This window comes from Micromonospora sp. NPDC005173 (assembly GCF_040608515.1).
In the GTDB taxonomy this organism is placed as follows: domain Bacteria; phylum Actinomycetota; class Actinomycetes; order Mycobacteriales; family Micromonosporaceae; genus Micromonospora.
On the sequence record NZ_JBEXIK010000011.1, the window covers coordinates 1 to 57,671 of the forward strand.

Consider the following 57,671-nt stretch of genomic DNA (forward strand, 5'->3'; position numbering starts at 1 on the left):
GCATGGGCGTTGAAGGAAGGCCTACGACTGGTGTTCACCCTGGCCAAGACCAGCCCGACCGCCGCGGTCGAAGCCCTCGACCGGTGGATCGGATGGGCCCGCCGCAGCCGCATCGACGTCTTCGTCGACCTGCAACGCCGCGTGGTGCGTCACCGCGACGCCATCATCGCGTCCATCGAACACGGCCTGTCCAACGGCCGCATCGAATCCGTCAACGCCAAGATCCGTTTGATCACCCGGATGGCCTTCGGGTTCCACTCACCCGACGCCCTCATCGCCCTGGCCATGCTCAGCCTCGGCGGCCACCGACCCCAACTCCCCGCAAGATGATCACCAACGACCCACACATCCAACACAAGACCCATAAATATGCCCCTGAGGTATCACGCTCGTGGGAGTGACCGGGTCTGGTACGAGCGTCCGGCGGCCGAGCATCCAGGGGGCACCGCGCGCGGCAGCCGGACAGCGACTACCCCCGGGGCGTCTGCAGCACGCACGAGATCCGAGGGCAGCGCGGCGGCCAGGCCCACGCCGCGCAGGGCCGGGAAGCGCCGCGCAGGGGCCGGGAAGCACGCGCCGCGCCGCCGGGCCGGGAGTCGCCGCCGGACCGGGAGGCGCCGGACCGGACCGGACCGGGAAGCAAGCGCGGCCCACACCCGGTCGCAGGGCCGGGTGGCGGGTGGCTCCGATGGTGGGTCAGACGGCGGCCAGGACTGCGGCCTCCAGGCGGGACCGGGTGGCGTCGTCCGGCCAGCCGCCCACCAGGTAGAAGGCGTCGACCACGTCGGCTCCGAGGGTGGAGATGCGGGCCGCGCGGACCAGGGCGCCAGCCTCGTCGAGCGCGCAGGTGACCCGGTAGAGCAGCCCGGCGGCGTCCGCGGCGCGCAGCTCCAGCAGCACGGCGTCGGTGGCCGCCTCACGGTGCCAGACCACCCGGGGAGCCGCGCCGCCGCTCCGGGCGGCGAGCGCACGGCCGCGCAGCCGCTGGGTGACCGACACATCGCCGGCGACCGCTCTGCGCAGGTCGGCGCGGAGCGAAACCGGGTCCGGCGGCAGCCCGTAGCGGGGCTGCACCCGGCATTCGACCAGGGCGCGCCCGTCAACCGCGGAGGCGTCCGCGGAGATCACTTCCAGCCGGTGCAGGGCCAGGCAGCCGGCCACCGTGGCGAGCAGGCCCCGACGGTCCGCGGCGGCCACCGCCACCCGGTCCCCGGTCAGGTGGACAACCGGCAGTGGCCCGGCCAGCAGCGCCGGGTCCGGGGCCGGCGGTTCGGGCAGCACGCCGGTGTCCAGCGCGGTGCGCACCCGGGCGACCAGCTCTGCGACCAGTCGACCTTTCCAGTCCGACCAGGCTGCCGGCCCGGTGGCCGCCGCGTCCGCGCGGACCAGCGCGTGCAGCAGGTCGAGGGTGCCGGTGTCGCCGACCGCCTCGGCCACCGAGGCGATGGTGACCGGGTCGGCCAGGTCCCGGCGAGTGGCCACGTCGGGCAGCAGCAGGTGCAGCCGGACCAGCTTGCCGATCAGCTCGGCCTCGGCAGTGGGTAGACCGATCCGGGTCGCCACCGCCTCGGCCAGCGGTACGCCGACCTTGCTGTGGTCACCGGGCAACCCCTTGCCGATGTCGTGCAGCAGTGCGCCCAGCAGCAGCAGGTCCGGACGGTCCACCTCGCGGGCGTGTCGGCTGGCCTCGTGGGCGGTCTGCACCAGGTGCCGGTCGAGGGTGTACCGGTGCACCGGGTTGTGCTGGGGCAGGCTGCGCAGCCGGGTCCACTCGGGCAGCCAGCCGTCGACCAGCCCGTACCGGTCGCAGGTCTCCCAGGCCGGCACCAGGCCGGGCCCGGCGCCGAGGAGGGTGGTCAGCGCGGCCCGGGCCTCGGCCGGCCAGGGCGCGGGCAACGGCGGGCAGTACGCCGCCAACCACTCGCAGGTGGCACGGGCGATCGGCAGTCCGGTGGCCGCCGCAGCGGCGGCCACGCGCAGCGACAGGCTCGGGTCGGGGCGTGCGCCGATCGCCGTGCGGGCGAGGACCAGCTCGCCGTCGTGCTCGACCACGTCCCGGGCCACCGGGCGGCGGGCGGGGCGGGTGTTCCCGCCCCGGGAACGGCCCGAACGCAGCCGGTCGGCGGCCCGGAAGGCGTCGTCCAGGGCGTGGCTGACCGTGCGCGCGTCGCCGGCGACCCGACGCAGGAGGGTGTCACCGTCCTCGACGACGGCTCCGGGTCGCCGCGCGGGGTCAGACCCGCCCAGCTGGAGTTGTCGGAGGCCGAGTAGCGCGGCCACCCCGTCCCGTTCCTGGGCCACCAGCCGGTCGACCCGGCGGCCGACCTGCTGGTGCAGGCCGTCCCGGGTGTCCAGCAGGCGCAGGTGGGCGGCGCGCACGGCGGGGCGCAGCGCGTCGGTGATCCCGGCGGCGGAGATCGCCCGCAGCAGCCCCACGTCACGCAGCCCGCCAGCGGCCTCCTTGAGGTCACCCTCCAGCAGGAAGGCCAGCTCGCCGTGGGCCTGCCAGCGGGCGGCGGTGACCTCCCGCAGCCCGGGCAGCTGGCGGACGGCGGTCCGCCGCCAGTGGTCGGCGGCGGTGCGGATCAGTGCGTCGGCCAGCGACCGGTCACCGGCCACCAGCCGGGCGTCGAGCAGCCCGAGGGCGACCTTGACGTCGTCCTGGGCCACCGAGAGCGCCTCGGCGACGGTACGCACCGAGTGGTCCAGCCGCAGGCCGGCGTCCCAGATCGGGTACCAGACCGAGGCGGCCAGCTCGTCCGTGCCGGGCACCCCGGCGTGCAGCAGCACCAGGTCGAGATCGCCGTACGGGGCGCACTGCCGCCGGCCCAGCCCGCCGACGGCGACCAGCGCCACCCCGTCACCCTCGGGCAGCAACCCCCGCAGGAACCTGTCGTACGCCGCGGCACGGGCCAGCCGGGCCGGCTCGCCGATCCCCCCGGGTACGCCGACGACCTCGTTGATCAAAAGGTCCGCGTCGCCGTCACCGGCGTGCCCTGACGCGTTCCCCTTGATCAACGAGGTCATGTCGGTCGTGGTCCGGGTCAGAGTGCGTCGAGGCCGCGCTCGCCGGTACGCACCCGGACGACCTCCTCGACACCGGTGACCCAGACCTTGCCGTCGCCGATCTTGCCCGTGCGGGCAGCCCCGACGATGGCGTCCACGATTTTTTCCACGTCGATCTCGTCGGTGAGCACCTCTACCCGGATCTTGGGCAGGAACTCGACCGTGTACTCGGCACCCCGGTAGACCTCGGTGTGCCCCTTCTGCCGCCCGTACCCCTGTACCTCGCTGACGGTCAGCCCGGCCACCCCGAGGGCGTGCAGAGCCTCCTTCACCGCGTCCAGTTGGTACGGCTTGATGACTGCGGTCACCAGCTTCATGTCCAACCCCTCCATCCCAGGAACGTTAACCGGCGACCTTCGCGCTGACCGGCTCGGCGGAGTCCGCCTCCGGCTTGGCACCGCTCGCCGCGCCGCCGCCGGGGGTGCCGATGCCGGCCATCGCGAACGCGCTGCCCGTGCCGCCGCCGGCCGGGGACAGGTCGTAGCTGCTCTCGGCGTGCTCGGCGATGTCGATGCCATCGACCTCAGCCTCGCCCTTGACGCGGAAGCCGATCGTCTTCTCGATGACGAAGGCGAGCACCCAGGCGATGCCGAACGACCAGACGGAGACGATCAGGCCGGCGAGCGCCTGCCGACCCAGCTGGGTCGCGCCGCCGCCGTAGAAGAGGCCGTCCGAGGCACCCACCACGTCGCTGATCGCGGCGTTGACCGAGTTGGTGGCGAAGAGACCGAGCCAGAGCGACCCGATCCAACCGCCGACGAAGTGCACGCCGACCACGTCGAGAGAGTCGTCGTAGCCGAGCTTGTATTTGAGGCTGACGGCGAGCGCACACACGGCTCCGGCGACGATGCCGAGCAGGACGGCGGCCCAGGGTGCGATGAAACCGCAGGCCGGGGTGATGGCGACCAGGCCGGCCACGGCACCGGACGAGGCGCCGACCATGGTCGGCTTCCGGTCCTTGATCCACTCGACCGCGATCCAGCCGAGCACCGCCGCCGCTGTGGCGAGCTGGGTGTTGATGAAGGCGAGCCCGGCGACCGAGTCGACGGTCAGCTCCGAACCGGCGTTGAACCCGAACCACCCGAACCACAGCAGGCCCGCACCGAGCGCGACCAGCGGGATGTTGTGCGGCTTCATGCCCTCGCGCGGCCAACCGAGCCGCTTGCCGAGCACCAGCGCCACGGCCAGCGCGGCCGCACCGGCGTTGATGTGCACCGCGGTGCCACCGGCGAAGTCCAACGCGTGGATGTCACCGCCGATGATCCCGCCGCCCCACACCCAGTGGGCGACCGGGAAGTAGACCAGGGTGGCCCAGCCGAAGGCGAACAGCAGCCAGCCGGCGAACTTGGCCCGGTCGGCGATGGCACCGCTGATCAGCGCGACGGTGATCACCGCGAAGACCATCTGGAAGGCCATGAACACGTAGAGCGGTACCCCGATGCCGCTGGGGTTCTCCGCCGTCGCGCCCCACAGGTCGGTCTCGGCGAGGAAGGTCTTGGTGCCGAGGTACGCGCCCGGGTCGCCCCAGAATCCGTTCACGTCGGTCCCGAAGGCGACGCTGAAGCCGTAGAACCACCACAGAATAGAGATGAGCCCAATGGCGGAGAAGCTCATCATCATCATGTTGAGTACGCCCTTGGCCCGGTTGAGGCCGCCGTAGAACAGCGCCAGTCCCGGGGTCATGAGCAGCACGAGCGCGGTCGAAACCAGCAGCCAAACGGTATTGGCGCCGTCGATCGTCGGTGCTTCAGGCACGCTGGCCTCCTAAAGGTGAAGTCCTCCTTCGCGGCTTTCCGGGGCAGCGTCGCCCGTAGGCCGGTTGCGCGGAAGCTTCGCGGCCGGCTGTTTCACCCAGGGTCTCGTGCCGGTTTCCGTTTCGTGACGGGTTGTTTCGTACGTGTCACGAAGTCCGCACAGCCAGCGGCATGGACGGTGGTGGATCATCCAGACGACGTACGCCGATGGCTGACCGGGCAGGCACATCGACCGACGCGCTCACCGAGGCCGGCCGGGCATCGACCGGCCAGGGCTCAGCGGAGGGCGTTCTCCAGCGCGTGCCGCTCGTAGTCGAGCAGCCGCAGGTCGCGCATCGGCCGGCGCAGGTGCCCCTTGTGCACGATCCGGACGAAGGCCGGCTCACCGGCGGCGGCCATCCGGCGGATCCCCTCGACGTGGTCCACGATCCGCTTGCGGATGGTCCGGATGAGCCGGTGCCGGTCCCGGGGGATCAGCCCGTACGCGTCGGCGAAGAGCCGCAGCCGGCGCGGCCGGTCCGGACGCTTCCAGCCCAGCGTGATCGAGTCCCGGTCGGCGAAGATCGGCACCCAGGTCCAGGCGGCGTACGCCACGTCGTAGATCCGGGAACCCGGCGAGGCGAGATCGAAGTCGATCAGCCCGAGCGTGCCGTCCGGCCGCCAGATCACATTGTGCGGCGCGGCGTCGTGGTGGCAGATCACCTCGGTGTCCGGTGGCGGCGGCCCGAACGAGCGCCAGACCGCCCCCTGCGGCGGGGTGAAGCCATACTGCGCGTCGTGGAACATCCGCAGCATGGTGGCGACGGTGACTAGCGCCTCGTCGGTCACCCAGTGCGGGGCGAGCGGGTACTCCCCGCACTCCCCCTCCAGGTACGACAGCACCTCGCGGTTGCGCTCGTCCATGCCGAGCGCCCGGGGGGCGCCGGTGAACCCGACGTACTCCAGGTGCCGCAGCAGGGCGTGCACGGACGGGGTCCACGGCCCGGCGTTGCGGCGGACCGTGTCTCCGACCCGGACCACGGTGCTCACGTTGCCGCCGTGCAGCGGGATCTCCTGCGAAGTCACGTACGGTCTCCCGAGGCGCTGCGAGGGGTGGCCGGGGTCGCGCCAGCCCGCGTACGCGCGATCGTCGGTGGTCACCCGAGACTACGCGTCCCGTCCGGCGGCCTCGGTCCCCAGCAACGCGTCCACGAACTGCGCCGGGTCGAACGGGGCCAGATCGTCCTTGCCCTCACCGAGGCCGACGAGCTTCACCGGGATGCCGAGCTTGCGCTGCACGGCGATCACGATGCCGCCCTTCGCGGTGCCGTCGAGCTTGGTCAGCACCACGCCGGTCACATTGACCACCTCGGTGAAGACCCGTGCCTGTTCCAGGCCGTTCTGCCCTGTTGTGGCGTCCAGGATGAGCAGTGTCTCGTCGATCGGCCCCTGCTTCTCCACGACCCGCTTGACCTTGCCCAGCTCGTCCATCAGGCCGATCTTGTTCTGCAGGCGACCGGCGGTGTCGATGAGCACGGTGTCCACGCCGGTGTCGATGCCGCGCTTGACCGCGTCGAAGGCGACGCTGGCCGGGTCGGCGCGCTCCGGGCCGCGGACGGTCTCCGCACCGACCCGCGACCCCCAGGTCTCCAGTTGGTCGGCGGCGGCGGCCCGGAAGGTGTCGGCCGCGCCGAGCAGCACGCTGCGGCCGTCGGCCACCAGCACCCGGGCGATCTTGCCGCAGGTGGTGGTCTTGCCGGCGCCGTTGACGCCGACGACCAGCAGCACCGCCGGCACGCCGTCCTTCGGCGCGGTCCGCAGGGACCGGTCCAGGCTCGGGTCCAGCGCGTTGACCAGTTCGGCGGCGAGCAGCGCGCGCAGCTCGGAGGCCGAGCGGGTGCCGAGCACCCTGGTCCGCTCGCGCAGCCGGTCGACGATGTCGCGGGTGGCGTCGACGCCGACGTCGGCGGTGATGAGGCTGTCCTCGATCTCCTCCCAGACGTCCTCGTCGAGGTGGTCGCGGGCGAGCAGACCGAGCAGGCCCTTGCCGAAGACGTTCTGTGAGCGGGACAGCCGGGACCGGAGCCGGACCAGCCGCCCGGCGGTCGGCTCGGGCACCTCCACGGCCGGCGCGGGCGCCTCGATGACCGGCGGCTCGACCAGGACACCGGTGGACAGATCGGACTCCGGTGCCTCGACCGGCGGGCCCGCGAGATCCTCTTCGGCCCGGGTATCGACCTCGGTGCGCGGTAGCGGAGGCTGTGGCCGCCGCCGCAGTCGCGGCACCACCAGCCCGACTGTGCCGACGATCAGCACACCGAGCAGGACCAGAACGAGGACGAGATATTCGGCCATGCCGGAATCCTGTCAGATGCCGGCGATGGCGTCCCAGCCACCGCACCCGAGCGGTGCCAGGAACCGGCGGTAGGCTCGGCCGCATGCCCGCCCCACACCTGCTCATCGGCCCCCTCCTGCGGCGCGTGGTGGGCACCCGGGCGACCATCTGGGTGGAGACGGCGGCGCCCGCCGTGGTCACCGTCCGCACCGCGTCCGGCGCCGGCGGCACCGCACCCACCTTCTCGGCGTACGACCACCACTACGCGCTCGTGGTGGTGGAGGGGCTCACCCCGGACAGCGCGACGACCTACGAGGTGCTGGTCGACGACGAGGTTGTCTGGCCGGTGCCGAGCAGTGGCTTCCCGCCGAGCGTGATCCGCACCCGGGCCGCCGACGACCGGGATCAGCCGGTCAGCCTGATCTTCGGCTCATGCCGGGAGACCACCCAGCACGCCACCACCCGCAAGCTCCCGCCGGACGCGCTGGACGCGTACGCCCGGCGGTTGATGGCCGACCCGGAGTCGGCCGCGCGGCCCGACCTGCTGGTGTTGCTCGGCGACCAGGTCTACGCCGACGTCACCTCGCCGACGGTGCGCCGGCTGCTGCGCCGGCGCCGGCGGCGGCCGAAGGGCGCTCCGGCCGACCAGGTGGTGAGCTTCGACGAGTACACCAAGCTCTACCTGGAGTCCTGGCGGGATCCGGAGATCCGCTGGCTGCTCTCCACCGTGCCGAGCGTGATGATGTTCGACGACCACGAGATCATCGACGACTGGAACACCTCGGCCAGTTGGCGGGCGGAGCTCCGCGAGCAACCGTGGTGGGCCGAGCGGATCGGCAGCGGGCTCGCCTCGTACTGGGTCTACCAGCACCTGGGCAACCTCTCCCCGGACGAGGTCGCCGCCGACCCGGTCTTCGCCAAGGTCGTGGCCGCCGAGGACGCCACCGGCGTGCTGCGGGAGTTCGGGCACCGGGTCGACCAGGAGTCCGACCTGGCGCACGACACCGAGCGCTGGCGCGCGGTGCAGTACCAGTGGAGCTACGCACTGGACCTGGGCCGGACCCGGCTGGTCATGCTGGACAACCGGTGCAGCCGGGTGCTCGACCAGGGCAACCGGGCCATGCTTCCGCCGGGCGAGTGGTCCTGGTTCCTCGACCAGGCGCACGGGGTCTACGACCACCTGGTGGTCGGCGCCTCGCTGCCCTGGCTGCTGCCGCAGGGCATCCACCACGTCGAGGCGTGGAACGAGAAGCTGGCCGACTCGCACCGGCCCTGGGTGGCCCGCGGGGCGGAGAAGCTGCGCCGCGCACTGGACCTGGAGCACTGGGCGGCCTTCCGGCAATCCTTCGAGGCGCTCGCGGAGACCTTCGCCCGGATCGGCACCGGCACGCCGAGCGAGCCCGGCGCGCGGGTCGGCGCAGGGCCGGCGTACGCCCCGCCAGCGTCGATCAGCGTGCTCTCCGGTGACGTGCACCACTCGTACGTGGCGAGGGCCCGGTTCGCCGATCCGACGGTGGTCACCCCGGTGCACCAGCTCACCTGTTCGCCGATCCACAACCAGGTACCGGCCGGCATGCGTCCCGTGATGCGGCTGGGCTGGTCGTCCGGCCCGGCCGGGGCCGCCCGGGCGCTGGCCCGTTCAGCCGGTGTCCGCCGCCCAGGGGTGCGCTGGCGCAAGCTGGCCGGCCCGTACTTCGGCAACGCGGTGGCCACGCTGACCCATCGGGGCCGGGGGGCCGATGTGACCATCGAGGGCACCACGAGTGACGGACGACTACGCCCGGTGATGGCCCGCCGACTCTCCCACGACGGCTGATCCGACCCGACCGTAGTCTTGAGCCCGTGGACGAGCACCTGTCGGAGCCGATCCGGGCGGTCGAGCACGAACTGACCGCCCTGCTGCGCCGTGGTCGGGCGGTTTCCTGGGAGATCGGCCGGGAGGTGCACCCGAACCTCGAACCGAACACCTACGGGCTGCTGCTCTGGCTGCGCCGGAGCGGGTCGATCCGGTTGACCGAGTTGGCGGCGCGGCTCGGGGTCGGCAAGGGGACGCTGAGCCGGCAGATCAACGGGTTGGAAGCGCTCGGCCTGGTCCGCCGCGACCCCGATCCGAGCGACCGGCGGGCCGCGCAGATCAGGTTCACCGAGGAGGGCCAGCGCCGGTTCGATGCCGCCCGGTCCGCACGGGTGGGAGAGTTCCTGCGCACCCTGAACGACTGGCCAGCCCGGGACGTCGAGGAGTTCGCCCGGCTTCTCGGCCGGTTCAACGACACCCGGAAATGACCCCCGCCGACCCGGAATGTTCCTCCCCTCCGACAAGTTGTTGCTTGAGGCAACCAAGAGGCATGGTTGCCTCAGGCAACTCCCAGGCGGCCGCCGCACCGCAGGCCTCCGCCGTTCCACCTCGACTCCACTCGGAGGCAGCAACGATGAGCCAGGCGACAGCGCCCACCCGGGCGACCGGCGTCGACATGACCCACCGGCAGATTCTGGAGGCTCTCTCCGGCCTGCTGCTGGGCATGTTCGTCGCGATCCTCTCCTCCACGGTCGTCTCGAACGCGCTGCCGCGGATCATCACGGAGCTGCACGGCGGTCAGTCCGCGTACACCTGGGTGGTCACCTCGGCCCTGCTCGCGACCACCGCGACCACCCCCATCTGGGGCAAGCTCGCCGACCTCGCCAGCAAGAAGCTCCTGGTCCAGCTCTCTCTGGGGATCTACGTGCTGGGGTCGGTGCTGGCCGGCGCCGCGCAGGGCACCGAAGAGCTGATCGCCTGCCGGGTGCTCCAGGGCATCGGCGCCGGCGGCCTCACCGCGCTGGCCCAGGTGATCATGGCGACCATGATCGCGCCCCGCGAGCGCGGCCGCTACAGCGGCTACCTCGGCGCCGTGATGGCCGTCGGCACCATCGGCGGCCCGCTGATCGGCGGCGTGATCGTGGACACCTCGTGGCTCGGCTGGCGCTGGTGCTTCTACGTCGGCGTGCCGTTCGCCATCGCCGCGCTGGTCGTGCTCCAGAAGACCCTGCACCTGCCCGTCGTGAAGCGGAAGGCACAGATCGACTGGTGGGGCGCCACGCTGATCACCGCGGCCGTCTCGCTGCTGCTGATCTGGGTCTCGCTCGCCGGCAACCAGTTCGCCTGGGCCTCCTGGCAGAGCGTCGCCATGGTGGTCGGAGCCCTGGCGCTCGCCGCGCTGGCGATCCGGGTGGAGACCCGGGCCGCCGAGCCGATGATCCCGCCACGGCTGTTCCGCAACCGCACCATCACCCTGGCCGTCGTCGCCAGCATCGCGGTCGGCGTGGGCATGTTCGGCGCCTCGGTCTTCCTCGGCCAGTACTTCCAGATCAGCCGCGGCCAGAGCCCGACCATGTCCGGCCTGATGACCCTGCCGATGATCCTCGGCCTGCTGGTCTCCTCGACGCTGAGCGGCCGGATCATCACCCGTACCGGCCGCTGGAAGCGGTTCCTGGTGATCGGCACTGCGCTGCTCACCGTCGGCTTCGCGATGATGGGCACGCTCCGGGCCGACACCAGCTTCACCCTGCTCAGCGTCTACATGGCGCTGGTCGGCATCGGCCTGGGCATGACCATGCAGAACCTGGTCCTCGCCGTGCAGAACACCGTCGGCACGCACGAGCTCGGCGCGGCCAGCTCGGTGGTGGCGTTCTTCCGCAGCCTGGGCGGCGCGATCGGCGTCTCCGCGCTCGGCGCGGTGCTCGCCCACAAGGTCACGGGTTACACGTCAGACGGCCTGGCCCGGCTCGGCATCTCCGCGTCCAGCTCGGGCAGCGGTGGTGTCCTGCCCGACGTGCACACCCTGCCCGGCCCGATCCGGGCAGTGGTGGAGAGCGCCTACGGTCACGGCGCCGGCGACATCTTCCTGGCCGCCGCCCCCTTCGCGCTGATCGCGCTGATCGCGGTGAGCTTCATCAAGGAGGTGCCGCTGCGGCAGCACAACAGCTCCCCGGTCGGCGCCGAGGTCGAGCAAGAATCAACCATCGCGGCCGGCGCTGGTGCCGCCGTGGTCCGTACCGGCGAGCAGAGGTGAGGTAGCCAGCCATGAGCGTGGGAGCACCGGACCGCGAGGAGTACGGCCCCCGGACCCGCCCGCTGCCGTTCGAACGCGGCACGGACGGGCCCCGGGTGGTCCTGGTCGGCGTGGACGGCACCCGCACCTCCGAGCGGGCCGGCTGGTACGCCGCCGGCCTGGCCCGCCGGCAGGGTGCCGCGTTGGTGGTGGTCTTCGTCAGCTCAGCGAGCGGGTTGACCGCCCTGGTGCCCGGGATGGACGCCGGCGCGGTGCAGCGGACCCACGACGAGCTGGCCGACGAGCTGCGCCGGGAGTGCCGGCGCGGGGCCGAGGAGCTGGGCGTACCGGTGACCTTCCTGTGCCGGCGCGGCGACGCGTACGGCGAGCTGCGGGCGGCGGCCGACGAGTTCCAGGCCGACATGGTGGTGGTGGGCGCCTCCGAGCAGGCCGGTCACCGGCTGGTTGGCTCGGTTGCCACCCGTCTGGTCCGCACCGGGCGCTGGCCCGTCGTCGTGGTGCCCTGACAACCGGTCGCGGGCTGTCCGGGCCGCCGGGCAGGATACGCGGCATGACCTGGACCGCACCGGAGATCACCCGGACCCCCGAACCGTACGTCGGCGACGAGCGCACGATGCTCGAGGGCTGGCTCGACTACCACCGCCAGACGCTGCTGCTCAAGTGCGCCGGGCTCACTGAGGACCAGTTGCGCACGCCCAGCGTGCCGCCCTCCGGGCTGACCCTGCTCGGCCTGGTCCGGCACCTGGCCGAGGTGGAGGGCTGGTGGTTCCGGGAGAGCTTCGCCGGCCAACCGGTCGACTACCCGTACTTCACCCCGGAGACGCCGGACGCCGATCACGACGTCAGCGCCGCCGACGCCGAGGCGGACTTCGCGATCTTCCACCGCGAGGTGGCGTTGGCCCGGGAGGCCGCCGCCGGGCATTCGCTCGACGAGACCTTCACCGAGGTCGGTGCCAAGAAGCGCGTCTTCAACCTGCGCTGGGTCTACGTGCACATGATCGAGGAGTACGCCCGGCACAACGGCCACGCCGACCTGATCCGGGAACGCATCGACGGCGCCACCGGCGAGTGACCCGCGCTCAGTACGCCAGCGCCGCCCGCAGGTAGCGCAGGTCGCCGTGGCCGCCCCAGCGGTGCGCCGACAGCCCGGCCGCGCGGGCGCCCCGGATCGCCCAGTCCTCGTCGTCGACGAAGAGCACCTTGGCCGGCAGGATGCCCAGTGCCGCGCAGGCCGCCTGGAAGTACTCCGGTGCCGGCTTGTGCACGCCCAGCGTGGAGGAGTTGACCACCACGTCGACCTCGTCGGTGAGGCCGAGTGCGGCCAGGTCGGCGTCGAGCAGGTCGGTGGCGTTGGTGGCCAGTCCGACCCGGATCCCGGCGGCGCGTACCTCACGGACGAAGTCGAGCACCTCGGTGTCCACCTCGCCCCGGTAGCGCTGCCACTGCTCCACCGCCGCCCGGGCCTGGTCCGGACCGCCGGCCGGCTCGGCCAGCGCATCGGCCACGCTGCTCACCCAGTCGGCGTGACTGACCTGACCGGTGAGCACCGGCTGGAGCCGCCCCCACTGCATGGCGATCTCGGTGAGCACCCCGTCGGCGAGGCCGAACTCCCGTTCCACCCCGGCGGCCACCGCCGGGTCGAACCGGCGCAGCACGCCGTCCAGATCCAGCAGGAGCGCCGTCGCGCGTTCCCGAGCCACTACCTGTACTCCTCGCCGCGGTCCTGCCGCTGGTCGTCCTCGTCGGCCCGGTTGAGCCGTTGGCTGATCACCTGGGTGACGCCGCTGCGCATGGTCACTCCGTATAGCGCGTCCGCGATCTCCATTGTCCGCTTCTGGTGGGTGATGACGATCAGCTGGCTCTTCTCCCGCAACTGTGCCAGCAACGTGATCAGCCGGCCCAGGTTCACGTCATCCAGGGCCGCCTCCACCTCGTCCATGATGTAGAACGGGCTGGGCCGGGCACGGAAGATCGCCACCAACATGGCCACCGCGGTGAGCGACCGCTCGCCACCGGAGAGCAGGGACAGCCGCTTGATCTTCTTGCCGGGTGGGCGGGCCTCGACCTCGACGCCGGTGGTGAGCAGGTCCTCCGGGTCGGTGAGGATCAGCCGGCCCTCGCCGCCGGGGAAGAGCACGGTGAACACCTGCTCGAACTCCCGCGCGGTGTCCTCGAACGCGCTGGCGAAGACCTCCAGGATCCGCTCGTCCACGTCCTTGACCACGGTGAGCAGGTCCCGCCGGGTGGCCTTGAGGTCCTCCAACTGCTCGGAGAGGAACTTGTAGCGCTCCTCCAGCGCGGCGAACTCCTCCAGCGCGAGCGGGTTGACCTTGCCGAGCAGGGCCAGTTCGCGTTCCGCCTTGCCGGCCCGCTTCTCCTGCACCGGCCGCTCGTAGCGGACCGGCTCGGGCACCGGCAGCCCGTCACGTTCGGCGGCCGCGACGTCGGCCTGGGTGGGCGGGACGGGCTGGGTGGGGCCGTACTCGGCGACCAGGGTCTCCACGTCCAGCCCGAAGTCCTCGGCCGCCTTGGCCTCCAGCTGCTCGATGCGCAGCCGCTGCTCGGCGCGGGCCACCTCGTCCCGGTGCACCTGACTGGTCAGCCGCTCCAGCTCCGCGCCGAACCGTTTGGCGGCCCCGCGTACCTCCTGGAGCTCCGCCTCGCGGGCGGCCCGTTCCCGGGCCACCGCGTCGCGGTGCTCCTCGGCTGCCGCGATCGAGGTGGTGAGCCGGGTGAGCGCCTCCCGGGCGCCGCCGGCGACGGCCCGGGCGATGCCCGCGCCCCGGGTGCGTGCGGCCCGCCGGGCCGCGGCACGTTCCCGGGCTGCGCGCTCTGCGGTGGCCTGCCGGGCCAGCGAGTCGGCCCGGCCGGCGATCGAGGAGACGCGCTCCTCGGCGGTACGCACCGCGAGCCGGACCTCCATCTCGTTCTGCCGGGCCTGCGGCACCATCGCGGCGAGCTGGTCCCGCTCCTCGGCCGAGGGCTCGGCGTCGACCGGGGTCTCCTCGGCCAGCCGCAGCCGTTCCTCCAGCTCGTCGAGCGCGGTGAGGTCCCGCTGCCGGGCCGCCTCGGCGCGGGCCCGGGACTCACCGAGCCGGTCGGTCTCCGCCTTTGCCGAGCGGGCCGCCGCGCCCAGCTCGGCCAGCCGGCGGGCGGCGGCGTTGCGGTGGCTCTCCGCCTCGCGCTTCTCGGCGGCGGCGTGCTGCACGGCCTCCTTGGCGGCGGTCACCTCGGCACGCGCCTCGACGAGCTGGTCGCGCAGCTCCGCGCCGCTGCGCTCGGCGGCGAGCCGGTTGGTGCGGGCCTCCTCGACGGCAGCCTGCACCTCGATGTAGCTGGGCGCCTTGGCCGACCCACCGGCCGCCGCGTACGCCCCGACCACGTCACCGTCCGGGGTGACGGCGCGCAGTTCGGGGTTGCCGGCGACCAGCTCGGCGGCGGCGGCCAGATCGTCGACGAGCGCCACGTCGCGCAGCGCGCGGTGCACGGCGGGGCGCAGCTCGGCGCTGCACTCCACCAGGTCGGGTGCCCACCGGGCCCCGTCGGGCAGCTTCGGCCGGAGCGCGTCGGCGGAGCCGGTCATGCCCGGCCCGGCGGGGCTGCCGACCAGCAGGCCGGCCCGGCCGGCGTCGGAGATCTTCAGCAGCCGCATGGCCTCGACGGCCTCGTCCACCCCGCTGACGGCGACCGCGTCGGCGAGGCCGCCGAGCGCGGCGGCCAGCGCGGCCTCGTTCCCGGGCGCGACGGTGAGCAGCCCGGCGAGGCTGCCGAGCAGGCCGGGCACGTCGCCGGCACGGGCGAGCAGCGCACCCGCGCCGTCCTTGCGCCGCAGGCCCAGGGCGAGCGCCTCCTCCCGGGCCTTCCAGGTGGCCGCGTCCTTCTCCGCCGCCCGCTCGGCGTCGGCCAGCGACCGGGCGGTGGCTTGTGCCCGGTCCTGCACGGCGACCGCCTCGGCGTGCCGGGCGTCCAGGTCGGCGTTGTCCCGATCCGCCTCGGTGGACTGCGCGGCCACCGCGTCCAGGTCAGCCTGCGCCTGCTCGGCGCGGCCCAGCGCGTCGGCGTGGGCGACGGCGAGCCGTTCGATCTCTTCGCCGGCGCTGGTGGTCCGGGCCCGGGCCGAGTTGACCTGGCCGGTGAGCCGGGCCATGCCCTCCCGCCGGTCGGCGATGGCCTTGGCGGCGGCGACCAGTTCCCGTTCGGCGGCGGCGAGCTGCCGTTCCAGCTCCTGGCGGTGCTCCACCGCCTCGGCCAGTCGGATCTGGTCGTCGGTGAGCGCCCCGCGCAGCTCTTCCTCCTGCTCGCGGACCCGCTCAGCCTCGGCCTCCAGCTGGTCCGGGTCGCGGCCGGTCCGCTCGTCGTCGCCGCTGGTGCTCAGGTGCCGCAGCCGCTCCCGGGCCAGCTGTTCGATCGAGCGGAAGCGTTCCTGCAGGGCGGAGAGCTTGTACCAGGTGTCCTGGGCGGCGGCGAGCAGCGGGGCGTCCTCGGCCAGCGCGGCCTCCAGCTCACCGAGCCGGCCCTGCACCTCGGCGTGCTCGGCCTCGACCTGCTCGCGCCGCTCCCGCACCGCGGTCTCGTCGGCGATCTCCCGATCGAGGGTGCTCCGCAGGGTGGCCAGGTCATCGGCGAGCAGCCGCAGCCGGGCGTCGCGCAGGTTGGCCTGGATGGCGGCGGCACGTCGGGCCACCTCCGCCTGCCGGCCCAGCGGCTTGAGCTGGCGGCGCAGCTCGGCGGTGAGGTCGGTCAGCCGGTTGAGATTTACTTGCATCGCGTCGAGCTTGCGCAGCGCCTTTTCCTTGCGCTTGCGATGCTTGAGGACGCCGGCCGCCTCCTCGATGAACGCCCGGCGGTCCTCCGGCTTGGCGTGCAGCATGCCGTCGAGCCGGCCCTGGCCGACGATGATGTGCATCTCCCGGCCGATGCCGGAGTCGGACAGCAGCTCCTGGATGTCCAGCAGCCGGCAGGTGCTGCCGTTGATCTCGTACTCGCTCTCGCCGGAGCGGAACATCCGGCGGGTGATGGAGACCTCGGTGTACTCGATCGGCAGCGCGCCGTCGGTGTTGTCGATGGTGAGGGTGACCTCGGCGCGACCCAGCGGCGCCCGGCCGGCGGTGCCGGCGAAGATCACGTCCTCCATCTTGCCGCCACGCAGCGCCTTGGCGCCCTGCTCGCCGAGCACCCAGGCGATGGCGTCGACGACGTTGGACTTGCCGGAGCCGTTGGGGCCCACCACGCAGGTGATCCCGGGCTCCAGCTTCAACGTCGTGGCGGAGGCGAAGGACTTGAAGCCCTTGACCGTCAGGCTTTTGAGATACACCTTCTCGATCCTCGTCCGGTGGCCGCCGTACCGTCGCCGGCTGCGCGGACCTGGGTGAACCCGCAGACTAACCCGGTGGCGGGAACGGTCGGGCACTCGACCCGCCCCGGGTCACACCCGTCGTGAGTGCGGGACGCGACCGCGAGCCGGTCGCGCTGTTGTTGCGGTGGTGACGAGAAAGGCAAACACCATTCATGATCGACCAGCCGGCCGACACCTTTTCGGAAACAGTCGGCGCGGTTCCCAAGCGGTCAGCGACAAGATCATAAATCGTCGTCCGCGATAGGAGCCGGACAGCGTTGCGCGCCGGCACAGAGGTGTCGGCGCGCATTTTTGCGATGGTGCGATTCAGTTTTCCGACCCCGAAGATCAGGTCAGCGCCGGCTCGGCCAGACGGAGCAGGTCGTCCGCCTCCGCCGCGGCCGCCGCGAGCCGATCATTGTCGGCACGCAGACGCGTGATCTCGAACTCCAGTGCCTGAACCCTGGCACGCAGTCGGGTGACCTCGTCGAGCAGACGCCGGTCGGGCGCTGCACCTACGTGGCCGTAGAGGGCCTTCGCCATGCTGACTCCTTGATATGCGCTGCCGGAAAGGCCGGCCAACGCGCGCCCATTTGTACGCGGCTGTCATTCCAGCTGTATCTGGGCATGACCGGGCGCGACTGGCGACACCTATATATTGAGCCGCAAACCCCTCCTTCGTCAAGTTCTCGCAGGCCGTAGATCATCTCTACGTCGACCTGTCCACTTGTCGGGGGGCTGCCTCAAGGCACGGACACTCTCTGTCCGGACACCTTTACTGTACGCCGTGATTGCCGGAAGTCCGCACCTTGGCGTCCGACTTCCCCTTAACTCTTCCTTAGCCACGTTGCCGCAGGTAACGGGCTAGTCGTAGCGTCACCTCGGCCTATAACCGACCCCGTGGAGGCAGTGCGTGTACGGCTGGACCGACCCGATGGACCCGAACGGCGCCCCGCGGCGCGCTGAGCGGCCGACCGACGAGCCGGACTGGCTGAGCGACCGCCCGGAACCCCGTTCGGCGTACCTGTTCGGAGACGACCCCGACCAACCCGGCGACGAATGGCACCGCGCGGAGCCCACCGGCCGTTGGCAGTCGGAACCGGCGGCCCCCGCCGGGCCGGCCGACGGCCCCACCGCTGCCTGGCCGGCGTACGCGCCCGCCAACCGGCCGGGGGACGAGCCGACCGGTGACTGGCGCGCCAGCCGCCCGCTCGAGGAGACCACCGGCGGCTGGAGCACCGACGCTGGCGACGAGCCGACCGGCGGCTGGCAGACCGATACGACCGGTGCGGGCCGTTCCAACGAGGGCCGGCACCGGTCCCAGCGGCGCTGGCGCCGCCCGTTGATGATCGGCGGCGCCGCCGCAGCGGCCACCCTCGTGGTGAGCTTCGGCGTCGGCGCGCTCGCCCTGCCCGGCGGAGACGGCGCGGCCAGCGAGCCGAGCGCTGTCGACGACACCCTCGCCGCCGCCCCGGCGGTGCCGACCGAGGAGCCGGTGGGCGACAACCTGGTCGCGCCCTCCCCGACCGGCTCGCCCAGCCCGGCCCGGCCGAGCCCGACGCCGAGCAAGGTCGTCAAGCCGACCCCGGAGTCATCGCGGACCACCGCCGCCTCGCGGCGCAGCACCCCGCGCACCAGCGCGCCGAGCACCACCACAGGCTCGGGCTCCGGCTCCAGCGGCACCGTCAGCGCCCAGGCCCAAGAGGTGGTGAACCTGGTCAACGCCGAGCGCACCAAGGCCGGCTGCAAGGCGCTGAGCATCGACGACAAGCTGATGACCGCGGCACAACGGCACAGCCAGGATCAGGCCGACCACCAGAACATGTCGCACACCGGCAGCGACGGCAGCAACGCCGGCGTCCGGCTGGACCGTGTCGGCTACACCTGGCGCACCTACGGCGAGAACGTGGCGTGGAACCAGAAGACCCCGGCCGCCGTGATGGACGCCTGGATGAACAGCTCGGGCCACCGGGCCAACATCCTGAACTGCGCCTTCACCGAGATCGGCGTCGGCATCGCCAGCAGCAACGGTCCGTACTGGACGCAGGTCTTCGCGGCGCCGCGCTGACCGCGCGTCGTTCCCGCCCCCGCGCTCGTTTGACCCGGTGAGGTACGTCGGGCCGGAGCGTGGGGGCGTCGGCGTACCGGTGAGGGCGGCGACGGGCCGCCCGCGACCCGGGAGCTGCCGATGCGGATCCGGCCGCGGCGACGCGCCGCCGTACGCCCGCTGCGCCGGATCCTGTCGGCCGCCGTCGCGCTCGTCCTGGTGGTGCCGGCGTACGGCTGCCGGGTCGACCTGCACACCCCGCCCGGTGCGCCCACCCCGTGGCCGTCCGACCAGGCCCGCCACTGGCAGTGGCAGTGGCAGCTCAGCGGCACGCTCGACCCGGCGGTGGACGCCGACGTCTTCCTGCTCGACCCGGTGGCCACCACGGCCGCCCAGACCGCCGAGCTGCGCTCCCGGGAGCGCCGGCTGATCTGCCAGGTGCACGTCGGCTCGGTCCGCTCGGTCGACCCGGACGCCAGCCGGTTCCCGGTGGCCGTACAGGGCTCGGACGGCCGCCGGCCCGGCAGCCGGTGGCTGGACGTCCGGGGGTGGGACGCGCTGGAGCCGGTGCTGGCCGACCGGTTCCGGCTCTGCCGGGGCAAGGGCTTCGGCGCGGTGGCGCTGGCCGACGCCGACGGGTACGCGTCTCGCAGCGGCTTCCCGCTCGACTTCGACGACCAACTGCTGTTCAACCGCCGACTGGCGCAGCTGGCCCGGTCGCTGGACCTCTCCCCCGGGCTGGTCAACGACGTGCCGCAGCTCGCCGCGCTGGCCCCGGACTTCGACTTCGCGGTCAACGAGGAGTGCGTCCGGCTGGACCAGTGCGCCAAGCTGCTGCCGTTCGCCGACGCCGGCAAGCCGGTCTTCCACGTCGAGTACACCGGCTCGACCGACGACTTCTGCGTCACCACCGTCGGCTACGGCTTCGCGTCGATCCGTAAGGAACGGGCGCTGGACGCCTGGCGGGCAGCCTGCCCGCTGCCCTGAACGTTCGAGGGCCGACCGGGGCGCGACGGTGAGACACCGCCGGGCCGGGCCGCGGTCGCGGCTCGGCCCGGCGGCACGTGCGGGTCAGGGCACCGCCACCAACTCCGGGGAGGGGGCCGGCGGTTCGGTGGGCGCGGGCGCCGGACGCCGCCGAAGGAAGCGCGGAGTCCACCAGTTCGCGTCGCCAAGCATGGTCATCAGCGCCGGCAACACCACGCCCCGGATGATCGTGGCGTCCAGCAGGATCGCCGCCGCCAGGCCGATGCCGAGCTGCTTCATGTCGATCGTGCTCAACGTGGCGAAGATCGAGAACACCCCGACCATCACGATCGCCGCGCTGGTCACCACGCCAGCCGACGAGGTGATCCCGTACGCCACGGCGTCCCGGTTGGACATGCCGGCCCGGATCCCCTCGCGGATCCGGCTGACCACGAAGACGTGGTAGTCCATCGAGAGGCCGAAGAGCACCACGAAGAGGAACAGTGGCAGCCAGGACACGATCGCACCCATCGAGGTGAAGCCGAGCGGCCCGGCCGCCCAGTCGCCCTGGAAGATCAGCACCAGCAGCCCGTACGCGGCACCGGCGGAGAGCAGGTTCAACGCGATCGAGCTGGCCGCCACCACCACCGAACGGAACGTGAACATCATGACCAGGAAGGTGAGCACCAGCACGAAGCCCATCACCAGCGGCAGCTTGTCCCGGATGTGCTGTGCGTAGTCCTCGCTGTCGGCCACACCGCCGCCGACCGCGTACTCGATGCCCGGGATGTCCCGCAGTTCGGCCGGGACCAGGTCCTCACGCAGTTTCTCCAGCGACTGCACGGAGCGGTCGTCGCGGCTGGCGTACGGGGTGGCGACGTCCAGCACCGACACCCGCCGGTCGGCCGACACCTCGATCTTCGGGCCGTCCGTCTCCGTGGGGGCGAACAGCGGGTCGCCGGCGGCCCGGGCGGCCAGGTCGGTGAGCGCGGCGTGGACCCGGTCGGCCTGCTCGGCCGGTGCCCGGACGGCCACCACGTGGTTGGTGCCGGTGCTCGGGAAGGCGGCGGTGAGCCGGTCGTACGCCTGCATTGCCGGGGTGGTGCGTGGCAGGTCCTCCATGCCGGGGAACTTCAGCTTCATGCCGAGCGCCGGGGAGGCCAGCGCGAGCAGCAGACCGACCGAGATGACCAGGGTCGGCACCGGGGCGCGCAGCGCGGGCCGGAGCACCGCCGGCCAGAGCCGGGGCGAGCGAGGCTCGCCGTGCCGGCCGGCGCGCGGCGCGGTCAGTCGCCAGAGCAGCGGCACCCGGGGCCGGTCGACCCAGCGACCGAGCTTGGCCAGCAGAGCGGGCAGCACGGTCAGCGAGCCGACCACCGCGACCGCGACCACCAGGATCGAGCCGACCGCGAGCGACGAGAAGACAACGTCGCCGGCGAGCAGCAGCCCGGCCATCGAGATGATCACGGCGAAGCCGGAGACCACCACGGCGTGCCCGGAGGTCTCCGCCGCGATCTCCACCGCGTCCAGCCCGGAGCGGCCCTTGGCGCGTTCCTCCCGCTCCCTGCGGACGTAGAACAGCGAGTAGTCGACCCCGACCGCCATACCGATCAGCAGGATCACGGGGGCGGTGGTGTCGGTGGCCGGCACCAGGTGCGAGGCGAGGGTGGACAGACCCATCGCGGCAGCCACCGAGGAGAGCGCCAGCAGCACCGGCACGCTGGCCGCGATCAGCGCGCCGAACGCAATGATCAGGATGGCCAGGGTGACCGGCAGGCTGAGCAGCTCGGCGCGCTTGAAGTCCTTGCCCAGGGTGTCGTCGAGGGCCTGCCCGATCGACGGCCCACCGACCTGCTCGACGCGCAGTTGCGGGTGCGCATCCTGCACGGTGGCGGTGGCGTCGCGCAGCGGCTGCACCCGGTCCGACGCGGTGTCCGGGTCACCGGACATGGTGATCGGCAACAGCAGCGCCGAGCCGTCCCGGGAGAGGACCGGCTGACCGACCTCGGCGACCCCGGTGACCGTACGCAGCCGGGCCGCCGCATCGTCCGCCGCCGCCTTCGCCGCCGCCGGGTCCAGTGCGCCGCCCCGGGAGGTGATCAGGACGTTGTCCACGGCCGGGTCTTCGAAGGCGCCGGCGTCCACAATCAGGCCGGCCCGGCCCGCCTCCCCGATCGCCTGGTCGCCGCTGGTCGCCTCGTTGAGGCCGGCGGCGTTGCCACCGACGAAGCACACCGCCACGAACACGGCCCACAGCGCGATCGCCCGCCACGGGTGCTCGGCGCTCCACCGCGCCATCCGCACCGTCACCGGTCTCGTCCCCATCTCGGGTCCCCCTGTCACGTCAGCCCCCTGTCAACGGTGCTGACGCTAGGGACGTGACGAGGCGGACGCATCGGGGATCGGCCCCGGCCGTCCCCGGAGTCCGGTCCCCCCACGTCGAAGGGACCGCTCGGTGCGGCGCGGCGGGCATCAGCCCGCGATTCGGACAACCGCCGGGGTCCAGCCCGGAGCGGTCGGCCGCGACCCGCCGGCACCGACCCGGAGCCGACTCCGGGTCATCCCCGAAGGGAACCCCGGGGCCGCGGCTGACAGCGTGGGCAGCTGTACGAGGACCGGTTCATGAACGCCTCGCGGCGGACCGGCGCGCCGCACCGCCGGCACGGCTCACCCTCCCGGCCGTAGACGTTCAGCTCCCGGTCGAAGTAGCCGCTCTCGCCGTTGACGTTGACGTAGAGGGCGTCGAAGCTGGTGCCGCCCTCCTTGATCGCCTCAGCGAGCACGTCGCGGACGTGGCCGAGCAGGCGCTGCGCGGCCGGGCCGGTCAGCGCGTCGGTGGGACGGGCACCGTGCAGCCCGGCGCGCCAGAGCGCCTCGTCGGCGTAGATGTTGCCCACGCCGGAGATCAGGGTCTGGTCGAGCAAAGCCCGCTTCACCTCAGTCCGCCGGCGGCGCAGCGCGGCGACGAAAGCCGCGTCGGAGAACTCCGGGTCCATCGGGTCGCGGGCGATGTGCGCGATCTCCGCGGGCAGCTCGGCACCGCCCTCGCTGACCGAGAGCCCGCCGAACGTGCGCTGGTCGACGAAGCGCAGCTCGGGCCCATCGTCGGCGAACCGGAACCGCACCCGCAGATGGGTCTCGTCCGGCGTGCCGGGTGGCTGGAGCAGCAGCTGACCGGACATCCCGAGGTGCCCGATCACCGCGTCGCCGCTGTCCAGGGGCAGCCACAGGTACTTACCGCGGCGGCGGACGTCCAGCACGGTCCGGCCGGCGAGCACGTCGGCGAAGTGCACGCCGCCGGGGATGTGCCGGCGGACCGCGCGGGGGTGACGAACCTCCACCGACGCGATCCGGCGGCCGGTGACCCACTGCGCCAGCCCCAGCCGGACGGTCTCCACCTCGGGCAGCTCAGGCACGGCGTCGCCCCGTCTCACGGCCTTCGGTGGCTCCGGCCCGGTCGGCGCCGGCCGTCTGGGCACCGTTGCCGTCGGCGGCCGGACCCGCGCCATTGCTGCTCGGACCGGCGCCGTTGGCCCGCTCCGCCGCGACGTCGGCGGGCATGGCCTGCGCCGCGTGGTCGGCCTCCTCGGTCCGGGCCACCCGTGCGGCCCGCTCCATCGGCCCGATCGGCCCCTCGCGGTCGGCCGAGCCGTCCAGGTTGGTCCGTCCGTCCGCTCCGGCCTGGCCGTCCTGGCCGTCCTGATCGTCCTTGTCGTCCTGGTCGGCGAGCATCCTCCAGGCCGCCTCGGCGGCCCGCTGCTCGGCCTCCTTCTTGCTGCGCCCCTCGGCGCCGCCGTACCGGTTGCCGGCCACCACCACCCAGGCGGTGAACGTCTTGAGGTGGTCCGGACCGGTGCCCTCGATGCGGTATTCCGGCACGCCGAGCCCGAGCGCCGCGGTCAGCTCCTGGAGGCTGGTCTTCCAGTCCAGGGCGGCGCCCCGACCGGCCGACTCGGCCATCAGCGGGTCGAAGAGCCGGTGGATGACGATCCCGGCGGTGTCCAGCCCGTACTGGAGGTAGATCGCGCCGAGCAGCGCCTCCAGGGTGTCGGCGAGGATGCTCGCCTTGTCCCGGCCGCCCGTGGTCTCCTCGCCCTTGCCGAGCAGCAGGTACGCGCCGAGGCCGTCCGGGCCCAGACCACGGGCCACATCGGCGAGCGCGCGCATGTTGACCACGCTGGCCCGCAGCTTGGCCAACTGCCCCTCGGGCAGGTCCGGATGGTTGTGGAAGAGCGCTGTGGTGATCACCACGCCGAGCACCGAGTCGCCGAGGAACTCCAACCGCTCGTTGGTCGGCAGGCCGCCGTTCTCGTACGCGTACGAGCGGTGGGTCAGCGCGCGTTGCAACAGGTCGGGTTCCAGGCTCACGCCGAAGGCGGCTTCCAGGTGACCGACGGACGCCTGCCGCCGCTTGTCGTTGCTCATGATGTGCGTACCTCGGTGTCGGTGGAACGGTCTGTGCGGTCCGTCGCGGCGTCGCCGTCGAGCAACGCGGAGATCAGGTCAGTGGCGCGCCGCCGCCACAGGTGGGCGGCGAGGGCGATGCCGGAGGCGACGTCGTCGGCACGGGCGGCGCCGTGGCAGACGACCACCGTTCCGGCCACTCCGAGCAGGACGGCGGCGCGGGGGGCGACACCACCGACGGGCGGGCCGCCGGCCATCGCGTACGCGCCCTCGATCGCCTTCAGCAGCACGTTACCGGTGAAGCCGTCGGTGACCACCACATCGGCGCGCGCGCCGAGGGCCACGTCGTACCCCTCGACCAGGCCGACGTAGCGCGCCCCGCGGGGCAGCGGCTCGACGGCGAGCAAGGGGTCGGAGGCACGGCGAACCCGGTCGCCCTTGCCGGCCTCGGTGCCGACGGAGAGCAGCCCGACCCGAGGCTCGGCGATCGAGTGCGCCACCGCGGCGTACGCGGCGCCGAGCACGGCGTGCCGGGCGAGGGTGGCCGGACGGGGCTCCAGCGAGCCGCCGACGTCGAGCAGGACGACCGGCCCGGCGACGGCGGGCAGGGTGGCGACCAGGGCGGGTTGGCGGATCTCCGGCCAGCGGCCGAGGCCGAGCACGGCGGCGGTGACGGTCGCGCCGGTGGCACCTGCGGAGACCAGGGCGTCGGCGGTGCCGTCGCGGACGGCGGTGACAGCGGCCCGGACGGTGCTCTCCGCGCGGGCGGCGCTCGGATGGTCGGCCATGCCGACGGCGTCGCGAACCGGCCGCACCGTGATCCGGGCCCGTTGGGCCGGATCGAGGGCAGCAATCAGCTCGTCGGCCACCTCACTCGGGCCGACGAGCAGCAGATGCAGGTTGGGGTCGGCGCGCACGGCACGCAGAGCGCCGTCAACCACGACGGCGGGAGCGTCGTCCCCGCCGAGGAGGTCAACGGCGATCCGCGCGGTGCCCGGCTCCACCGGGACGTCGACCGGAGTAGGCCGGCCGGCGTCGGAGGGAGCCGGGGCACCGGGCGAATGCCAGGGTGCGCGCGCCGCCCGACCTGGGGTCGGGGGCGTCACTCGGCGTCCAGGTCAGACCTCGAGAACCTGGCGGCCGTTGTAGGTGCCGCAGACGGAGCAGGCGGCGTGCGGCAGCTTCGGGGACTTGCACTGCGGGCACGCGACGGTCGCGACCACGGTCGCCTTCCAGTTCGCCCGGCGGGACCGGGTGTTGCTGCGCGACATCTTGCGCTTCGGGACGGCCACGGTTCTTACTCCTCTGTACGGGTCAGTTGCGTCAGGCCCGCCCAACGCGGGTCGATCTGCTGGTGACTGTGGTCGGCCGGCAGATCGTCCCAGTGCACCCCACACTCAGGGCACAGTCCTGGGCAGTCCTCCCGGCAGAGCGGGTTGGTCGGCAGCGTGAGCACCAACGCGTCCCGCAGCGCCGGCTCCAGGTCGATCAGATCGCCCTGCATCCGGCCCACCTCGTCCTCGTCGGTCGTGACGTCCGTGGTGCTGTTCTCGTACGCGTACAGCTCCTGGATCGTCACGGCCATCGATTCGTTGATCTCGCGTAGGCAGCGCCCGCACTCGCCCCGGATGGGACCGGTGATGGTCCCGGAGACGAGCACACCCTCGGACACCGACTGCAACCTCAGATCGAGGTCGAGGCCCGCGCCCTCCGGCACGCCGATCAACTCCACACCGAGGTCCGCCGGTGCCGGCACGACCCGCTGGACCTCACGCAACGCGCCAGGGCGGCGCGGCAGGTCCCTCGTGTCGAGGACCAGCGGCGACCTGGGGTCGAGTGTCGATGGCGAGTGCTTGGGCATAGTCAGACTCCGGCCGGTGAGAGGCCGACAAAAAAGGTTACCTGGGCGACCGCCGGACCGTCGAACCGGGGGCGACGCCCGCCCGAGAATGTCGGCTGGTGAGGTGCCGCTCAGAAGGGTAGCGGGCGTTCGGCCTCATCCCCACCGAAGGTGCCGATCTCCCGTAGCGCGTGCATCTTGTCGCGGCCACGCTCTATCGAGGCGAGCGCCCGGGTGAGGAACTGCTCGAAGTTGGCCAGCGCCGTGTCGACGTAGTCGTCGACCTCCTCGCGCAGGCGCTGCGCCTCCGCCCGGGCCTCGGCGATGATCCGGGCGCCCTCGTGCTCGGCCGACACAGTGATTTCGTTCACCGAGACCAGGCGGGCGTGTTCCGCCTCACCCTCGCTGATGATCCGATCCGCCTCGCGCTTGCCGGCTTCCATGATCTTGTCGCGCTCGTCCAGCAGCGCGGCGGCACGACGCAGGTCGGCGGGGAGGTCGGCGCGCACCTCGTCGAGGGCCGCGATCATCTCACCCCGGTCGACCATGCAGTTGTTCCGCGACATCGGGACGGAGCGGGCCTGCTCCACCATGGCGATCAGTTCGTCGATGCGATCGAGCGGGTCCACCGGTACCTCACTCCCTGTCGTTCTTCGGCCGACCTCCATGATGCGGGCTACGGCCGGTTCCCCGCTCTACCAATCATGTCGTGCCCGCCCCACACCTGCCCCATCCACCCCAACCCGGCGCGTCGCGACATCATGACATTCCGCGACCACCCGCGATCCAGCCCCGTCGATCTTGCACTTCCTGCCACGACCGGGCCCGCCCGGTCGCCGCAGGGGCGCGCGAGCCACCGACCGCAACTGCAGACCGGCGGCGCGGAGGGGTTACGGGCGGGGGCCGAGGCGGGACTGGAGGGCTTCCCGGACCGGGTCGGGGACGTGGGCGGAGATGTCGCCGCCCCACTTGGCCACGTCCTTGACCAGGCTGGAGGAGAGGAAGGAGTAAAGGGGGTTGGTCGGCATGAACAACGTCTCGACCCCGGCCAGCCCGATGTTCATCTGGGCCATCTGCAGCTCGTAGTCGAAGTCGCTGACCGCCCGCAGGCCCTTGATCAGCACGCTCGCCTGCTGGGCGCGGCAGAAGTCGACCAGCAGCCCCCGGAACGACTCGACCCGCACGTTGCCGTACGAGGCGGTCACCTCGCGGAGCATGTCGATCCGCTCCTCGACGGTGAACAGGCCACTCTTCGACTGGTTTATCAGCACGCCGACGATCACCTCATCGAAGAGCCGGCTGGCCCGGCCGATGATGTCGAGGTGTCCGTTGGTGACCGGATCGAACGAGCCGGGACACACCGCACGTCTCATGATCGGCGACCGTACCAAAGGGTGGTCTCGCCGTAACGGCGACTGCGCTCGGCAGTGATCCCATCCACCCAGTCGACCGGCCCGGTGCGGCTGGACCGCTCCACCACCACCAGGGCGTCGGGCACCAGCCAGCCGCCGTCGACCAGCGTCGTCTGCAGCGCGGTGATCTCCGCGTCCGGCACGGCGTACGGCGGGTCGGCGAAGACCACGTCGTACGGCCCACCGTCCGGACCGGCGGCCAGCACTGTCGCAACCTTGCCGGTGACGAGGCGGACGGCCGGGCCGGCCCGCAGGGCCGCCGCGTTCTCCCGGATCACCCGGGCCGCCCGAGCGTCGGACTCGACCAGCAGGACGTGCCGGGCCCCCCGGGAGAGCGCCTCCAGCCCGACCGCGCCGGAACCGGCGTACAGGTCCGCGAAGCGGGCGCCGTTGAGGTCGACCTCGGCCTCGACGGCGCTGAAGAGCGCCTCTCGGACCCGGTCGGAGGTGGGTCGGGTGCCGGCGCCGGGAGGCGCGGCGATCCGCCGGCCGCCGAGCGTCCCGGCCACGATCCGGGTCACCGTTTCCTCCTGCTCATACCCCCGACGCTACGCGAGCCGACGGAGACCACGACCGACACCGTAGGTATCGCCTGGGCGAGCACATGATCACTATTCGTATATCAATGATCTCACATTCATAACATCAGTCTTAGCAAATCCTGAGGGCTGTATCACTCGCGAGGATCTCGCTAGGGTCTGCCGGGTGTCGGCGGCCACCCGCCGGCCCACGGCTCGGGAAGGCACCTAGACATCCGGACGTGCAGTTACCGTCCACTGTCGCTCCCGGGCCACGCCCCTGACGCTTCAGCACTCCAGGAGTACCCGTGATCCGTCCCAAGCTGTCGCTCCGGCGACCGCTGGCCGTCCTGGGAGCCGCCCTCATCGGCCTCACCGGGGCCGTCGCGGTGGCCGCCCCAGCCAGCGCCCACCACACCACGATCACCGCCACCGCCGACTGTGACCGGCTCACCGGTGAGCGCGTGATCAACTGGAAGGTGGAGAACAGCGAGCGCGACAAGGCCGTCACCCTCAAGAAGGTGACCCCGACCCCGGCCACCCCGGTGACCGTGCCCGTCGAAGGCGCCGACGCGGTCGCCCTAGAGGGCTACGTCATCGCCAAGGGCGGCGTCGTGAACGCCGTCCAGCGGGTGCCCGGCGACACCGCCTCCGCCAAGCTCGTGGTGTTCGGCAAGTGGAAGAAGAACGGCCAGGAGGCCACGAACGAGGGCAGCATCAACCTCGCTGGCGACAAGTCCTGCACGCCGGCGCCGAAGTGCATCGACGCCAGCAAGGCCAAGTACAGCCACACGTTCGACGGTCCGAAGGGGACCGCCACCGTCAAGCTCGACGGTGACCTGCCGCTCTGCGGCGAGGGCAAGCAGTGGTTCACGCTGGTGTCGTACTTCGCGCCGCGGCCGGAGTTCGCCACCCCGCAGTACGTGTACGGCACGCCGGACAGCGACTTTGTCGGCGGCACCCAGACCGAGATCGAGCTGAAGGTCGAGATCCCGGACTGCCACACCCAGGTCGACCTGATCTGGGGCGACGTGGAGCAGGTCATCGACCCGCTGGTCGAGGGTGGCAAGCGGTACGACAACAAGAAGCTGGGTTCGCCGGGCGCCCCGGGTAACCGGTCCAGCGGCCCGCAGGGCTGGTACAACGGCGGCGACAAGAGCTGCACCACCCCGGCTACGACCTTCGCGTCCAAGTGCGACGGTTCGGTGGTTGTCTCGCTGACCAACGACGGCAAGATCAGCAAGTACCCGGTCGAGTTCGAGGTCAAGGGCGAGAACGGCTTCTCCAAGAAGGTCTCCGTCGCGGCCGGCAAGGCCGACAACAGCATCGTGGTTCCGGCCGCCGACGCCGGCAAGATCGAGGTGCTGGTCGACGGCAAGGTGATCGACAAGGGCACGTACTCGTGGCAGCGCCCCGAGGACTGCCCGCTGCCGGTCGTGACCACCGAGGCCGACTGCAAGAACTTCGCGCTCACCGTGACCAACCCCGAGGGTGGTCTGCCGGTCAAGGCGACGTTCACCTACGGCGACAAGACCGAGACCCGGACTGTCGCGCCCGGCGGGTCGGAGAAGGTGACCTTCAAGGCCGGCAAGGCCGAGACCGCACTCGTCGCCCTGCCTGACCTGGACCTCGAGATGGAGGCGGTCTACACGCCCGAGCAGGACTGTGGCGGCGGTGGCGGGGGCGGCGACGAGCCGGGCCTCCCGGTCACCGGCGCGGCGGCGGGCGGCATCGCCGCCGGCGCGATCGCGCTGCTGATCGCGGGCGCGGTGCTCTTCGTCATCGCCCGTCGGCGTCGGGTGACCTTCACCGCCTGACCTGACCTGCGCTGAAGCCCGAGGGCGCGTCGACCACCTGGTCGGCGCGCCCTCGGTCGTTTTCGTTGGCGACACCTGAGCGCAGCCAGCGTCCTGCGCCAGCCGTGGAGGGAGTTCGGAGCTCTGTCGGTGCACGGCGGGTGGGCCACCCGCCGTGTCGGCGTCACCCCTAACCTGCCGGGCGACCGAGGAATGCCGGGGGAAGATTGACGGTCAAGCGAACGGGCTACCCGTGGTGCCGACATGGTGCGGCGGAGCCGGGGGCCACGTGGGCCAGGCTTAGATAGGTTGGCCAGCAGTTGAAACGCGGCCTCGATCTGCCGGCCCCACCATCGGCGACTTCAAGGCAAAGGCCTGGCTGCCACTCCGCGGCGGGACACGACGCTCCCCCTGCACGCCTTCGGTGGCCCTGCTGGCAGCGGCCACCTCTGAACCGCTGCGGCTCAGGTTCTGCCGCAACAATGTCGACCAGCCCGGCCGGCTGCGGCGTGAGGTACGCGGGTAGGACGAACGAAGCCATCCACCGTCATACATAAAACCGCCGAGGGCATGGCTGCCGATCGCTGCTGCGGACGGCGGCTTGAAATCATTCGCCCGGGTGCCCCGTCGGGTTTCCGGGCGCCCTCTCATTCAGCAAGGCCTTTAGCCGCATCCCAGAGGACCCAATGAAGCAACTGATCACGCTCGGCCGCGTCAGCATTATGCAGCCTGCGAAATTCCTTAATTGATACGTCGAGACGGGAGTAGCGTAGCTCGGCCCGCTCAGCGTCAGCCAACTGCATGGATCTCTCGACCGCCACTACAAGGCTCATCCAACACGGCTCAGGAGACGACTCTCGCAGGTAGGGAAGAAGGTAGTAGCGCCAGTCCTGTTGAACCACAAGACCTTTGCCCTTCCGACTAAAACCAGAACTCTTGGCAGTGTCAAGGAGCACGGACATCCCGCGCGGGGAGGCTACCTTGGCAACCCGAGGAACAGGCCATCCAAGACGCGACCTAACCATCCCCCCACGCCAGATCCTTATCATCTTGACCGCTCTCCAAAGACATTCGTGCTTGTGGTCCAGCTCAAGTCATCACCGCACAACCAAAAATTCGGTGTCGGGCGTGATTCCTTTGTAGAATGAATCATCCATTCTACGAAGCGCCTCCACCGGCGATCCGGGCGGAGCACTCGGCGCCTACCAGAAGGCTCGTAAGTCCTTCAGCGAAGCTCTCGGCATCGAGCCGTCCGAACGCCTCCGACAGCTACAGGGCGCGATCCTGCAACGCGACGAACTCACCATCGCCCGGCCCGCCCTCTAGAAGGCCCACCCTCAGCCCTTCTCCAGGTACTCCGCGCGGTCCTCGTCGACCAGGGCCGCGACCGACGCCGCCAGCGCCGGATTCGCGGTCAGCTCCGGGTCCTCCTCGATCAGGGTGATCGCCTCGGCGCGGGCGTCGCGGATCAGGTCGGCGTCGCGTCTGAGGGACAGCAGCCGCAGGTGCGAACGGTGCCCCGACTGGGTGGCGCCCAGCACGTCACCCTCGCGGCGCTGCTCCAGATCCAATTCGGCGAGCTTGAAACCGTCGCTCGTGGACGCGACCGCGTCCAGCCGTTCCCGCGCCGACGACCCTTCGGCCGCCTCGCTGACCAGCAGGCAGAGCCCGGCGGCGGCACCTCGACCGACCCGGCCTCGGAGCTGGTGCAGTTGGGAGACACCGAACCGGTCGGCGTCCAGCACGATCATCACGGTCGCGTTCGGCACGTCCACGCCGACCTCGATCACGGTGGTCGCCACCAGCACATCCAGGTCACCGGCGGCGAAGGACCGCATCACCGCGTCCTTCTCGTCGGCCGGCAGGCGGCCGTGCAGCACCCCGATCCGCAGCCCGTGCAGCGGCCCCTCGGCCAGCAGCGGTGCCACCTCGGTCACCGCCAGCGGCGGCCGGCGCCCGTTGTCGTCCACCGGCGGCGGCTCCTCCTCCGACGCCGGGCCCTCCCCGATTCGCGGGCACACCACGTACGCCTGGTGCCCGGCGGCCACCTCCTCGCGCAGCCGGCGCCAGGCCCGGTCCAAAAAGGCCGGTCGCTCGGCGGCCGGCACCACGTGCGAGGCGATCGGCGACCGACCCCGGGGCAGCTGGGAGAGGGTGGAGACCTCCAGGTCGCCGTAGACGGTCATCGCCACCGTGCGCGGGATCGGGGTGGCCGTCATCACCAGCACGTGCGGCGGTTGGTCTGCCTTGGACCGCAGCGCGTCACGCTGCTCCACCCCGAAGCGGTGCTGCTCGTCGACCACCACCAGACCGAGATCGGCGAAGTCCACCCCCTCGTAGAGCAGCGCGTGGGTGCCGAGCACGATCCCGGCGGCACCGCTGGCCACCTCGCCGAGCGCCCGGCGGCGGGCCGCCGCGCCCAGCGAGCCGGTGACCAGCTCCACCCGGGTGGCGTTGTCGGCGGAATCCAGCTCGCCGGCCCGCCCGAGCGGCCCGAGCAGGTCGCGCATGCCGCGGTGGTGCTGACCGGCCAGCACCTCGGTGGGCGCCAGCAGTGCCGCCTGCCCGCCCGCGTCGACCACCTGGAGCATCGCCCGCAGCGCCACCACCGTCTTGCCCGAACCCACCTCGCCCTGCAACAACCGGTGCATCGGGTGCGGGGCGGCCAGGTCCGCGGCGATCTCCACGCCGACGTCGCGCTGACCGGTGGTCAGCTCGTACGGCAGCCGGGCGTCGAAGGCGTCCAGCAGCCCACCGGCGCGTGCCGGACGGGGCCGGGCCGGCCAGTCAGCGGCCCGGTGCTTGCGCTGCACCAGGGTCACCTGGACGGCGAACGCCTCGTCCCACTTGAGCCGCCGCCGCGCCCGGTAGAGCTCCTCCTTGCTGGTCGGCCGGTGGATCTCCCGCAGCGCGGTGCCCAGCCCGACCAGATTGCGGCTGGCCAGCACGGTGGCGGGCAGCGGATCCTCCGGCGGGGTGAAGGTGTCCAGCACGACCCGCACGCAGCGGGCGATCACCCAGGTCGGCACCGCCGCCGCGGCCGGGTAGACGGGGATCAGCGCGCCGGCGAACTCCTCGATCTCGTCGCTGAGCGCCGCCTCGCCTTCGCCGCCCTCGCCGAGCAGGACGTACTCCGGACCGTTGAGCTGACGCTTGCCCCGGAACTCGGTGACCTTGCCGGCGAACAGCCCCCACCGGCCCGGACGCAGCTCCCGCTCGCGCCACGCCTGGTTGCCGAAGAAGGTCAGCGTCAGCAAACCGCCCGAGCCGTCGCCGACGGTCACCTCCAGCAGGTTGCCCCGGCGCTGGCGCATCGGGCGCACCGCGGTGCGCTGCACCTGGGCCATCACGGTGACCTGCTCACCGACGTCCAGCGAGCGGATGTCGGTGTGCTCGCCGCGCTCGTCGTAGCGGCGCGGGAAGTGGTAGACCAGGTCACCCGCGGTGTGCAGGTCGAGGTGGGCGGCCAACGCCTTGGCCGTCTTGTCCCCGACCAGCTTCTTCAACGGAGTGTCCACCGTGGCCGGCTCGCTCATTCGACTCCCACCAGGAGCGGATAATACGGCTGGCCGCCGGGGTACGCCTGCACCTCGACGAACGGCCAGCGCCGCGCGACGTGCGCGCGGACGGCATCGGTGAGCCCGGCCGGCGCGTCCACCCCGGCCAGCAGGGTGACCAGTTCCCCGCCGCCGCCGAGCATCCGGTCGACGACGGCCGCGCAGGTGTCGGTCAGGTCGGTGCCGATCAGGTGCACCTCCCCCTCGACCAGCGCCAGCACGTCGCCAGGGCGGCACGGGCCGGCCACGGTCAACGCTTCCCGGCTGGCGTGGCAGACCTCGGCGTAGCGGCAGGCGCCGGCCGCCTCGGCCATCGCGATCACGTCGTCCTCGAAGCGGCGGGCGCCGTCGCGGACCGCGAGGGCGGCCAGCGCCTGGACCGGCGAGCGGGTCGGCACCACGCTCACCTTGATGCCGTACCGGTGTGCCTCGCGGGCCGCCGCGCTCGCCACGGCCTCGGTGTTCGGGTCGTTGGGCAGCACCACCACCCGGGCCGCGCCGGTGCTGCGCACCGCGTCCAACAGCTCGCCGGTGGACGGGTTGCCCGGCACGACGGTGGCGCCCTCCGCGGCGAATACCCCGGCGATCCCGACGCCGGTGGCCACCACCACGGCGGCTCGGCCGTCCGTCGCCGGGCCGAGGGACGGCTCCGGCTGGTCGGCGAAGCGGGTCACCGAGATCCGGTACGGGCGACCGGCGGCGACGCCCGCCTCGACCGCCGCACCCACGTCGTTGACGTGCACGTGCACGTTCCAGGTGCCTTCCGGCTCACGCCCGTCGCCGACGACGACCAGCGAATCCCCCAGCGCGTTCAGCGCCTGGCGCATGCCGGCCACCGCCTCCGCGTCGGCGTCGAGGAGGAACTGCACCTCGTAGGCGTACTCGTCGGAGCCGGTCTCCCGGGCAACGGTGGCCGCCGGCCGGGCGGAGCGCGGCGCCGGCGCGAGCCGGGCGGCGACCTCCCCGGTGAGCACCTCGACCAGGGCGTCGAGCAGCACGCAGAGCCCTCGGCCGCCTGCGTCGACCACGCCGGCGCGGGCCAGGGCCGGCAGCTGCTCCGGGGTCCGGGCCAGCGCCTCGGCCGCCGCCCGCGCCGCGGCCCGGGCCACCGCCGGCAGGTCGTCGCTGTCCGTGCGCTCGGCCGCGAGAGCGGCCGCGCCGACCACGGTGAGCAGGGTGCCCTCCACCGGCCGGGCGACCGCCGTGTACGCGGCGGCGGTGGCGGACCGCAGCGCGGTGGCCAACTCCCGGCCGCGCACCGCCGGCACGGCGACGACCGCGTCGGCGAAGCCGCGCAGGATCTGCGACAGGATCACCCCGGAGTTGCCGCGTGCGCCGAGCAGCGCGCCCTGGGCCATCAGCCGCAACGCGTGCCCGTGCGCGGTCGGCCCGCTGTTTGGGAGGGTGTCCAGGTCCATCGCCAGAGCCTGCTGGGCCGAGGTGAGGGTGAGCACCAGGTTGGTGCCGGTGTCGCCGTCGGGCACCGGATAGACGTTGAGCTGGTCGATCTCACCCTGGTGGCGCTTCAGCGCAGCCAGCCCGCTCGCGCACCAGCGGCGGACCGCGGCGGCGTCGAGGGTGTCCAGCACGGCCAGAAGCCTACTGGCGCACGCCGACACCCGTCGGACTCGTCCGGCGTGTCCGGTCGCCTCCGGCCCGGCGGTGATCCTGGCGCCGGTGGTCGGGGCTTCCGGTACCGTTGCCGCCGGACCGGCCCACCAGACTGCGGAAGTGCCCAGCACCACCTGCGGGCTGGGGCGCGGGCGGTCGCCCGACCGGGCCGGTTCGCCGGGTCGGCGGGTCATCGGGTAACCTGACCAGGTTGCCCGGGCAGCACCTGCCGGCGACCTCATGAACGTTTCAATCCCAGGAGTATCCCGTGGCTAGCGTGTGCGACGTCTGTGGCAAGGGACCGGGCTTCGGCCACAACGTGTCCCACTCGCACCGGCGGACCAACCGCCGCTGGAACCCGAACATCCAGTCGGTGCGTACCCCGGCCGGTGGCGGCAACACCAAGAAGTTGCAGGTCTGCACCTCGTGCATCAAGGCTGGCAAGGTCACCCGCGCCTGACGCGGTAGCACCCACCTTCTCGTACGGCTCAGCCGGCGGACCCCTGTGGTCCGCCGGCTCTGTCGTGTCCGCGCGGGGTCGCTGACGAGTACGCGACGCGGCTGCCGACCCGGGCCGCCGTCCGGTTAGGGTCGCGCTGCGCCGGCCGTCCGGTCCGGCGCGGGCGGAGGGGTGACGGGTGCAGCTGGACCTGGGCCGGGACGAGATGGTCATGGTGGGCGCCGCGTTGGACCTGCTGCGCGGGCTCGGCGAACTGCTGCCCACCGGCAGCGTGGTGGTGGTCGAGGAACCCGACCTGATCCGCCGCCGCGACCTCGACCGGCACTGCGCCGCGCTGCCGTTCGTCTCCCGGGTGGTGGCCGCGGAGTACCAGACCGACCTGGACCCGGCGGCGCTGCTCGCCCGGGAACCGGGGCTGACCGCCGCGCGGCTGGTGGTGCCCGGCCAGGAGTACGGGGTGCTCGCCGCGGCTCGGCTGGCCGACGCGCTCGGCCTGCCCGGTGCCGGCGTCAAGGCCGCCGAGATTTTCACCGACAAGCACCGGATGCGGTTGCTCGCCGCGGCGGCCGGCCTGACCAACCCGGCGTTCGCGCTGGTCGGCACCGCCGCCGAGGCGACCGCGTTCGCCCACCGACAGGGTGGGCGGTGCGTGTTGAAGCCGACCCGCCGCGCCGGCAGCCTCGGCGTGCAGATCGTCCCCGATCCGGCCCTGGTCGCCGCCGCGTGGGCCGCCAGCGCCGACCCGGAGACCTCCCCCGACACCACCGGCCGTGGCCTGCCGACCGCAGTCCTCGCCGAGCAGGTGCTGATCGGCACCGAACACAGCGTGGAGCTGTTGGTGGCCGACGGCGAGGTGCGCTTCGGCAACGTCACGGACAAGCGGGTGCTGGCCGGTGGGCGTCCGGTCGAGACCGGGCACACCGTGCCGTCCGCGCTGCCCGAGGATGCCCGGCGGGAGTTGCTCGACGTGGCGGCCCGGCTGGCCGGCGCCGCCGGCTTCCGCACCGGCGTGCTGCACAGCGAGTGGATCCGTACCGCGGACGGCCCGGCGTTGGTGGAGTGCGCCGCCCGGCTGCCCGGTGACCTGATCACCGCGCTGATCTCGGTCGCCTACGAGTGCGGGTTCGTGGCGGCGTACCTGCGGACTCTGCGCGGGGAACGCCCGGACCTGCCGGCACGGCCGTCCGGCGCGGCGGCGGTGGAGTTTCTGCTCGCCCCGCCGGGCACCGTCACCGCCGTGGACGGGGTACGCGCGGCCCGTCGGGTGCCCGGTGTGCTGGACGTCGGCGTGAGCGTGGCGGTGGGCGACCAGGTGGCCGAGGTCACCTCGTCGGTGCGGCGCAGCGGCCAGGTGCTGGCCTGGGGCACCGACCCGGCGGAGGCGACCGGCGCGGCCACCCGGGCAGCCGGCGGGATCCGGATCACCACCGGCTGAGCACCGCCGCCCGCGCCCGTCGCGTCAGAGGGTGCGGCCGAAGGAGACGCAGCCCTCCGCGTCCTTGTAGAAGCCGAAGTTCGGGATCTGGTCGTAGCCAGCGGCGGTGTACATGGCGATCGCCTCGGGCTGCTTGTCCCCGCACTCCAGGACCATCCGCTTGCGGCCCTGCTCGCGGGCCGAGCGCTCGACCGCGGCCAGCACCGTCCGGGCCACACCCCGCCCACGGGCCGCCGGGGCGGTGTACATCCGCTTCAGCTCCGCGGTGTCCGCGCCGTGGCTGCGCCAGCCGCCGCAGCCGACCGGTTCGCCGGCCAGAAAGGCGATGAGGAAGGCGCCGTCCGGCGGCTCGAACTCGGTCGCGTCCACCGGGGTGTCGTCGCCGGTGCCGCCGTAGCGGGCACCGAGGTCGGCCAGCGCGGCACTGATCAACTGCTGCGCCACCGGCGCGTCGAACCGCACCACCCGGATCTCGATCTCACTCACGGTATCCAGCGTACGACGGGCCTGGGGCCTCACCGGAAGTGGTCCCAACCGCGCGGGCCGTCGTAGGCCGCACCGTCGACGGTGACCCCGGCACCGGCCGTGACCAGACCGATCGGCCGCCACTCCGGCGGCAACGCCACCGCCGGGGGGAAGGTCGCGGCCAACGCGTGGTCCTCGCCACCGGCCAGGATCCAGGTGTACGGGTCGACGCCGAGCGCCTGCGCGGCGTCGGCCATCTGCCGGGGTACCTCGAACGCGTCCCGGCGCACGTCGATCGCCACCCCGCTGGCCGCCGCCACGTGCCCGACGTCGGCGAGCAACCCGTCCGACACGTCGATCATGGAGGTGGCGCCGAGCCGGGCGGCCTGCGGCCCGGCCGAGTACGGCACCTCCGGCCGCCGGTACGCCTCGACCAGCAGCCGGGGGGTGCGGAAGCCGCGGGTGAGCACGGTCAGTCCGGCCGCCGCGTACCCCATGCGGCCGGCCAGGGCCAGCACGTCGCCGGGGCGGGCGCCGGAGCGCACCACCGGCGGGCGGCCACCGAGGTCACCCAACGCGGTGACCGCGATGGTCAGCGTGGGGCTGGACGACATGTCCCCGCCGACCACGCTCGCGCCGACCGTGGCCGCCTCGGCGCCCAGCCCGTCGGCCAACTCCTCGGCCCAGCTGGTCTCCAGGTCCGCGGGCATGCAGAGGGCGACCAACAGGGCGGTCGGGGTGGCGCCCATCGCCGCGATGTCGGCCAGGTTGGCCGCCGCCGCTCGATGCCCGACGTCCCGCGCCGAGCACCAGTCCCGCCGGAAGTGCCGCCCGTCGACCAGCACGTCGGTGGAGGCCGCAACCCGGCCATCCGGGGCGGCCACCACCGCCGCGTCGTCCCCTGGGCCGAGCAGGGTCATCGGCCCGGACGGCAGCCGGGCGGTGATCCGCCCGATCAACCCGAACTCGCCGATCCCGGCCACGCTGGCGCCACTGCCGGCGTTCCGCCCGTTCTGCCCGGCTCCGCCGCGCTCGCTCACTGCTTCTCCTTGACCACCGATAGGGATCAGACCTGGTCCGTAAGGTAGTTTCACCCTTCGGGCCGCCCCGGGGCGGCGACGGACGGAGGTCGAGTCGTGGTACAGGCGTACATCCTCATCCAGACCGAGGTCGGCCGGGCACGTGACGTGGCCGGTCTCATCGCGGACCTTGCCGGCGTGGTGCGCGTCGACGCCGTCACCGGGCCGTACGACGTGGTCGTCCTCACCGAGGCGAACACCGTCGACGAGCTCGGCAAACTCATCGTCAGCAAGGTGCAGATGGTGCCCGGCATCACCCGCACCCTCACGTGTTCGGTGGTGCGGCTGTAAGTGGACGAGATCAGGCCCTCCTCTTCCGCAGCTCTCGACGGCGACGGGTCCGACGCGACGCGTGACGTGGCCGACGGGACCGGGCCGGCTGACGGTATCCGCGAGCCGGCCGAGCCGGCCACGGACGCGCCGGCCGGCCGGGACCGGACCATCCGCGGCGCCGCCCTGCTGGCCACGTTGATCGCGCTGCCGGTCACGCTGCTGGTGGCCGTGCTGGCCTTCGCCAAGCTCTCCCCGGCCGATCCGGCCGCCGCGCCCAGCCCCTCCGCGACCACCGCCCGGGTGCAGTCCACCGCCCCGGTCGAGATGGCCGCCCCGGCGCTGGCCGCCCGCCCGGCCACGGTCTGCCGCGCCCTGCTCTCCCAGCTGCCGCAGAGCATCCGCGACCTGACCCAGCGCCCGGTCACCGCCAGCCCGGAGCAGAACGCCGCGTACGGCGACCCGGCGCTCACCGTCGCCTGCGGCGGCACCGAGCCGGCCTTCCCGGCCACCGACGAGGTCTGGCGGGTGAACTCGGTCTGCTGGCACCCGGTCGTGCAGGGCGACGCGACCGTGCTCACCACGGTCGACCGGGAGACGCCGGTGACGGTGCGCGTTCCACTCTCGTACGAGCAGCCGTTGCAGTGGGTGTCGCCGCTCTCCGACGCGGTCGTGGCATCGGTGCCCTCCGGGGGCGACATCCCCGCCGGCTGCCGGGCCTGATCCGACCGGCGTCCGGCCCCGAGCGGAAACACGGGCCGGCCCGTCGTCGTGCTGGCCGCTCCGCAGTAGCCCCGTCGTCGTGCTGGCCGCTGCGGAGTGGTGGCTGCTCAGTGCAGGCCGACGCCGCGTCGCTGGGCGGTACGGATCAGGCGGTTGACCAGCTTCGGGTACTCCAGGCCGGAGGCCGCCCACATCCGCGGGAACATCGACGTCGGGGTGAACCCGGGCATCGTGTTGATCTCGTTGAGGTAGATGTCCAGCTCGGGGGTGACGAAGAAGTCGGCGCGGGCCAGGCCGGCGCAGTCCAGCGCGGTGAACGCGCGGACGGCGTACTCCTGCACCTGGCGGGTCACCTTCTCCGGCAGCCCGGCCGGAATGTCGTACTCGCAGGAGTCGTCGAGGTACTTCGCCTCGAAGTCGTAGAAGTCGTGGTCGGCGACGACCCGCACCTCGGCCAGCACGGACGCCTCGGGCGCGCCGCCGGCCTCGCCCTCCAGCACGCCGCACTCGATCTCGCGGCCGACGATCGCGGCCTCGATGATGACCTTCGGGTCGAACTGCCGGGCGGTGGCGACGGCCGCGTCCAGCTGCGCCCAGTCGGTGACCCGGGTGATGCCGAACGACGAGCCGGCCCGGGACGGCTTGACGAAGACCGGCAGGCCGAGCCGCTCCTTGTCCTGCTCGCTGAGCGTCATGCCGTTGCGCAGCACCGCGTACGGGCCGACCGGGATGCCCTCGACCGCGCAGAGCTTCTTGGTGAACTCCTTGTCCATCGCTGCGGCGGAGGCGAACACGTTCGCCCCGACGTAGGGGATGCCGGCCATCTCCAGCATTCCCTGGATGGTGCCGTCCTCGCCGTACGTGCCGTGCAGCACCGGGAAGACCACGTCCACGTCGGCCAGCGCCCGGGGGCCCTCGGTCGGGTCGAGCACCATCAGCCCGTTGCCGGTCGGGTCGGCGCGCAGCACGATGTCCTCGCCGGAATCGGCGGTGATCTCCGGTAACTGGCGGGCGTTGATCGCGAGCTGGGCGGGATCACCGCTGGTCAACACCCACTGGCCAGCCCGGGTGATGCCCACCGGCACCACCTCGTACTCGTCCGGGTCGAGCGCGCCGAACACGCTGCCCGCGCTGACGCAGGAGATGCCGTGCTCCGGGCTGCGGCCGCCGAAGACGATCGCCACGCGGGTCCTGCCTGGGGTGGTCACTCCGGTCACCTCTTCGTACGCGACTGCGGCTGATCGTGCTCGCCGGTGGCGCTCACCCGGTTGACCTTACTGTGCGTGGCGGTGGGGCGAGGCGATACCCGGCGAGCCACGGTACGACACGGCATTCGGTCAACAGGGGATATACGGTGCGTGACGGGATGTTCGACGGAGCGCGGGGCGCTGGTCGGGGTGGTCAGTCGCGGGAGTGTCGGCGGCCGACCGCGATCACCTTGACCCGCTGCCGGCCGGCCCGGACCATGCCCAGGGCCATGAACGCCCCGGCGATCCGGTCGGCGGCCTCCCGATTGCTGGCGCCGACGACCTGCCGGCGCCGCTCGGGGGCGGTCCGCTCGTTGCGGTCGATGCCCTCGACGGGACGCACGTCGGTGAGCACGACCAGGAAGCGGGTCATCGCCGGCCGTCCGGGGGCACGGCGGGGGGCTCCTGACCGGTACGCACGTCGTCTCCTTCCGGCGGGCCGGGATGGCCGCGGCACGCGGCGATCGAGTACGGGGGAGAAACCCGATCGCCGCGTGCCCCATCCCCTCCGGTCGCTCACCACCACCGTCGCCACGACAACCGGCAGTGAGGACGCGATGACAGATTGACACGTGTACAGCAATGAATGCAACTCTCATCGACGTTCTCTCATGCAGACGTTCCCGCAGATGTGTGCGACCATCGATGCATGGCTCCGAAGACCGCCCGTGCCCGCCGGCTCGGCATCGCCCTGCGCCACCACCGGGAAGCCGCCGGGCTCACGCTGGAGACCGCTGCGGACGAGATCAACAGCACCCGCAGCACCCTGTCCCGGTACGAGAACGCGCAGACGCTGATCAGCCCAGCCACCGTGCGCGCCCTGCTCACCTCGTACGGGGTGGGCGCCGAGGAGGTGGCCGCGGCGGTGCAACTCGCCAAGGACGCCCGCAAGCCGGGCTGGTGGGTGTCGTACTCCTACCTGCTGGATCCACGCACCATCGACTTCATCGCCCTGGAGGCCGAGGCCACCGCGATCGCCAACTTCGAGCCCTCGGTCGTGCCCGGCCTGCTGCAGACGGCGGACTACATCCGAGGCGTGATGCGCGGCGGGCCGCACACCCTCGGCGACGACCTGGTGGAGCAGCGGGTCAAGGTCCGCCTCGACCGGCAACAGCGGCTCACCAGTGACGAGCCGCCCATCCTCGACGCGATCATCGACGAGGGCGCGCTGCTGCGACCGGTCGGCGACCGGTCGGTGATGGACGGGCAACTACGCCACCTGGTCAAGATGGCCGAGCTGCCGAACATCACCGTCCAGGTGATCCCGCTCTCCGCCGGCTACCACCGGGGCACCCGCGGCTCGCTGCACATCCTGGAATTCGCCGACCCGGAGGACCCGATCATCGCCTCGGTGGAGACCGTCGCCGGCCAGATGATCCTCGACCGAGCCGGCGAGACGCGTACCTGCACCAAGATCATGGAGCACCTGCGGAGCGTGGCGCTCAGCCCGGCCGACAGCCGCGACCAGCTCCTGACACTCCTGAAGGGACGGTAGGACCGATGACACCGACGATCACAGCGGCGCTGGCCGCGGCGGCATGGCGCAAGAGCAGCCGCAGCGGCGACGAGGGCGCCTGCGTGGAGGTGGCCGCGATCCCGCGGCTGGTGGCCGTCCGCGACTCCAAGGACCCGGCCGGCCCGGCCCTGCTGTTCCCGCCGGCCGCCTGGGCCGCCTTCGCCCAGGCACCGCCCCGCCCCTGACCGGGCGAGGTGGGCCGGGCCGGGCTCAGGCCACCAGCGGCCTGGGCTCCGGCACGGCACGTAGCGCCTCCAGCGCGGCGATCGCCACCCCGCGGGCACCGGCCATGTCCCGCTCCGGCACCAGGGCGAAGGTGGCCACCGCCGCCTGCTCCTCCCGGAGCACGGTGTGCTCGCGGACCGTCGCCAGGAACCAGTCGCGGAACTCCGGCGCCGCTTCCACCACCCCGCCGCCGACGAAGTACGCGTGCGGGTCGGTGAAGTTGGCCGCCACGGTGAACAACCGGGCCAGCGCCATCGCCTGCTGGGCGAAGAGGTCCCGGGCCAGCGCGTCCCCCCGCTCGCCGTAGCCCCGGACCAGCTTCGCCGCCCGGGCCACCGGCTCCGCGGTGAGCGGGTGGTCGGGATACCGGGTCAGCCAGTACGGCAGCAGATTGCGCTCGATGCCGGTCAGCGAGGCGACGCTCTCGACGTCCCCGACGAAGCCGCAGGCGCAGGTGGGCTCCGGCTGCCCCGGGCCGAGCAGCCCGGTCAGCGGGATGTGCACGTGACCCAGCTCCCCGGCCATCCCGGCCGCGCCGGCGATCACCCGACCGCTCTCGACCACCCCGCCGCCGAGGCCGGTGCCGACGATCGCGGAGACCGACGACCGGTTCATCGCCTCGGCGCCGAAGTACACATGGTGGGCGTAGAGCGCGGCCGCGTTGCCGTCGTTGTGGTAGACCACCGGCAGGCCGAGCCGCCGCTCCAACGCGCCGCGCACGTCGAAGCCGCGCCAGGCCGGCTGGGAGAAGTTGGTGGAACCCCGCGAGGAGATGACGCCGGTGGCGCTGGCCGGGCCGGGGGTGTCCAGCCCGACCGCCCGGACCAGCTCACGCGGCACACCGGTCTGCGCCAGGGCCCCGTCCAGCGCCCGGGCCAGCGCCTCGATCGCCGCATCCGGCCCGTCCCGCACCTCGCTGGGGATCTCCAACAGCCCGTCCACCAGGAAGCGGCCGTCGACCGTCAGCACCGTGGCGTTGTTGCTAGTGCCGCCGTTGTCCAACCCGACGACCACCGGCACCCCTGCGCTGCCCACCGAAACCGCCTCCCGCCGTCGTGAGTGTGAGCCGAGGCTAGTGCGTGGGCCCCTCCCCCGCCACGCCCGCCTACCCCAACCGGGCTCAGCCGGGGCTGCGGGCGGTCACCGCGGTGGCGTCCAGGTCCTCGTCGTGCCGTACGGCCGGCACCAGCCCGACCGCGCGGAGCGCCGCGCAGAGCGCATCCGCCTGCCCGGCGCTGACCTCCACCGCCAGGTGTCCACCGGGTGCCAGCCACCGGACCGCGCCAGCGGCCACCCGGCGCAGGACGGCCAACCCGTCCGGCCCACCGTCGAGCGCCACCGGGGCCTCGTGCAGCCGCGCCTCGGCGGGCATCAGGGCCACCTCGGCCGTCGGCACGTACGGGGCGTTGGCGACCACCAGATCCAGCCGACCCCGCCAGTGCGACGGCAGCGGTGCGAACAGGTCACCCTCGAACACCTCGGCGGCCAGCCCGGCGAGGTTGCGGCGGGCGCACGCCACGGCCGCCGGGTCGATGTCGGCGGCGGCCAGCCAGCGGGGCGCGAGCCGGTGCGCCAGCGCCACCGTGGTGGCCCCGGAGCCGCAGCAGAGGTCGACCACGGCCGGCGCCGGGCCGGTCACCGCGGCCGCCGCCTCGACCAGCAGGGCGGTCCGGCCGCGCGGCACGAAGACGCCTGCGGCGACGGCGATCCGCCGGCCGCAGAACTCCGCCCAGCCAAGCAGGTGCTCCAGCGGTTCGCCGGCCACCCGGCGGTCGGTCAGGGCGGCCAACTTCGCCGGGGTGTCGGCGGCGGCCAGTAGCAGGTCGGCCTCGTCCTCGGCGTAGACGCAGCCGGCGGTGCGCAGCCGGTGCACGAGGGCGGGTCGGTCGGTGGAAAACGGTGGTGCCATGGGAAACCTCCGGGAAACGCTCGCCGGCGCTCCCGCGGCCGCTATCGCGGCGGGCACACGCGAGGAAGCGCCGGTCCTCTGGGCTGGCGGATCGGACTCACCTCCTCCGGTCGGGGCCCACTGTGGCGGGCCGCCGACACGATAACTCAGACCGGCCCGGCGGCGTCCAGCGCGGCCGCGATGTCGGCCACCAGGTCGGCCGTGTCCTCCGCCCCGCAGGAGAACCGGACAAAGCCGGGGGAGGTGTCGTCGCCCCACTGCGCCCGCCGGTCGGCGGTGGTGTGCAGGCCACCGAAGGAGGTGGCCGCCGCCACCAGCCGGGCGGCGTTGATGAAGCGGCCCACCCGGTCGGCGTCGCCCAGGTCGAACGAGAGCACCCCGGGTATCCGGCGCATCTGCGCCGAGGCCACCGGGTACGCGGGGTCGTCCGGCCGCCCCGGCCAGCGCAGGCCGGTCACGTCCGACCGACCGGCGAGCAGGTCGGCGACGGCGGCGGCGTTCGCGCTCTGCCGGGCCAGCCGCAGGTCGAGGGTGGCCAGCGACCGGTGGGCCAGCCAGGCGTCGAACGCGCCCGGGACCGCCCCGGTGGTGGAGCGCCAGACCGTCATCGCCTCGATCAGCTCGGCGGACCGGCTGGCCAGGTAGCCCAGCAGCAGGTCGGAGTGGCCGGTGAGCGCCTTGGTGCCCGAGGCGACCACCAGGTCGGCGCCGAGGTCCAGCGGGCGCTGGCCGAGCGGGGTGGCGGTGGTGTTGTCCACCGCGAGCAGGGCGCCGGCAGCGTGCGCGCGCTCGGCCAGGGCGGTCACGTCGACCACGTCCAGGCCCGGGTTGGCCGGCGTCTCCACCAGCACCAGGCGGACGCCCTCCAGCGACGGGTACGGCCCGACGGTCGGGACGAAGAGCACCCGGACACCCATCGTCTCCAGCACGCCGGTGGCGAACGCCCGGACCGAGAAGTATCCGTCGCTGGGCAGCAGCACGGTGTCCCCCGGGCGCAACAGGGTGAGCAGCATCCCGGTGATGGCGGCCTGACCGGTGGAGAAGACCAGGCAGTCACCGCCCTCCAGCTCGCCCACGGCCGCCTCCAGCAGCCGCCGGGTCGGGTTGTCGGGGCGGCCGTAGCCGTTCGGCGAGCCGGCCGGGCCCTCCCACGGGTCGAGGTGGTACGGCGCGGCGAAGACCGGCCCCGGCAGGAACGGGTCCCCCGGTGCCGGTTCGGGCAGCCCGGCGCGTACGCAGCGGGTGCCGTCTCCCAGATCGCTCATCGAATCCTCACTCGTACGACTCGGGCTTGGCTGTCCGGCTCATCAAGTTCTCCACGGCGAGACGCGGGTCCATCCCCTCGTGACAGATCCGCTCGACGTGCTCGGTGATCGGCATCTCGACCCCGTGTGCCCGCGCCAGGTCACGGATCGCCAGGCAGCTCTTCACGCCTTCGGCGGTCTGCCGGGTGGCGGCCTGGGCCTGCTCCAGCGTCTCGCCCCGGCCCAGGTGCTCCCCGAAGGTGCGGTTGCGGGCCAGCGGGGACGAGCAGGAGGCGACCAGGTCGCCCATGCCCGCCAGGCCCGCGAAGGTGATCGGGTCGGCGCCGAGCGCCACGCCCAGGCGGGCCGTCTCGGCCAGCCCGCGGGTCATCAACATGGCCCGGGTGTTGTCGCCGAACCCCATCGCGGTGGCGATGCCGTACGACAGGGCGATCACGTTCTTGACCGCGCCGCCCAGCTCGCAGCCGATCACGTCGTCGTTGGTGTACGGGCGCAGGTACGGCGTCCGGATCGACGCCTGCACGAGCGCGGTGCGGTGGCCGTTCGTTCCGGCGACCACCGTGGCGGCCGGCTGCTCGGCGGCGATCTCCGGGGCCAGGTTCGGGCCGGAGACCACCACCACGCGGTCCGCGGCCACCCCGGCGGTCTCCACGATGACCTCGCTCATCCGCTTGGTGGTGCCGAGCTCGATGCCCTTCATCAGCGACACCAGGGTGGCGTCCGGGTGCAGGTACCCGGCCCACTCGGCGAGGTTGCCGCGCAGGGTCTGCGACGGCACGGCCAGCACCACCACCTCGGCACCGGTGATCGCCTCGGCGGCGTCGGTGGTGGCCGTGACCCGGGCCGGCAGCAGCAGGTCCGGCAGGTACTCAGGGTTGCGGCGCTCGCTGCGGATGCTCTCGGCCACCGGCGCCCGGCGGGCCCACACCGTGACGTCCCGCCCGGCATCGGCGAGGATCTTGGCGAACGCGGTGCCCCAGGAGCCGGCGCCGAGCACCGCGACATGGCCGTGTCCGACGGTTCGCCCGCTGCGCTCGCTCACGCGGCACCACCCTGCTGCTGGCGCTCGGCGGACGGCCGGGCCGGTCGTTCCCACAACGGCGGCGGGGTACCGCCGCGGATCTCGGCGAGCATGTCCCGCAGCCGCAGCATGATGGCTTCCGTCATCTCCTCGAGGGTGGCCCGGGTCGGTGGGGCGTCCGCCCACCGGCTCAGGTCGATCGGTTCACCGGCGACCACGGTCACCGGTATCCGTGGGCGCAGGCTGAGCCGGGTGGTCCGCGGGTCGAAGATCTTCTCCGGCCCCCACATCACCAACGGCACCACGGGCGCGCCGGTGGCCAGCGCCAGCCGGGCGGCGCCGGTCTTGGCCTTCATCGGCCACAGGTCCGGTTGCCGGGTGGTGGTGCCCTCCGGGTAGATCACCACGGCGCCGCCCTCGTCGAGCGCGGCGACCGAGGTCTCCAGCGAGCGGACCGCGTCGACGGTGCCCCGCTCGACCGGGATCTGCCGGCACCTGTGCAGGATCCAGCCGACCACCGGCACCCGGAACACGCTGGCCTTGCCCAGGTACTGCGGCCACCGCCCGGAGTCGTAGACGAAGTGCGCGGAGACCAGCGGGTCGGCGTGCGAGATGTGGTTCGCCACGATGATCACGCCGCCGTCTCCGCCGAGGTGCTCCAGGCCGCGCCAGGTACGCCGGGTCCAGACGATCATCACCGGCTTGACCAGCGCCACGGCGAACCGTTGCCAGAACCCCAGCCTCCGCCGTGCCACTGTGCCTCCTCGTCGCGCCCCGACCCCGCCGCGGAACCCCGCCCGCGACACCCGCAGCGGAAATCATGCCTGCTCGCCCCCGGTACGGCCAGAGAGGGTCCCAGCGGCCGGCTGGCAGGATTGCGGGCGTGAGTCAGCCGAGGTGGGCCGTGGTGGTGCCGGTGAAGCGTCTGGCCGCCGCCAAGAGCCGGCTGCGGGGCGGGCTGCCCGGCGTACCGCACGAGGAGCTGGCGCTGGCACTGGCGGCCGACACGCTCCGCGCGGTGCTGGCCTGCCCGGCGGTCGCCGAGGCCCTGGTGGTGACCGACGACCCCCGGGTGGCGGCGGCGGCCCGGGCCGCCGGCGCACGGGTGCTCCCCGACAAGCCGGACGCCGGCCTGAACGCCGCCTTCCGACACGGCGCGGCGGGCGCGACCACCGGGTGGGTGGCCGGGCTCACGGCCGACCTGCCGGCGCTGCGCCCGGCCGAGCTGGCCGCTGCGCTGCTCGCGGCGCGGACCGGCCCGGCCGGGGTGCGCCGGTTCGTGCCGGACGCCCCGGGCGGCGGCACGGTGCTGCTCGCCGCGCCGCCAGGTGTCCCCCTGGACCCGCGGTTCGGGGTGGGGTCGGCGGCGGCGCACGCGGCGAGCGGAGCGCTCCCGCTGACCGGCGACTGGCCCAGCCTCCGCCGGGACGTGGACACCGCCGCGGACCTGACCGCCGCCGCCCAGCTCGGGCTGGGGCCGCACACCGCCGCGCTGACCGACGCGGGCTCCCCGGCGCACTCCGCGGGCTGACCCGCCCGGTGTACGGTGCCAGCATGCAAGGCACGGTGGCCAGCTACGACGCGGCGACGCGCAGCGGGGTCCTGCTGCTCGACGACGGCACCGAGATGCGCTTCCCGGCTCGGGCCTTCGACGCCTCCGGGCTGCGGCTGCTCCGGCTCGGCCAGCGGGTCCGCATCGACACCGATCCCGACGGCGAGGTCGTCCGGGTGACATTGCCGACGATGAACTGAGCTGGCGAAGCCAAGTTCATTTTGCGTTAACCAGAATCGGGTGATTATGAGCGGGTGAGCACCCCTCGCGAGCACCCGGCCAGCCCGCCCACCACCGACCCCCTCAACGGCGTCCGCACGCGCGGCGCCGACGGCCGCTTCCGCCCGTCCAGGGCCGAGAGGGCTGGCGCCGCCCGCGCCGACGCGCTCGACACCGACCCGGCCGCCGCCTCCTCCGGCCTGGACGAGGTCATCGACCCCGCCGCCGAGCCGACCGAGACGGACGGGCCGGAGGCCGGTGGGGTACGGCCGTACGGACCGCAGGCCGGCGGCGAGCCGGACGACGAGCCGCCGGCGCCCACGCCGCTGCCGGAGGACCGGTTCCTCAACCGCGAGCTCTCCTGGCTCGACTTCAACGCCCGGGTCCTCACGCTCGCCGAGGACCAGCGCACCCCGCTGCTGGAGCGGGCCAAGTTCCTGGCCATCTTCGCCAGCAACCTCGACGAGTTCTACATGGTGCGGATCGCCGGTCTGAAGCGGCGGCTCTCCGCCGGCCTGCCGGTACGCGGCGGGGACCGGCTGCCCCTGCGTACCCAGCTGGATCTGATCTCCGAGCGGACCGCCGAGCTGGTGGCCCGGCACGCCGCCTGCTTCGGCGACGACGTGCTGCCCAAACTGGCCGGCGAGGGCATCCGCATCCTGCGCTGGAATGAGCTGGGCGACCCTGAACGGGAGCGGCTGCGCACCTACTTCCGGGAGCAGATCTTCCCGGTGCTGACGCCACTCGCGGTGGATCCGGCGCACCCGTTCCCGTACATCTCCGGGCGGTCGCTGAACCTGGCGGTCGCGGTCCGCGACCCGGACGGCGGTTCGGAACTGTTCGCCCGGGTGAAGGTGCCCAACAACGTCCCCCGCTTCGTACGGGTGGACCGGGAGCAGCCCGGTGTGCGGATGCTGCCGGTGGAGGACCTGATCTCGGTGCACCTGGGGCAGCTGTTCAGCGGCATGCAGGTGGTCGAGTGCCACCTGTTCCGGGTCACCCGCAACGCCGAGGTGGAGGTCGACGAGGACCGCGACGAGGACCTCCTACAGGCTCTGGAGCGGGAGTTGGCCCGGCGCCGCTTCGGCCCGCCGGTCCGGCTGGAGGTGGCCGCGTCGATCTCCGACCACATGCTGGAGCTGCTCGTCCGGGAGTTGGACATGGACGACCAGGACGTGCTGCGAGTGCCCGGCCTGCTCGACCTCTCCGCGCTGTGGCAGGTCTACGGCGAAGCCGACCGACCCGATCTCAAGGACCCGCCGTTCGTGCCGGCCACCCACCCCCGGCTCACCGAGGGCGAGGTGCCGCGCAGCGTCTTCGCCACCCTGCGGGACGGGGACATCCTGGTGCACCACCCGTACCACTCGTTCGCCACCAGCGTGCAGCGCTTCATCGAGCAGGCCGCCGCCGACCCGAACGTGCTGGCCATCAAGCAGACCCTCTACCGGACCAGCGGAGACTCCCCGATCGTCGACGCGCTGGTCGACGCGGCCGCCGCCGGCAAGCAGGTGGTGGTGCTGGTGGAGGTGAAGGCCCGCTTCGACGAGGTCGCCAACATCGGCTGGGCCCGCACGCTGGAACGCGCCGGGTGCCACGTGGTGTACGGCCTGGTCGGCCTGAAGACGCACTGCAAGACCGCGCTGGTGGTCCGGCAGGAGGGCAACCAGATCCGCCGGTACTGCCACATCGGCACCGGCAACTACCACCCGAAGACCGCCCGTCTGTACGAGGACTTCGGCATGCTCACCGCCGACCCGGAGATCGGTGCCGACCTCACCGACCTGTTCAACGTGCTCACCGGCTACAGCCGGCAGACCGCGTACCGGCGGCTGCTGGTCGCGCCGCAGGGCATCCGCAGCGGCCTGATCGAGCGGATCGAGCGGGAGATCTCGCACGTCCGACTGGGCATGCCGGGCCTGGTCCAGTTCAAGGTCAACTCGCTGGTCGACGAGGGGGTGACCGACGCGCTGTACCGGGCCTCCCAGGCTGGTGTGCACGTCGACCTGCTCATCCGGGGCATGTGCACGCTGCGCCCGGGGGTGCCGGGGCTGTCGGAGAACATCCGGGTCCGCTCGATCCTTGGCCGTTTCCTGGAGCACTCCCGGGTCTTCCGGTTCGGCAACAACGGCGAGGCCGAGTTCTGGATGGGCTCGGCGGACCTGATGCACCGCAACCTGGATCGGCGGGTGGAGGCGCTGGTGCAGGTGAGCGACCCGGTCGCCCGAGCCGAGCTGGACCACGTGCTGGCCCTGGCGATGGGCCCCGACGTGGACGCGTTCGAGCTGGCCGGCGACGGCCGCTGGACCCGGCGCACCGGCGACGACGTGGCCCGCGTCCATCTCCAGGAACTGCTGCTGCGCCGCGTCGGTGGCACCGCCGGCTGACCGGGTAGCGACATAGGGTGAGCTGATGGTGGAGGAGGAGCAGAAGTACGAGGTGGACGACGCCTACGTGCTGCCGGACCTGTCCGCCACGTCGCCGGACGGTGGCCGGGTCCGGGCGCTGCCGCCGGTGACGCTGGTCGCCCGCTACCTCGACACGGTCGACCTGCGGCTGGCCCGCGCCGGGGCCTCGTTGCGCCACCGCCGGGGCGACGAGCTGCCCTGGACGGTGAAGCTGCCCACGTCGACGCCCGGCGTCCGGCACGAGATCTCGCGGCCGGGGCCGGTCAAGCAGCCGCCGCCGGAGTTGGTGGAGCTGGTCACCGCCCTGCACCGGGGCGCGCCGCTGGCGCCGGTGACGGTGGTGCGGACCGTTCGGCACGCCCACGAGGTGTGCGACAAGGGCGGCACGGTGCTCGCCGAGGTGGTGGACGACCACGTGACCGTGCTCGACGACTCCGGCGCCACGATCGGCTCCTTTCGGGAGTTGGAGGTGGAGCGCAAGGCCGGCGACCGGAAGTTGCTGGACCACGTCGGCACGGTGCTGCGGAAGGCCGGTGCGCGGGGCGGGTCGTTCATCCCGAAACACGTGCGGGCGTTGGGCGCGGTGGCGCGGGCCGAGCCGGATCTGGTCGCACCGGCCGGGCTGAGGGCCGACCCGAGCGCCGGTGACGTGGTGACCGAGGCGGTCCGCAAGGAGGTCCGCCGGCTGCTGGCGCATGACCCGCTGGTCCGGCTGGGCGTCCCCGGCCGCGGGGGCGACAGCGCGGTGCATCAGATGCGGGTTGCCTGCCGGCGGCTCCGCAGCGACCTGCGCACCTTCGCGCCGCTGGTCCGCAAGAAGTGGTCCCGCCCGCTGCGTGCCGAGCTTCGCTGGCTGGCCGGGGTGCTCGGCGCGGCCCGCGACGCCGAGGTGCTGCGCGACCGGCTGCGGCGCACGGCGGCCGCCGATCCGCTCAGCCCGCTCGACCCGGGGGCGGTGGACCGGCTGGACGAGGCGCTCGCCGAGCGGCAGCGGCAGGCGCTCGCCGCCGTCAATGAGGCGCTGCGCTCCGCGCGCTATCTGGCCCTGGTGGACGCCCTGGTACTGGCCGCCAACGCTCCCCGGCTCACCAGCCGGGCGGCCGCCCCGGCGACGCGGGTCCTGCTCGGGCTGGTGGCCCGCCCCTGGCAGCGGCTCACCGGGCCGGACGGCGTCGACGCGCTCGACCCGCTGGCGCCCGACGACCGCTGGCACGCCGTACGCAAGGAGGGCAAGCAGGCCCGGTACGCGGTCAACGCGGTGGCCCCGGCGCTCAGCAAGGCCGCGCGCCGACTGTCCCGCGCGCTCGCCGGGGTGCAGGACGTGCTCGGCGAGCACCAGGACGCCGCCGTTGCGGCGGACACCTGGCTGGCCATCGCCGCCGAGCGGCCGGAGGATCACGAGATGGCGGTCACCGCCGGGCGGCTGGCCGAGCGGGAACGCGCCACCGTACGCCAGATGCGGGGCCGTTTCCCGGCGGCCTGGCACCGGGCCACCCGGCGGCGGCGGACCAGTTGGCTGCCGTGACCGGCATCCGGGCGGCCGGCGGGGTCGTCTGGCGGCCGTCCGCCGATGGCGCACAGGTCTGCCTGGTGCACCGCCCGCGCTACGGGGACTGGACGCTGCCGAAGGGCAAGTTGGAGCCGGGCGAGCATCCGCTGGTCGCGGCGGTCCGCGAAGTCGCCGAGGAGTCCGACGTCCGGGGTGTGCCGCAGGTGCGCCTGCCGTCGGTGCGCTACCGCAGCGAGGGCCAGCCGAAGCTGGTCGACTACTGGTCGATGCTCGCGGTGGGCACCGGCGGTTTCCAGCCCGGCACCGAAGTGGACGACACGCGCTGGCTCGCCGTGGACGACGCCATCCGGCTGGTCAGCTATCCGCACGACGCCGAGGTGCTGGCCGCGTTCGCCGCACTGCCACCGGTGACCGGGACGATCGCGTTGGTCCGGCACGCGCACGCCGGCAAACGGACTACCTGGACCGGCCCGGACACCGGCCGGCCGCTGGACGCCGAGGGGTGGGCCCAGGCGAACGCGCTGGCCGGGCTGGTGGCCGTGGTCCGACCGGCCCGGCTGCTCTCGGCCTCGCCGCGCCGCTGTGTGCAGACCCTGGACCCGGCCGCCGCGCTGCTCGACCTGCCGATCGAGATCTGTGGTGACCTGGACGAGCCACAGCCGGGCCAGCAGCACGACGAACAGGTCCTCGCCACCGCCGCCCGGCTGCTCGAGTTGGCCGGTGCCGGCGGGCAGGTGGCGGTGTGCAGCCAGGGCAAGGTGCTGCCGGGCGCGTTGGAACGGCTGACCGGCCGCGACGACGAGGACTTCACCACGCCGAAGGGCGGCGGGTGGCTGCTCGCCTTCACCGCCGACCGGCTGCTCGCCGCCGACCGCCTGTAGCCCCCGCCGACCGCCTGTAGCCCCCGTCGGCCCCGGGCGTCGTGGAGCGGGTCAGCGGGGCGGGAGGGTGAGGGTGACCGCGACCGGCAGGTGATCGCTGGCCGTGCCGCGCGGCGCGACCGGATCGGTGGGCGTCAGGCCGGGCGAGACGAAGACGTGGTCGATCTGCTCGCGCGGGTCGTCGGCCGGGCTGGTCGCCAGCGGTCGGGCGGCCGCCAACGCGTCGACCAGACCGGCCTCGGTGAACTGTCCGAACGCCTCGTCGCCCGGCTCCGTGTTCAGGTCACCGGCCACCACCAGCGGCCGGCCGGCCGCGTACCGGGTGGCGAAGTCGGCGACCGCGCGGGCCTGGACCACCGGGCCCTGGTCGGGCGGCGGTTGCAGGTGGGTGCTGACCACGGCGGTACGGACACCGTCGCCGAGGTCCAGGGTGACGGCGAGGGCCTGCGCCCCGGTGGGCGCCCCGACGGCGGGCAGCGGCAGGGTCCGCGGATCGGTCGCCGGCCAGCGGCTGAGCACCGCGTCGCCCCAGAGGGGGTCGGCGGCCGGCCCGAAGACGTACGGCATGCCGAGCCGGTCGGCCAGCAGGTCCAGGGTGTCGTGGCCACCGTTGAGCAGCCAGCCCCGGTCCACCTCGCTGAGCAGCACCACGTCGGGCGCCTGCCGTTGGACCGCGTCGGCCAGCCCGTCCAGGTCGAGACGGCCGTCCAACCCGAAGCCCATCCGGATGTTGTACGCCACCACGGTCAGCCGCTCGGGCGGACCGTCCCGGTTGCCGGCCACCGGCACATCGTCGGCGAGCAGCGGCGCCAGCAGGGCCACGGCGGCGACCACGGCCGTGGTCCGCACCGGCGGCAACGGTGCCGGTGCCGTACTGCCGACGGGACCGGCGGCGAGGGCCACGACGGCGACCAGTCCGGCGACCACCACCGGCACCGCGCCGTTGGGGTAGCCGAGGTCGTAGGCGGAGTAGTACCCGACGGCGCCCAGCACGAAGACGAGCATGCCGGCGGCGACCGCGTACCCCCGGCGGCCCGCCCACCGCGCGCTGCCTGTCGCGCCGGCCGGCGGCCCGGCACCAGCGGCGGCCTCGGGGCGACCGGCATCGCCGATTCCGCCGGCCTCGTCGGCACTCCCGGTCGCGCCGGAAGTGTCGGTGCCGCCGGCAGTGTCGGTGGGTCCGGCCGGGTCGGCGGCTCCGGCCGTGTCGGTGAGGGCCAGGCAGGCGCCGAGACCGACGGCGGCGAGCAGGACGGCCGGGACGAGCAGGTCGCCCCGGTCGAGGGCGAACAGCAGCGCGCCGGCCAGCAACGCCGCCGGCCCCAGCACGCGGCCCCACCGCCGAGGCGGGCCGGTCAACGCGGCCAGCAGGAATCCGGTGACGGCCACCGGCACCGGGGCCAACCCGAGCAGCGGCGAGCGGGCCAGGCCGTCCTCGGCGACCAGGTACGAGGTTCCGGTCCGGGCCAGCGCCGGGGCGAGCGCCACCATCCCGGCCAGCAGCAGTGCCGGCCCGGCCAGCAGCCAGGCCCGGGCGCCGCCGGGGCCGGCCGGCGCGGTGGGCAGCGCCGTGCCGAGCAGGAACAGCGTCACCGCGACGGCGCTGAGCAACCAGGCCAGCCAGTCGCCCCGCCAGACCAGGTCGTGGGTGTCCAGCAACGCGTGTACGGCCGCGTTGACCGCCAGCCCCAGCGCCAGCCCCGGCACCGGCCGGTCGGTGCTGGCGGCGGCGCCGACGAGCCAGACCAGCCCGGCGAGCAGCCCGGCGGTGGCCAACCAGAGCTGCGGACGCCCGCCGGGAGTGGCGGTGAGCGCAAGCCGGGCGGCAGCCAGCACAACGGCCGCGACGACGGTGACCGGGCGGACGCCCACGCGGCGGATCAGCGCCGGTGCGGCCAGCGCGAGCACGAACCAGCCCAGGGCGAACGCGCCCATCAGCTCGGCCGGAGTGGACGCGGCCTGGCCGAAGATGGTGATGATGCCGGGCAGCCAGACCCGCAGCACGTCGATGAACAGGATGACGCCCAGCGCGAGCGATCCGGTGGTCAGCAGGCGGTAGCGCACCGGCGCCCTCTTCCCGTCGACGGGCCGGCGGAGGGGGCCGGCACGGCGATTCTGCGCGTGCCGGCCGGCCCGGTCAACGGGTCGGTGACGGCGAAAGGGCGTCCACCCTACGGGTGGACGCCCTTTCGTGACGGTCGATCAGCGCTTGCTGGCCGCCTTCTTAGCCGGAGCCTTCTTCGCCGGGGCCTTCTTGGCCGCCGCGCTCTTGCTCGCCGCCGCGGTGGTCTTCTTCGCCGCGGTGGATCTGGTCGCCGCGGTGGTCTTCTTCGCCGCGGCGGTCTTCTTGCTGGCGGCCGTCTTGGTCGCCGTGGTGCTCTTGGTCGCCTTGGCCGGGGCGGTCTTCTTGCTGGCGGCCGTCTTGGTCGCCGTGGCGGTCTTGGTCGCCTTGGCCGGGGCGGTCTTCTTGGTGGCCGCCTTGGCTGCGGTGGCCTTGGTGCCCGCTGCCTTGGTGCCTGCCGCCTTGGTGCCCGCCGCCTTGGTGCCGGCGGCCTTGGTTGTGGTGGTGGCGGTCTTCTTCGCCGCCGCCGCGGCCTTCGGCACCTTGCCGCTGGCCACCATCTCCTTGAACCCAGCGCCGGGGCGGAAGGTCGGCACGGACGTCTTCTTGACCTTCACCGCCTCGCCGGTACGCGGGTTGCGCGCTGTTCGCGCGCCACGCACACGCTTTTCGAATGCTCCGAATCCGGTGATCGCCACCTTCTCGCCCTTGGTAACCGCCGCCTGGACCTCGGTGAGGACCGCCTCGAGGGCGTTCGTCGCCGTCTTCCGGTCCCCCAGGCGAACGGCGAGCGCCTCGATGAGCTCGGCCTTGTTCACGACTTCCTCCCGATTGTGCAACTGACTCGACGCGAGCCATTCTGCGCGCACGGTATGCCCTGTGCTGCCGGGACACAAACATTCGGTAGAAAAAAGCCCTTGTGTCGTAACGGATTCACCCCCACCGGTTGGCCCGATGGGGGTGGAATCCAGTGTGCGGTCGGGGCGTACGGCTATGCCACCGAGGGCAGGAACGGCAGTCGGCCTGTCTCGTAGGCGTCGATGTCGGCGGCGTGCCGAAGGGTGAGTCCAATGTCGTCCAGGCCCTCCAGCAACCGCCACCTGCTGAAGTCGTCCAGTGGGAATGACCAGGTGAGATCGCCGGCCCGGAGCTGACGGGCGGTCAGGTCGACGGTGATCTGGGTGCTCGGATCCGCCTCGATCAGGCCCCACAACTCTTCGACGGCTTTCAATTCCAACTCGACCGGTAGCAGACCCTCCTTGAGTGCGTTGCCGCGGAAGATGTCGCCGAAGCGCGGGGCCACCACCGCGCGGAAGCCCCAGTCCCGCAAGGCCCAGACGGCGTGCTCACGGGAGGAGCCGGTGCCGAACTCCGGGCCGGCGATGAGGATCGACGCTCCGGAATACGTTTGATCGTTGAGAACGAATGCCGGATCTTCCCGCCAAGCGCTGAACAGCCCGTCGGCGAAACCGGTCCGGGTCACCCGCTTGAGGTACACGGCCGGGATGATCTGGTCGGTGTCCACGTTGGAGCGGCGCAGCGGCACGGCCGTCCCGGTGTGGGTGGTGAACGACTCCATCGGTCGGGTCCCTTCTACAGGTCGGCGGGGGCGGCCAGCCGGCCAACCACGGCGGTGGCGGCGGCGACCGGCGGGGAAACCAGGTGGGTACGCCCACCCCGGCCCTGACGGCCCTCGAAGTTGCGGTTGGAGGTGGAGGCGGACCGCTCGCCCGGCTTCAGCGTGTCGGGGTTCATCCCCAGGCACATCGAGCAGCCGGCGAACCGCCACTCGGCGCCGGCGTCGGCGAAGACCTTGTCCAGCCCCTCGGCCTCAGCGGCCTCCCGCACGGCGGCGGAGCCGGGTACCACGAGCATCCGGACCCCGTCGGCGACCCTGTGGCCGCGCAGCACGTCGGCGGCGGCCCGCAGGTCCTCCAGCCGGCCGTTGGTACAGGAACCCACGAAGACCACGTCAATGGGCAGCTCGCGCAACGGGACGCCGGGACGCAGGTCCATGTACTCCAGCGCGCGGCGGGCCGCGGCGCGCTCCGAGTCGGTGGCGAACTCCGCCGGGTCCGGCACCGGCGCGCTCAGCGGCGCGCCCTGCCCGGGGTTGGTGCCCCAGGTGACGAACGGGGTGATCTGGCTGGCGTCCAGGGTCACCTCGGCGTCGAAGCGCGCGCCCTCGTCGGTGGGCAGCGTCCGCCACCACGCCACCGCGGCGTCCCAGTCCGCGCCCTGCGGCGCGTTCGGCCGACCCTTGAGGTACGCGAAGGTGGTCTCGTCCGGCGCGATCATGCCGGCCTTGGCGCCCCACTCGATGGACATGTTGGCGATCGTCATCCGCCCCTCCATGGAGAGCGAGCGGATGGCCTCACCGCGGTACTCGACGATGTGCCCGCGACCGCCGCCGGTGCCGACCTGCGTGATCAGCGCGAGCACCAGGTCCTTGGCGGTGACCCCGGGGGCGAGTCGGCCGGTGACGTTCACGGCCATGGTCTTCGGCCGGCTCTGCGGCAGCGTCTGGGTGGCCAGCACGTGCTCCACCTCGCTCGTGCCGATGCCGAAGGCGAGCGCGCCGAACGCGCCGTGGGTGGCGGTGTGCGAATCGCCGCAGACGATCGTCAGGCCCGGCTGGGTGAGCCCGAGCTGCGGGCCGATCACGTGCACGATGCCCTGGTTGTCGTCGCCGAGCGGGTGCAGCCGCACGCCGAACTCGGCGCAGTTGCGGCGCAGCGTCTCGATCTGCGTACGCGAC

52 protein-coding genes and 1 pseudogene (1 of these 53 running past the window's edge) are annotated in these 57,671 nt (G+C 72.9%); 21 read left to right on the forward strand and 32 right to left on the reverse strand.

Annotation, left to right across the window (positions count from 1 at the left end; translation table 11 throughout):
• Positions 1-330, forward strand: a 330-nt coding sequence (locus ABZV00_RS14955; RefSeq protein ID WP_355605993.1) for a transposase, incomplete at its 5' end; no start/stop codon positions are given.
• A gap of 366 nt (positions 331-696) precedes the next feature.
• Here ABZV00_RS14955 and ABZV00_RS14960 read toward each other — a convergent pair.
• The 5 genes from ABZV00_RS14960 to ftsY form a co-directional block, all read right to left on the reverse strand.
• Positions 697-3,027, reverse strand: a complete 2,331-nt coding sequence (locus ABZV00_RS14960) for a [protein-PII] uridylyltransferase (RefSeq protein WP_355605996.1) — start codon at positions 3,025-3,027, stop codon at positions 697-699.
• Positions 3,028-3,044: 17 nt separating this feature from the next.
• Entirely contained in the window at positions 3,045-3,383 is a 339-nt protein-coding gene (locus tag ABZV00_RS14965; protein WP_007456507.1) for a P-II family nitrogen regulator, read from the reverse strand.
• A gap of 25 nt (positions 3,384-3,408) precedes the next feature.
• The gene (locus ABZV00_RS14970; protein ID WP_328424506.1) at positions 3,409-4,821 is read right to left on the reverse strand and encodes an ammonium transporter; all 1,413 of its coding nucleotides are present in this window, start codon (positions 4,819-4,821) and stop codon (positions 3,409-3,411) included.
• 275 nt (positions 4,822-5,096) lie between these two features.
• Positions 5,097-5,960 (reverse strand): aminoglycoside phosphotransferase family protein, encoded by an 864-nt coding sequence (locus ABZV00_RS14975; protein WP_328424504.1) that lies wholly within the window; start codon positions 5,958-5,960, stop codon positions 5,097-5,099.
• Positions 5,961-5,966: 6 nt separating this feature from the next.
• A complete protein-coding gene (gene ftsY, locus ABZV00_RS14980; protein ID WP_328424502.1) occupies positions 5,967-7,154 on the reverse strand; it encodes a signal recognition particle-docking protein FtsY in 1,188 nt (395 codons plus the stop codon).
• Between the two features lie 83 nt (positions 7,155-7,237).
• On the opposite strand from ftsY, the gene ABZV00_RS14985 reads away from it, so the two are divergent.
• The 5 genes from ABZV00_RS14985 to ABZV00_RS15005 all read left to right on the forward strand — a co-directional run bounded on the left by ABZV00_RS14985 (position 7,238) and on the right by ABZV00_RS15005 (position 12,255).
• Positions 7,238-8,950 carry an alkaline phosphatase D family protein gene (locus tag ABZV00_RS14985; protein WP_355606001.1) on the forward strand — a complete coding sequence of 571 codons (1,713 nt, stop codon included), beginning with the start codon at positions 7,238-7,240 and terminating at the stop codon, positions 8,948-8,950.
• Positions 8,951-8,976: 26 nt separating this feature from the next.
• The gene (locus ABZV00_RS14990; RefSeq protein ID WP_355606004.1) at positions 8,977-9,417 is read left to right on the forward strand and encodes a MarR family transcriptional regulator; all 441 of its coding nucleotides are present in this window, start codon (positions 8,977-8,979) and stop codon (positions 9,415-9,417) included.
• Positions 9,418-9,563: 146 nt separating this feature from the next.
• Positions 9,564-11,183: an MDR family MFS transporter gene (locus tag ABZV00_RS14995; protein WP_355606007.1), complete on the forward strand. Its 1,620-nt coding sequence runs from the start codon at positions 9,564-9,566 to the stop codon at positions 11,181-11,183.
• An 11-nt stretch (positions 11,184-11,194) separates the two neighbouring features.
• Positions 11,195-11,689 (forward strand): universal stress protein, encoded by a 495-nt coding sequence (locus ABZV00_RS15000; RefSeq protein ID WP_355606009.1) that lies wholly within the window; start codon positions 11,195-11,197, stop codon positions 11,687-11,689.
• Between the two features lie 44 nt (positions 11,690-11,733).
• Entirely contained in the window at positions 11,734-12,255 is a 522-nt protein-coding gene (locus ABZV00_RS15005; protein WP_355606012.1) for a DinB family protein, read from the forward strand.
• A gap of 7 nt (positions 12,256-12,262) precedes the next feature.
• Here ABZV00_RS15005 and ABZV00_RS15010 read toward each other — a convergent pair whose 3' ends face one another.
• From ABZV00_RS15010 to ABZV00_RS15020, 3 genes are all read right to left on the reverse strand, one after another.
• On the reverse strand, positions 12,263-12,883 hold the full coding sequence (locus ABZV00_RS15010; protein WP_328424493.1) for an HAD-IA family hydrolase: 621 nt from the start codon (positions 12,881-12,883) through the stop codon (positions 12,263-12,265).
• Positions 12,883-16,497 (reverse strand): chromosome segregation protein SMC, encoded by a 3,615-nt coding sequence (gene smc / locus ABZV00_RS15015; RefSeq protein ID WP_328424491.1) that lies wholly within the window; start codon positions 16,495-16,497, stop codon positions 12,883-12,885. Before smc ends, ABZV00_RS15010 begins: the two co-directional genes overlap by 1 nt.
• A 369-nt stretch (positions 16,498-16,866) precedes the next feature.
• A complete protein-coding gene (locus ABZV00_RS15020; RefSeq protein WP_007456482.1) occupies positions 16,867-17,061 on the reverse strand; it encodes a hypothetical protein in 195 nt (64 codons plus the stop codon).
• Positions 17,062-17,452: 391 nt separating this feature from the next.
• On the opposite strand from ABZV00_RS15020, the gene ABZV00_RS15025 reads away from it, so the two are divergent.
• A complete protein-coding gene (locus tag ABZV00_RS15025; protein ID WP_355606381.1) occupies positions 17,453-18,586 on the forward strand; it encodes a CAP domain-containing protein in 1,134 nt (377 codons plus the stop codon).
• 120 nt (positions 18,587-18,706) lie between these two features.
• Complete coding sequence (locus tag ABZV00_RS15030; protein WP_355606016.1) at positions 18,707-19,552, forward strand: endo alpha-1,4 polygalactosaminidase; 846 nt, start codon at positions 18,707-18,709, stop codon at positions 19,550-19,552.
• Between the two features lie 84 nt (positions 19,553-19,636).
• On the opposite strand, the gene ABZV00_RS15035 is transcribed toward ABZV00_RS15030, so the two are convergent.
• From ABZV00_RS15035 to rsmD, 9 genes and pseudogenes are all read right to left on the reverse strand, one after another.
• Complete coding sequence (locus ABZV00_RS15035) at positions 19,637-21,856, reverse strand: MMPL family transporter (protein ID WP_328424487.1); 2,220 nt, start codon at positions 21,854-21,856, stop codon at positions 19,637-19,639.
• 233 nt (positions 21,857-22,089) lie between these two features.
• Positions 22,090-22,947, reverse strand: coding sequence for a bifunctional DNA-formamidopyrimidine glycosylase/DNA-(apurinic or apyrimidinic site) lyase (gene mutM, locus ABZV00_RS15040; protein WP_355606019.1), 858 nt, complete (start codon positions 22,945-22,947; stop codon positions 22,090-22,092).
• 289 nt (positions 22,948-23,236) lie between these two features.
• A pseudogene (gene rnc / locus ABZV00_RS15045) lies at positions 23,237-23,956 on the reverse strand (ribonuclease III); the annotation flags it as partial.
• A complete protein-coding gene (locus ABZV00_RS15050) occupies positions 23,953-24,939 on the reverse strand; it encodes a phosphate acyltransferase PlsX (protein WP_355606022.1) in 987 nt (328 codons plus the stop codon). The gene ABZV00_RS15050 and the pseudogene rnc, both read right to left, overlap by 4 nt.
• A gap of 114 nt (positions 24,940-25,053) precedes the next feature.
• Positions 25,054-25,227 carry a 50S ribosomal protein L32 gene (rpmF, locus tag ABZV00_RS15055; RefSeq protein ID WP_030335284.1) on the reverse strand — a complete coding sequence of 58 codons (174 nt, stop codon included), beginning with the start codon at positions 25,225-25,227 and terminating at the stop codon, positions 25,054-25,056.
• Between the two features lie 5 nt (positions 25,228-25,232).
• Complete coding sequence (locus tag ABZV00_RS15060; RefSeq protein WP_328424481.1) at positions 25,233-25,796, reverse strand: YceD family protein; 564 nt, start codon at positions 25,794-25,796, stop codon at positions 25,233-25,235.
• 110 nt (positions 25,797-25,906) lie between these two features.
• Positions 25,907-26,404 carry a hypothetical protein gene (locus ABZV00_RS15065; protein ID WP_328424479.1) on the reverse strand — a complete coding sequence of 166 codons (498 nt, stop codon included), beginning with the start codon at positions 26,402-26,404 and terminating at the stop codon, positions 25,907-25,909.
• 261 nt (positions 26,405-26,665) lie between these two features.
• The gene (gene coaD, locus ABZV00_RS15070; protein WP_074317724.1) at positions 26,666-27,148 is read right to left on the reverse strand and encodes a pantetheine-phosphate adenylyltransferase; all 483 of its coding nucleotides are present in this window, start codon (positions 27,146-27,148) and stop codon (positions 26,666-26,668) included.
• Entirely contained in the window at positions 27,145-27,708 is a 564-nt protein-coding gene (gene rsmD, locus ABZV00_RS15075; protein WP_355606026.1) for a 16S rRNA (guanine(966)-N(2))-methyltransferase RsmD, read from the reverse strand. Before rsmD ends, coaD begins: the two co-directional genes overlap by 4 nt.
• Before the next feature lie 305 nt (positions 27,709-28,013).
• On the opposite strand from rsmD, the gene ABZV00_RS15080 reads away from it, so the two are divergent.
• Positions 28,014-29,522, forward strand: coding sequence for a cell wall anchor protein (locus ABZV00_RS15080; RefSeq protein ID WP_355606029.1), 1,509 nt, complete (start codon positions 28,014-28,016; stop codon positions 29,520-29,522).
• A 1,134-nt stretch (positions 29,523-30,656) separates the two neighbouring features.
• Positions 30,657-30,827 (forward strand): BTAD domain-containing putative transcriptional regulator, encoded by a 171-nt coding sequence (locus ABZV00_RS15085; protein WP_355606384.1) that lies wholly within the window; start codon positions 30,657-30,659, stop codon positions 30,825-30,827.
• A gap of 11 nt (positions 30,828-30,838) precedes the next feature.
• On the opposite strand, the gene recG is transcribed toward ABZV00_RS15085, so the two are convergent.
• Positions 30,839-33,037, reverse strand: a complete 2,199-nt coding sequence (recG, locus tag ABZV00_RS15090) for an ATP-dependent DNA helicase RecG (protein WP_355606032.1) — start codon at positions 33,035-33,037, stop codon at positions 30,839-30,841.
• Positions 33,034-34,647, reverse strand: a complete 1,614-nt coding sequence (locus ABZV00_RS15095; protein ID WP_355606034.1) for a DAK2 domain-containing protein — start codon at positions 34,645-34,647, stop codon at positions 33,034-33,036. The genes recG and ABZV00_RS15095 overlap by 4 nt, the downstream gene beginning before the upstream one ends.
• 290 nt (positions 34,648-34,937) lie before the next feature.
• Here ABZV00_RS15095 and rpmB point away from each other — a divergent pair, with 290 nt between their 5' ends.
• Together rpmB and ABZV00_RS15105 are read left to right on the forward strand one after the other, a co-directional pair.
• Positions 34,938-35,129: a 50S ribosomal protein L28 gene (gene rpmB / locus ABZV00_RS15100; protein ID WP_007456456.1), complete on the forward strand. Its 192-nt coding sequence runs from the start codon at positions 34,938-34,940 to the stop codon at positions 35,127-35,129.
• Between the two features lie 178 nt (positions 35,130-35,307).
• A complete protein-coding gene (locus ABZV00_RS15105; RefSeq protein ID WP_355606037.1) occupies positions 35,308-36,564 on the forward strand; it encodes an ATP-grasp domain-containing protein in 1,257 nt (418 codons plus the stop codon).
• 24 nt (positions 36,565-36,588) lie between these two features.
• Here the strand turns inward: ABZV00_RS15105 and ABZV00_RS15110 are convergent, their stop codons facing one another.
• Both ABZV00_RS15110 and ABZV00_RS15115 read right to left on the reverse strand, forming a co-directional pair.
• Positions 36,589-37,050 carry a GNAT family N-acetyltransferase gene (locus ABZV00_RS15110; protein WP_355606039.1) on the reverse strand — a complete coding sequence of 154 codons (462 nt, stop codon included), beginning with the start codon at positions 37,048-37,050 and terminating at the stop codon, positions 36,589-36,591.
• A 29-nt stretch (positions 37,051-37,079) separates the two neighbouring features.
• Complete coding sequence (locus tag ABZV00_RS15115) at positions 37,080-38,069, reverse strand: thiamine-phosphate kinase (protein WP_328424465.1); 990 nt, start codon at positions 38,067-38,069, stop codon at positions 37,080-37,082.
• 96 nt (positions 38,070-38,165) lie between these two features.
• Here ABZV00_RS15115 and ABZV00_RS15120 point away from each other — a divergent pair, with 96 nt between their 5' ends.
• Entirely contained in the window at positions 38,166-38,399 is a 234-nt protein-coding gene (locus ABZV00_RS15120) for an Lrp/AsnC ligand binding domain-containing protein (RefSeq protein ID WP_013284547.1), read from the forward strand.
• A 96-nt stretch (positions 38,400-38,495) separates the two neighbouring features.
• Positions 38,496-39,101 carry a DUF3515 family protein gene (locus tag ABZV00_RS15125; protein ID WP_355606387.1) on the forward strand — a complete coding sequence of 202 codons (606 nt, stop codon included), beginning with the start codon at positions 38,496-38,498 and terminating at the stop codon, positions 39,099-39,101.
• 107 nt (positions 39,102-39,208) lie between these two features.
• Here the strand turns inward: ABZV00_RS15125 and ABZV00_RS15130 are convergent, their stop codons facing one another.
• Together ABZV00_RS15130 and ABZV00_RS15135 are read right to left on the reverse strand one after the other, a co-directional pair.
• A complete protein-coding gene (locus ABZV00_RS15130) occupies positions 39,209-40,309 on the reverse strand; it encodes a D-alanine--D-alanine ligase family protein (RefSeq protein WP_355606042.1) in 1,101 nt (366 codons plus the stop codon).
• A gap of 193 nt (positions 40,310-40,502) precedes the next feature.
• Positions 40,503-40,721 carry a hypothetical protein gene (locus tag ABZV00_RS15135; RefSeq protein WP_328424461.1) on the reverse strand — a complete coding sequence of 73 codons (219 nt, stop codon included), beginning with the start codon at positions 40,719-40,721 and terminating at the stop codon, positions 40,503-40,505.
• 276 nt (positions 40,722-40,997) lie between these two features.
• On the opposite strand from ABZV00_RS15135, the gene ABZV00_RS15140 reads away from it, so the two are divergent.
• Both ABZV00_RS15140 and ABZV00_RS15145 read left to right on the forward strand, forming a co-directional pair.
• Complete coding sequence (locus ABZV00_RS15140; protein WP_355606045.1) at positions 40,998-41,843, forward strand: helix-turn-helix transcriptional regulator; 846 nt, start codon at positions 40,998-41,000, stop codon at positions 41,841-41,843.
• A gap of 5 nt (positions 41,844-41,848) precedes the next feature.
• Positions 41,849-42,049 (forward strand): DUF397 domain-containing protein, encoded by a 201-nt coding sequence (locus ABZV00_RS15145; RefSeq protein ID WP_328424457.1) that lies wholly within the window; start codon positions 41,849-41,851, stop codon positions 42,047-42,049.
• A gap of 25 nt (positions 42,050-42,074) precedes the next feature.
• Here the strand turns inward: ABZV00_RS15145 and ABZV00_RS15150 are convergent, their stop codons facing one another.
• From ABZV00_RS15150 to ABZV00_RS15170, 5 genes are all read right to left on the reverse strand, one after another.
• Positions 42,075-43,124: an ROK family protein gene (locus ABZV00_RS15150; RefSeq protein WP_328424456.1), complete on the reverse strand. Its 1,050-nt coding sequence runs from the start codon at positions 43,122-43,124 to the stop codon at positions 42,075-42,077.
• 85 nt (positions 43,125-43,209) lie between these two features.
• Positions 43,210-43,998 (reverse strand): putative protein N(5)-glutamine methyltransferase, encoded by a 789-nt coding sequence (locus tag ABZV00_RS15155; protein WP_355606050.1) that lies wholly within the window; start codon positions 43,996-43,998, stop codon positions 43,210-43,212.
• A 146-nt stretch (positions 43,999-44,144) separates the two neighbouring features.
• Positions 44,145-45,263: a cystathionine gamma-lyase gene (locus tag ABZV00_RS15160; protein ID WP_355606053.1), complete on the reverse strand. Its 1,119-nt coding sequence runs from the start codon at positions 45,261-45,263 to the stop codon at positions 44,145-44,147.
• Positions 45,264-45,270: 7 nt separating this feature from the next.
• The gene (locus ABZV00_RS15165) at positions 45,271-46,305 is read right to left on the reverse strand and encodes an NAD(P)H-dependent glycerol-3-phosphate dehydrogenase (protein WP_328424451.1); all 1,035 of its coding nucleotides are present in this window, start codon (positions 46,303-46,305) and stop codon (positions 45,271-45,273) included.
• The gene (locus tag ABZV00_RS15170) at positions 46,302-47,039 is read right to left on the reverse strand and encodes a lysophospholipid acyltransferase family protein (RefSeq protein ID WP_328424449.1); all 738 of its coding nucleotides are present in this window, start codon (positions 47,037-47,039) and stop codon (positions 46,302-46,304) included. Before ABZV00_RS15170 ends, ABZV00_RS15165 begins: the two co-directional genes overlap by 4 nt.
• A gap of 128 nt (positions 47,040-47,167) precedes the next feature.
• Between ABZV00_RS15170 and cofC the strand changes: the two genes are divergently transcribed.
• From cofC to ABZV00_RS15195, 5 genes are read left to right on the forward strand one after another with little or no spacing between them, the layout of a single operon-like run.
• Positions 47,168-47,815: a 2-phospho-L-lactate guanylyltransferase gene (gene cofC, locus ABZV00_RS15175; RefSeq protein WP_355606057.1), complete on the forward strand. Its 648-nt coding sequence runs from the start codon at positions 47,168-47,170 to the stop codon at positions 47,813-47,815.
• Positions 47,816-47,838: 23 nt separating this feature from the next.
• Positions 47,839-48,036 (forward strand): cold-shock protein, encoded by a 198-nt coding sequence (locus tag ABZV00_RS15180; RefSeq protein WP_328424445.1) that lies wholly within the window; start codon positions 47,839-47,841, stop codon positions 48,034-48,036.
• A 54-nt stretch (positions 48,037-48,090) separates the two neighbouring features.
• Entirely contained in the window at positions 48,091-50,439 is a 2,349-nt protein-coding gene (locus ABZV00_RS15185) for an RNA degradosome polyphosphate kinase (protein WP_355606060.1), read from the forward strand.
• Positions 50,440-50,464: 25 nt separating this feature from the next.
• The gene (locus ABZV00_RS15190) at positions 50,465-51,985 is read left to right on the forward strand and encodes a CYTH and CHAD domain-containing protein (RefSeq protein ID WP_355606063.1); all 1,521 of its coding nucleotides are present in this window, start codon (positions 50,465-50,467) and stop codon (positions 51,983-51,985) included.
• Positions 51,973-52,851 carry an NUDIX hydrolase gene (locus ABZV00_RS15195; RefSeq protein WP_355606065.1) on the forward strand — a complete coding sequence of 293 codons (879 nt, stop codon included), beginning with the start codon at positions 51,973-51,975 and terminating at the stop codon, positions 52,849-52,851. Before ABZV00_RS15190 ends, ABZV00_RS15195 begins: the two co-directional genes overlap by 13 nt.
• Positions 52,852-52,902: 51 nt before the next feature.
• Here the strand turns inward: ABZV00_RS15195 and ABZV00_RS15200 are convergent, their stop codons facing one another.
• The 4 genes from ABZV00_RS15200 to leuC form a co-directional block, all read right to left on the reverse strand.
• Positions 52,903-54,915 (reverse strand): endonuclease/exonuclease/phosphatase family protein, encoded by a 2,013-nt coding sequence (locus ABZV00_RS15200; protein WP_355606068.1) that lies wholly within the window; start codon positions 54,913-54,915, stop codon positions 52,903-52,905.
• A gap of 138 nt (positions 54,916-55,053) precedes the next feature.
• The gene (locus ABZV00_RS15205; RefSeq protein WP_355606071.1) at positions 55,054-55,731 is read right to left on the reverse strand and encodes an HU family DNA-binding protein; all 678 of its coding nucleotides are present in this window, start codon (positions 55,729-55,731) and stop codon (positions 55,054-55,056) included.
• A 173-nt stretch (positions 55,732-55,904) separates the two neighbouring features.
• Entirely contained in the window at positions 55,905-56,492 is a 588-nt protein-coding gene (leuD, locus tag ABZV00_RS15210) for a 3-isopropylmalate dehydratase small subunit (RefSeq protein WP_328424433.1), read from the reverse strand.
• Between the two features lie 14 nt (positions 56,493-56,506).
• On the reverse strand, positions 56,507-57,671 hold the 3' portion of the coding sequence (leuC, locus tag ABZV00_RS15215; RefSeq protein ID WP_355606074.1) for a 3-isopropylmalate dehydratase large subunit. It continues 281 nt past the right edge of the window; the window shows 1,165 of its 1,446 coding nt (coding positions 282-1,446); its start codon lies off the right edge, out of view; its stop codon occupies positions 56,507-56,509.

Excerpts from the sequence above, each read along its gene's own strand:
- ABZV00_RS14965 (WP_007456507.1), bottom strand. The coding sequence starts at position 3,383 with ATGAAGCTGGTGACCGCAGTCATCAAGCCGTACCAACTGGACGCGGTG.
- ABZV00_RS15005 (WP_355606012.1), top strand. The coding sequence starts at position 11,734 with ATGACCTGGACCGCACCGGAGATCACCCGGACCCCCGAACCGTACGTC.
- coaD (WP_074317724.1), bottom strand. The coding sequence starts at position 27,148 with ATGAGACGTGCGGTGTGTCCCGGCTCGTTCGATCCGGTCACCAACGGA.
- ABZV00_RS15155 (WP_355606050.1), bottom strand. The coding sequence starts at position 43,998 with ATGGCACCACCGTTTTCCACCGACCGACCCGCCCTCGTGCACCGGCTG.
- ABZV00_RS15000 (WP_355606009.1), top strand. The coding sequence starts at position 11,195 with ATGAGCGTGGGAGCACCGGACCGCGAGGAGTACGGCCCCCGGACCCGC.
- ABZV00_RS15190 (WP_355606063.1), top strand. The coding sequence starts at position 50,465 with ATGGTGGAGGAGGAGCAGAAGTACGAGGTGGACGACGCCTACGTGCTG.
- ABZV00_RS15160 (WP_355606053.1), bottom strand. The coding sequence starts at position 45,263 with ATGAGCGATCTGGGAGACGGCACCCGCTGCGTACGCGCCGGGCTGCCC.
- ABZV00_RS15180 (WP_328424445.1), top strand. The coding sequence starts at position 47,839 with ATGCAAGGCACGGTGGCCAGCTACGACGCGGCGACGCGCAGCGGGGTC.
- ABZV00_RS15030 (WP_355606016.1), top strand. The coding sequence starts at position 18,707 with ATGCGGATCCGGCCGCGGCGACGCGCCGCCGTACGCCCGCTGCGCCGG.
- ABZV00_RS14985 (WP_355606001.1), top strand. The coding sequence starts at position 7,238 with ATGCCCGCCCCACACCTGCTCATCGGCCCCCTCCTGCGGCGCGTGGTG.
- ftsY (WP_328424502.1), bottom strand. The coding sequence starts at position 7,154 with ATGGCCGAATATCTCGTCCTCGTTCTGGTCCTGCTCGGTGTGCTGATC.
- recG (WP_355606032.1), bottom strand. The coding sequence starts at position 33,037 with ATGAGCGAGCCGGCCACGGTGGACACTCCGTTGAAGAAGCTGGTCGGG.
- ABZV00_RS15145 (WP_328424457.1), top strand. The coding sequence starts at position 41,849 with ATGACACCGACGATCACAGCGGCGCTGGCCGCGGCGGCATGGCGCAAG.
- leuD (WP_328424433.1), bottom strand. The coding sequence starts at position 56,492 with ATGGAGTCGTTCACCACCCACACCGGGACGGCCGTGCCGCTGCGCCGC.
- ABZV00_RS14995 (WP_355606007.1), top strand. The coding sequence starts at position 9,564 with ATGAGCCAGGCGACAGCGCCCACCCGGGCGACCGGCGTCGACATGACC.
- ABZV00_RS15035 (WP_328424487.1), bottom strand. The coding sequence starts at position 21,856 with ATGGGGACGAGACCGGTGACGGTGCGGATGGCGCGGTGGAGCGCCGAG.
- ABZV00_RS15140 (WP_355606045.1), top strand. The coding sequence starts at position 40,998 with ATGGCTCCGAAGACCGCCCGTGCCCGCCGGCTCGGCATCGCCCTGCGC.
- ABZV00_RS14960 (WP_355605996.1), bottom strand. The coding sequence starts at position 3,027 with ATGACCTCGTTGATCAAGGGGAACGCGTCAGGGCACGCCGGTGACGGC.
- ABZV00_RS15020 (WP_007456482.1), bottom strand. The coding sequence starts at position 17,061 with ATGGCGAAGGCCCTCTACGGCCACGTAGGTGCAGCGCCCGACCGGCGT.
- ABZV00_RS15060 (WP_328424481.1), bottom strand. The coding sequence starts at position 25,796 with ATGCCCAAGCACTCGCCATCGACACTCGACCCCAGGTCGCCGCTGGTC.
- ABZV00_RS15135 (WP_328424461.1), bottom strand. The coding sequence starts at position 40,721 with ATGACCCGCTTCCTGGTCGTGCTCACCGACGTGCGTCCCGTCGAGGGC.
- ABZV00_RS15025 (WP_355606381.1), top strand. The coding sequence starts at position 17,453 with ATGGACCCGAACGGCGCCCCGCGGCGCGCTGAGCGGCCGACCGACGAG.